Here is a 57,671-nt window from a genome sequence, read left to right as displayed (position 1 = left end):
CTGAAGTAAGCCGCAAAGTAGGCACGCCATGCAATCAAACCGGTAACAAGAAGGATCAGACCACAAGCAATAAATTGACGTAGGATCATTTTTTGACCTGCGTTGTATTGTCCAGCTTCTGGTACGTTTTCTTCGTTCTCGGTTAAGACGTCTTTAACTTTTAGCATCCACTGGAGATCACCTTTTTCAAAGTGGTTATGGCTCCAGTAGCGTGCAACTAAAAACGCAAGTCCGATTGTCATCACAATTGCGCCGAATGGGTGCAAAATACGTGCAAGTTGCGGTGAACCGTAGACATAGCTAAGGAAGTGCAATGGTGCGAACATAAAAGATAAACCAGACAATAGAGTCCAGATCCCCGTTAGTGCTACTGTCCAGTGCACAACGCGATCTAAAGGCTTATGACGTAAAATTGTTTTATTCAAACTCATTTTTCATCTCCTTCTTCTTCCGCAACACGGCTGCGACCAACAGTTACACGGTGAATCGCTGCTAACGCAAGCGTACCCACTAAACCTGCTGCTGCAAGTGGCTTCACATCGTCTTTCCACAATTTCACTGTTTCGCTGATCTTTGGATCTTTTGGCAGATCGTAACGTTCAGGATCAGTAATATCGTGTAGAACATAAATCACGTGTGTGCCGCCCACACCGGCTGGGTTGTAAATACCCGCGTTCTTGTGACCTTTGGCTTGCAGTGCAGCCACTCGTTGGTTAGCGTATTCAAGAATTTCTTCTCGCTCGCCAAAACGTAGTGCGCCTGTTGGACAGGTTTTAGCACATGAAGGCACTTGACCTGCCTGTAGGCGATCAAGACACAAAGTACACTTGTAAACACGGTTATCGACTGGGTTCATACGTGGAATGTCGAATGGGCAACCCGCAATACAGTAACCACAACCAACACATTTTTCAGAGTTAAAATCGACAACACCGTTTTCGTATTGCACGATAGCATCAGGCTCTGGACAGGCTTTTAAACAGCCAGGATCAGAACAGTGCATACAGCTGTGTTTGCTGAATAACCATTTGAACTTGTTATCTTCTTCAATTTCTTTGAAGTGGATAGTGGTCCATGTTTCAGCGGTTGTATTTGGCGGATTTTGGTAGGTACCTTCAAAGGTACCGACTTTGCCGCGTAAGTTGTTCCATTCGCTACACGCATCCATACAGCCTTTACAGCCAGTACAGCACGTTACATCGATAAGCTTTGTTACCTGAATTTGGCGTTTACGCGCATCAGGTGAAGGCGTTAGCGATGATGTCGCAGAACTACGAATAATATTCTGTGATTCCATACCCATGGCTTACTTCACCTTTTCCACGTTAACCAAGAATGCCTTGTACTCTGGCGTTTGTGAGTTAGCATCACCAACACATGGCGATAGCGCATTTGCTAAGTAGCCAGGTTTGGTGTCGCCTTCATAACCCCAGTGAATAGGAATCCCCACAGTGTGAACGGCTTGGCCATTAACATGCAGTGGTGTAATACGCTTAGACACATACGCTTTTGCTTCAATGAAGCCACGCTTAGAGATGACACGAACCATGTCAGCATTCTTAATGCCACGCTCTTTTGCCAAGCCTTCGCCAATCTCAACAAATTGTTCTGGTTGTAGAACAGCGTTGAAGTGAGAGTGACTTGTCCACGTATGGAAGTGCTCCGTTAAGCGGTAAGTCGTACCCACAAATGGGAATTGCTCTTTTTGACCAAGCTGTGCAAGATCGTCTTTGAAAATACGTGCCGCTGGGTTTGATACCACATTCTTATGTAATGGGTTGGTACCAATGGGTGTTTCAAACGGTTCGTAGTGTTCAGGGAACGGACCTTCAGCCATTTTATCTAATGCAAATAGACGACCAACGCCTTCTGGCTGCATGATAAATGGACCCGCATTGCTTGATGGTGGAAGCTTAGCGTTAAAGTCAGGCACATCAGGGCCAACCCATTTGCTACCATTCCATTCAACTAAAGTACGTGACTTATCCCAAGGTGTGCCGTCAGGACGTGTTGATGCACGGTTGTACAGAACACGACGGTTAGCAGGCCAAGACCATGCCCAGTTTGGTGCTAAACCTAAACCAGATGGATCGCTGTTATCACGACGTGCAGTTTGGTTACCCGCAGGAGTCCAACTACCGGTGTACAGCCAACAACCTGCTGTAGTAGAACCATCAGCTTTTAGTTGAGCAAAGCTAGATAGCTGGTTGCCGTTAGCATCTTTACCGTTAAGTTCTTGTGCTAATTCTTTAGTGTTTGGCGCATCAGGAATGGCGTAGTTCCAATCTAGAGAAAGGATTGGATCTGGGTATGTACCACCATGTTGTTGGTACATATTACGCATCTTCATGAAGATACCCGCTAAGATCTCAGCATCACCTTTCGCTTCTCCCGGCATATCTGCCGCTTTCCAGTGCCACTGTAACCAGCGCGCTGAACTTACGATGGTGCCATCTTCTTCAGCAAAACATGCACAAGGTAAACGGAATACTTCCGTTTGGATATTCTTGGTATCCACTTCGTTTACGTTTGGTTTGTTCTGCCAGAACGTTGATGTTTCTGTCGCTAGCGGATCGATAACCACTAAGTATTTCAACTTAGATAACGCATCCAATGTTTTTTGCTTGTTGGACATAGAGCCAACAGGGTTAAAACCTTGACAGATGTAACCGTTCATTTCGCCTTTCTTCATCATGTCGAAGACGCGAAGCATGTCGTAACCCTGATCCCACTTCGGCATCATGTCGTAACCAAAGTTATTTTCTGCGGTTGCATTTTTACCGTAGAACGACTTCAGTAATGATACGAAGAAAGACGGGTAGTGTTGCCAGTAGTTAGTTTGATCTGCTTCAAGTGCCACTGGTGTGTGGTGCTTAAGGTGAGTGGCAAGATCGACATCTTTATCAGATGGCAGTTTCAAGTAACCCGGCAGATTTTGTGCTAACAAACCAAGGTCAGTAATACCTTGGATATTTGAGTGACCACGTAGGGCGTTAACACCGCCGCCAGCCATACCCATGTTACCTAGAAGTAACTGGATCATTGCCATACAACGGATGTTTTCAGCGCCTTTTGAGTGCTGAGTCCAACCTGTTGCGTACAAAATAGTGGCAACACGGTTATCGGCAGCAGTGCTACCTAGCGCCTTACATACGTGTTCAAACATATCAACAGGCGTACCTGTGATGTTTGAAACTACATCAGGTGTGTAGCGAGATACGTGTTCTTTCAGTAAGTTCCATACACAGCGAGGATGTTGTAGGGATTCATCCTTCATTGCGTAGCCGTTATCGTCTAGCTTGTAGAACCAGCTACTACGATCGTACTGACGTTTCTCTGCGTCATAACCTGAGAACAGACCATCATGGAATGCGTAATCATCACGTACGATAAAGCTAGCGTTAGTGTAGGCTTTTACATATTCGTGATTTACTTGGCTGCTTGCGATCAGGTAACGAATAGCACCTAATAGGAAGGCAATATCAGCACCAGAACGGATTGGTGCATAGTGATCAGCCACTGCTGCAGTACGCGTGAAACGTGGATCAACCACAATGATTTCAGCGTTATTGGTTTTTTGAGCTTCAATTGCCCAGCGGAAGCCTACAGGGTGTGCTTCTGCTGCGTTGCCGCCCATTACAAGGATTACGTTGGCATTTTTAATGTCAACCCAGTTGTTGGTCATCGCACCGCGGCCAAATGTTGGAGCAAGACTTGCTACCGTTGGGCCGTGTCAAATACGCGCTTGAGTGTCAACTGGAACCATGCCCAAACCACGGGCAAATTTTTGTGTTAACCAACCATTTTCGTTGCTTTCTGCCGAAGCACATAGCATACCTGTGGTTAGCCAGCGGTTAACTGTGGTGCCTTGCTCATTTGTTTTAACAAGGTTTTCATCACGGTCTTGCTTCATTAACTTGGCAATACGAGTGAATGCTTCATCCCATGAAATACGTTGCCATTTGTCTGAACCAGGTGCGCGATATTCGGGGAATTTCAAACGTTGTTCGCTGTTAACAAAACCAGCTAGACCCGCACCTTTTGGACATAATGCACCACGACTTACTGGATGATCGGGATCACCTTCAACGTGGAATACCTTTTGTTTGATATTACCGTTTGCTGCACCAGTACTGTAAAGTAAAGTTCCGCAACCAACAGAACAGTAAGAACACGTATTACGCGTTTCTTTTGCTGCTGTTAATTTAAATTCTCGAGCTTGCGCCCAAGCTTTTTGCGGTATTGTGGCAAGGGAGGCAATAGATGTCGTAGCGACAGCTCCCGCGCACAATTTAAATAATTGACGTCTACTTATATTCAAAGTCAACTCACCTAATTATTATAAAAAGAATTGTATTACATAAGAGGTCGGATATTATAGGCGCGAATATAATATCGTCAAATCTTTGTGTGAAATAATAAATGTCTAGTTGTTTAATTACTGATGAATATATAGAGCATCAGGAATATTCTGTTCATGAAATAATTAAATATAAGAACGGAATAAAAATAGAATGTGAAGACTTTATTGCTGAAGAAGTTCCCATTGCGCTTATTTATAATGGAATATCTCATGCAGTAATGATGGCAACCCCATCAAATCTAGAAAACTTCGCAATTGGTTTTTCATTATCTGAAAGAATTATTAATAATATTAAAGAAATAAAAAATATTGATATAAAAAGTAGTAAAGAGGGGATAGAAGTTTATATAGAATTACAAAATCGTGCTTTTATGATGCTAAAAGAACAGCGTCGACAACTGGTAGGAAGAACCGGTTGTGGGTTGTGTGGTATTGAACATTTAAAGCAAGCAATGAAGCCTGTAAATACGGTTCCTGATACGCAAAGAATGCCTCTTTCTATTATTAATCAATCTATTAAGTTTCTACATGAGAATCAGGAACTCGCTAACCGTACAGGTTGTACCCATGCTGCCGTATGGTTAAATGAACACGGTGAATTAGCGGCGATTTATGAAGATGTTGGTCGTCATGTGGCGCTAGATAAGTTAATAGGCGCTCGTGCAAAATATTCGCAACTTACCAAAGGTGCAATCTTAATTACCAGTCGTGCTAGTTATGAAATAGTGCAAAAGGCAACATCTGTCGGTGTGGAGATATTATTTGCAGTATCAGCACCTACAGCATTAGCGATTAATTTAGCTGAAGAATCTGGATTGACATTAATAGGGTTTTGTCGAGAAGGTAGGGCTACTATTTATACAAAAAAACATAGAATAATAAATTAAGCATATTTCATAAAATTAAAACCTAGATTATTTATAAAATAATATAAGAGGTTTATGACGTTAATACTTTCTTTGTTTATATTTCCATTAATCAGTAATAATCATGTTAAATAAGTAAAAGTAACAAAGACTGACTTAAACAAACCAATAATCCCCTTTAATTTTAGTTGTATAAGATAACCAGACTTTTAATTATAGGTGATATATAAATATTTTTATAACTGTGAATTATAAATGATTAACAGTATGATTTTATTGGAGTCATTAAAATGCATAAGTTATGATTTGTTTTTTATCATAATTAGGAATCAGTTGTGTTAGGGAAAATATTAACAGGATTGTTACTTGTAGCTTCAAGTACGAGCGTGATAGCAACACCTTGGGAAAAAGTAAAAACACCAACATCTGGTGAGTCAATGTCTATCGGCTCATACTCGAATGGGTGTTTAGCAGGCGCGGAAGCACTGCCACTGGAAGGTGATGGTTATCAAGTTATCCGCGCTGAACGCGGCCGTTACTATGGTAACCCTGAAACAATCACTTTCTTAAAAGAGTTAATGAAAACAGCACAGCAACTGAAAATTGGTAATGTGCTGGTGGGAGATATTGCGATGCCTCGTGGTGGACGCTTTTCATCAGGTCACGCCAGCCACCAAACAGGCTTGGATGCAGATATTTGGTTACGTATTCCAGAAAAACCGTTATCACAGAACGATCTAAAAACAGTTTCAGCACTACCTATGGTTGATGTGAAAAATCACAAAATCATCGAAAAGAACTGGAGCAGTAAACAAGCGCATTTGATCCAGCTTGCGGCAAGTGATGATCGTGTCGCCCGTATATTCGTTCATCCTGTGATCAAAGAGCAGCTTTGTAAAACGGAGTGGAAAGATCGTGATTGGTTACGTAAAGTTCGTCCTTGGTTTGGTCATTACTACCATTTCCATGTCCGGTTAAATTGTCCTGAAGGCAGCACCTACTGTGAGCCACAAACCCCACCACCAGCAGGTGATGGCTGTGGTAAAGAGTTAGCCTCATGGTCACCAGATTTTAAAAAGCCTGAGTCAAATAAACCGGCGGTTAAACCAAAACCAAAACCTAAACCGAAGCCAGTGTTACCTGCTCAGTGTAAGGTGCTTATTAATAGTTAATTTTACTAAATTAACTGTGTATAGGTATAAAAAAAGCGCCGCAAGGCGCTTTTTTATTGTTTGATGGTTGGATCGAATAAGAACTAAGCAAGACCTTGTAAGGTAACAAACTTTTCTAGCAGTTCATCGTCAGATTCAACGTGATCAGGATCGGTAATAATGCAGTTGGTGATTGGACAAACCGACTGACAGGTCGGCTTGTCGTAATGCCCTTTACATTCAGTACAGCGATCTGGGTTTATTTCATAGATGCTATCACCCATGGTGATCGCCTCGTTAGGGCATTCAGGATCACACATGTCGCAGTTAATGCATTTGCTTGTAATGAGCAGTGCCATAGTGCTTATTTACCGTCTTTAGGAGCGTGAGGGTTACGTGTATCTTCGCCATTACCCAAGTTACGCATTAACAGACCAAAATCAAGATCCATATCAGCTGGTACAGGGATAAATACGAAGTGTCCATTGCCTTTCGCGTCATCAATTACTTCAGACTTACGGTTTTCCATCGTCTCAAGATTGAAGATAACGTTACCTTTTGGTGTCATTACTTCAAGGCTATCACCAACAACGAACTTGTTCTTCACTTCAACTTCAGCAAGATCACCACGGCGTTTACCTGTGAACTCACCAACAAATTGTTGAGAATCAGAAATTGAGTAACCGTAGTCATAGTTTTGGTACGTGTCATGGGTGTGACGACGTAGGAAACCTTCAGTGTAACCACGGTGCGCTAAGCTTTCTAATGTGCCTAGTAATGATTCATCAAATGGTTTACCTGCAACAGCATCATCAATCGCTTTACGGTAAACTTGCGCAGTACGAGCACAGTAGTAGAACGACTTAGTACGGCCTTCAATCTTCAGTGAGTGAACACCCATTTTAGTTAGACGCTCAACGTGTTGAACAGCACGAAGATCTTTTGAGTTCATGATGTAAGTACCATGCTCATCTTCAAACGCCGCCATTTTTTCTTCAGGACGGTGAGATTCGCTTAGTAGCACAACATCATCAATTGGTTTTCCTAGACCTAGTGTATTATCAGGACGCTCTTCAACGTCTTGTGTTTGCACTGCGTCTTGAATTTCAACGATTTGACCCGCATCGTTTTCAGTCGCTTTTTCTGTTTTATATTCCCAACGGCAAGCATTTGTACAAGTGCCTTGGTTTGGATCGCGCTTGTTGATGTAACCAGAAAGTAGGCAGCGACCAGAGTAAGCCATGCAAAGAGCACCGTGAACGAAGATTTCTAGTTCAGTGTCAGGGCAATGCTCACGAATTTCTTCGATTTCTTCTAGTGATAACTCACGAGATAGAATGACACGCTCAACACCTTGGCTAGCCCAGAATTTCACTGTTGCCCAGTTAACTGCGTTGGCTTGAACTGACAGGTGAATAACAACCTCAGGGAATGCTTCACGAACCATCATAATAAGACCTGGATCTGACATGATAAGTGCGTCAGGGCCCATTTCTACGATTGGTTTAAGATCGCGAATGAAGGTTTTTAGCTTTGAGTTATGCGGTTGAATATTACATACCACATATAGCTTTTTACCTTGAGCATGTGCTTCATCAATACCAATCTTTAGGTTTTCGTGGTTGAACTCGTTATTACGAACGCGAAGACTGTAGCGAGGTTGACCTGCATAAACGGCATCAGCGCCGTAGGCAAATGCGTAACGCATGTTTTTAAGGCTGCCTGCAGGTGAAAGTAATTCTGGTTTAAACATTGCTCTATATTCTCTTATTCTGATTCCAGATCAGTTCGTATCACCTAGTGATACAAAGTTAAGGCGGGATTTTACGTTTTTCGTGACCTAAGTGCCACTTTTCTCATTGAGTTTTTTCTTTGTTGCAATAATTACATTCGGTAAAATCGCTTTTAAGGCGGGGCGTAAACAATCTAATCGTAATGAAATTACAGATAAATAGTTGCTGCTATTAGATTTACCTCATAATCTACGTCTATTGCATTTTATTTTCTTCATTTCATCGTCAGGACAGACTAATGACAACCAAACCGAAACACCGTCCCACATTAAATGATGTTGCAAAACAGGTGGGAGTAACAAAAATGACGGTGAGTCGTTATTTGCGTGATCCTAGCTCTGTGGCTGAAAGTACACGAGAAAAAATCGCGGTAGTGGTGGAAGAGCTAGGTTATGTCGCCAGTCGCGCGCCTGATATTTTATCGAACCGTAACAGTAAGGCGATTGGGATCTTACTGCCATCGTTATCTAACCAAGTGTTTGCTTCTTTGTTACAAGGGATTGAATCGGTAACCAAAAAAGAAGGTTATCAAACCCTGATCACCCACTATGGCTACAGTGCGGAAGAGGAAGAAGAGAAGATTGCTTCGTTATTGTCTTACCATGTTGATGGTTTGATTTTGACTGAAAGTATTCACAGCGAACGCAGTTATAAGATGATCAATGCTGCGGCTATTCCAGTGGTAGAAACGATTGATTTGCCTGAACACCCAATTGATATGGCGGTAGGGTTGGATCACCAGCAGGCGGCATTTGATTTAGTCTCTAAGATGATTGAATACGGACGCTGCAATATTGTTTATTTCGCTGCGCGATTAGATCGCCGTACCCAATTGCGTTGTGACGGCTATATTCAAGCGATGGAAGCAAAAGGACTAACGCCACGTATTGTCTCGACAGAAGAGCACTCGAGCTTTACCCAAGGGCGAGAATTAATGCGTCAGGCTCTCTCGCAACACCCAGAGTTAGATGCTGTGTTTTGTACCAATGATGACTTAGCAATTGGCGCTATGATGCATTGCCAAGAGCACAATGTTGCCATTCCAAGTCAGGTAGCCATTGCAGGTTATAACGCCTTAGATATTGGTAAAGCGATTTCACCGACGCTTGCGAGTGTGAATACACCACGTGAAGAAATTGGTGCTGCAGCTGCGACATTATTATTGAAGAAATTAGCAGGAAAGAAAGTGGCTAATCCTATTCAAGATATTGGTTATAGCTTGTACTTAGGCGAGAGCTTAGGAAAGCCTGAAGTAGAAAGTAAGTAATAAAAAAACAGCGCACGAGAGTCACGTGCGCTGCCTACATTTATTCATCAATCTTTATTTATTAATCACTGATTGATTTAGCATTACGCTAATAGCGCTACCGCCTCTTGAGAAAGTTTGGTGATTTCTTCCCACTGACCATTATCAATCAGATCTTTAGGTAGCATCCAAGAACCACCAACGGTGGCAACACATTTCACCGCTTTGTACTGATCAACGTTTGCTGGGCTAATGCCGCCAGTTGGGCAGAACTGTACTTGTGGTAATGGCGCTGCAATAGCGGCGAGAGCTTTAGCACCACCATTAGCTTCTGCAGGGAAGAATTTTAATTGCTGGTAGCCAAGCTCTAATGCTTGCATGATTTCTGATGGTGTACTCACACCTGGAATTAAAGGTGCAGTGCCAGATTTTGCATAGCTAAGTAGCTTAGGTGTCATTCCTGGAGAAATCACAAATTTTGCGCCAGCTTCAACTGCAGCGTCATACTGCTCGCAGGTAAGTACCGTTCCTGCTCCTACCATCGCATCAGGCATCGCTTCCGCAATCGCACGAATTGCATCAAGAGCAACAGGCGTACGAAGGGTAATTTCAAATACCGTGATACCACCATTTTTTAGTGCTTGTGCCATAGGAACAGCGTCTTCTACGCGTTCAATGATCATTACAGGTACAACTGGCGATGCGGCAAACACATCTTGTGGATTAACTTGCCAAGTATTCATGTTTTTCTTCCTATCCAATAACTTAAAAAATAGTGGCGCCAGTATCGGCACTTGAAACTTGCTTGCGTAAATTGGCGAATAAGTTACGACCAAAGGTAAATGCAGGTATATCGTTTTCAATCGGTGCGCGACGAGCTGTAAGATCAGCGTTAACCGTTAGCTCACCTGTGATCGCATTTAATTCCACCATATCGCCATCTTGAATTAAACCAATTGCACCACCACGTAGTGCTTCTGGCGTAATATGGATTGCAGCAGGAATTTTGCCTGATGCACCTGATAAGCGACCATCGGTAACCAATGCGACTTGATACCCTTTCTTTTGGATATTACCTAAAATTGGCATTAATTTGTGAAGTTCAGGCATACCATTTGCTGCAGGTCCGTTATGGGTCACAACAATCATCGCATCTTGATCTAACAAACCTTGTTTATAGGCTTTTTCAACCTCGTTTTGGCAACGGAATACTTTCGCTGGTGCTGTAATATGTTGATGCTGTTTTGCAACCGCAGACACTTTAATCACCGATGTACCAATATTTCCCTTTAATACTTTTAAGCCACCTGTCGGGTTAAAAGTGATCTCAGGTGTACAAATTACATCACTATCTGTTGAGTCTGCACAAGGCGACCATACCAGTTTGCCATCTTGTAAGCTTGGGGTGGTCATTTGATCAGTAAATTCACCAAACGCCGTTTTCACATTGGTATTGAGTAGCCCACGTTGGTGCAATGTTTTCATTAAGGTTGGTACGCCACCGGCTTGTTGGAAAGCATTAATATCAGCAGGCCCATTCGGGTACATGCGCACCAATAAAGGAACCACATCAGATAAATCACTAATGTCATCCCACGTTAAAATAATGCCCGCACTACGAGCAATCGCCACCATATGTAAGCTATGGTTAGTACTGCCACCCGAGGCTAACCATGCCACTAAACCATTTACCAAACTTTCTGCCGTCATTACTTCATAAAGAGGGCGGTATTGGCTTGATTGCTGATTTGCTGCCGCAGCAATACGACAAGCCGCTTCTTCGGTTAATACTTTACGTAGCTCGCTTGTCGGTGGCACAAACGCCGAGCCCGGTAGCATTAAGCCCATGGCTTCTAAAATAAGTTGGTTAGTATTCGCCGTGCCATAAAACGTACAAGTCCCTGGTGAGTGGTATGCTTGGCATTCCATGGTTAATAGCGCAGCGGAATCGACTTCACCTGCGGCATATTGTTGACGAACATTAACCTTTTCATCATTGCTGATCCCTGTACCCATAGGTCCAACTGGCACGAATGCTGTTGGAAGGTGCGCAAAAGATAATGCGCCGATTAATTGCCCCGGGGCGATTTTGTCGCAGATGCTTAATAGTAATGTGCCATCAAAAGCGTTATGGCTTAAGGTAATCGCCGTTGCTTGGGCGACAATATCACGAGAAAACAGCGACATTTCCATGCCCGGTTGACCTTGAGTAATACCATCACACATAGCTGGAACACAACCTGCAACTTGGCTGGTATGACCGTATTCCGCCAGCGCTTTTGCAATAATATCTGGGTAATATTTATAAGGTTGGTGAGCACTTAGCATGTCATTGTAGCCACTGACGATAGCAATGTTGGCATGCAGAAAATCTAAAATTGCTGATTTTTCTTGGGCGCAATTAGCGGCAACAACGTGAGCAAGATTACCGCAAGAAAGTTGGCTACGGCCTTTACCCGCTTGTTCCATTTCTTTGGTCATGGCTAACCATTGCGGATAACTTTCAGCACTTCTTGCTTTAATGCGCTCGGTAACGGCTGAAATAATCGGATTCATAGATTTGCCTCACGTAATTGCTGAACAGCATCTTCAATAATTTCGTTAATAGAACCATCGATAGAGACAGTGAACACATCCATCTCATCAACAGGACGCTCAAGAGTTTCAAGTTGGCTAGTTAACATGGTGTCACGCATAAAATGACCTTTACGGGTACGCATTCGGTCAAGGATCAATTCACGATCACCATCTAAAAAGATGAACGATACATTTTGATTACCTTCACGGATCTGATCGCGATATTTCTTCTTTAAAGCTGAGCAAACAATGATCCCAACTTCATTTTTATTCTCGAGGCTATAAGCCGCATCACGAATACGTTCTAACCAAGGTTCACGATCGGTATCGTTCAATGGATTTCCACTGGCCATTTTTTGGATGTTGGCTCTTGGGTGTAAATCATCACCATCGATGAACTTTGCATTTAAGCTGTGGGCGATACCTTCACCAATCGTAGATTTCCCGCAACCACATACCCCCATTACAATTATGCTTTGACCTGCCATTTTTTAACCTCTATCTCACTTTTGAACATCAGTTGTTCTATTTTCTTGTAAGTTACCATGTTACGGGTAACATGTTACCCGTAACATTTAGCGTTGTGAAGATACTCACAATAAAAATATTCACAACGGAATAAAACATTCTTTTTTGCTGGAGAGATCCTGTATGACGTTAGACCCAACCTACTTATTGTTCATCGCAGTATGTTCTATCTTGTTGTTATTATTACTAATAATGAAATTTAAGTTACATGCTTTCCTAGCTTTAACTTTAGTGAGTTTTATTACAGCAGTAGTAACAGGTGTAAATGCTGATCAAGTTGTACCTACCATGATGTCAGGGTTTGGAGGCACATTAGCCTCTGTTGCTCTGCTTGTCGGTCTAGGTACCATGATAGGGCGAATTCTTGAAGTAACAGGGGGCGCTAAAGTACTAGCGGATACCTTAATTGGTAGGTTTGGCCCTGAAAGAGCACCTTTTGCATTAGGTGTTGCGTCGCTGTTGTTTGGTTTTCCAATCTTCTTCGATGCTGGGTTAATGGTTATGATGCCTATTTTGTTTAGTGTTGCTAAACAATTTGGTGGCTCAACAATTAAGTACGCGCTACCTGTTGCTGGTGCTTTTGCTGTAATGCACGCATTCTTGCCGCCACACCCAGGTCCTGTTGCTGCAAGTGAGTTATTAGGTGCAAATATTGGTTTATTAACCATTGTTGGTTTGTTGATTGCACTACCAACTTGGTACCTAGGTGCTTACCTTTACGGTCTATGGGCGGGTGAACGCTTTAAACTGCCATTGCCACAAGCTTTCTTGGCAACCCAAGAAGTAATTGACGAAAACAACTTACCTAAGTTTTCAACAGTTCTTGCTATTTTGTTAATGCCTTTAGTGCTTATCTTTATGGACACGGGTCTACACACGCTAACAGTAATGGGTGTGGTAAATGGTGATGATGCTTGGGTTAATGCCTTACGTATGTTGGGTAAGACTCCTATCGCATTGATGATCACCTTGTTGTTCTGTTTAGCGCTATTTTCTAAGAATTACGGCATGGCAAAACTTGAAAAGCTATGTGGTGATTCACTTGCGCCAATCTGTGCCGTTATTCTTGTAACGGGTGCGGGCGGTATGTTCGGTGGCGTACTACGTGCAAGTGGTATTGGTGACGCGTTAGCTAACTTAATGTCTGATACTGGTATGCCAGTGATTGTGGCGGCATTCTTAGTTTCAACAGCGTTACGTGTCGCGCAAGGTTCAGCAACGGTTGCGCTAACTACAACAGCAGCGCTGATTGCACCTATGGTTGCCGCAACAACAGGTCTAAGTGCTTTAGATTTATGTTTCATCGTAATTGCAATTGCATCGGGCGCAACCGTGTTATCTCACTTCAACGATTCAGGATTCTGGCTAGTAGGTAAACTGCTAGATATGGATGAGAAAACAACCCTCAAAACGTGGACGGTAATGGAAACTCTTCTAGGTACAATTGCCTTCACAATTGCTGCAACATTAAGTATTTTCTTATAAATTAAAATAACGTGTAGAAGCCAATACGGGAGTAGTGATACTCCCGTATTTTTTTATAAGGACTGTATTATGACAACCCAGAGTAAGCCAACAACATGTTGTGACTGGGCAACGACCGATCCACTGCTACAGCATTATCACGATACTGAATGGGGCAAAAAAACGTGTGATGATAACGCCCTTGCTGAATGCTTTATTTTAGAGAGTATGCAAAGTGGCTTGAGTTGGTTAACCGTTCTGCGTAAACGTCCGGCTTATCGAGCAGCTTTTCTTGATTTTGATTTAGCTAAAATTGAAGCAGAATTATTGCCACAGCCACGAGAAGGATTAGTCGAGCATATTTGCCAGCAGTTCGATGTTATCAAGCATAAAGGTAAAATCGCGGCAGCATTGAATAATTTAGAGCTTTTGGTTGCAGTGCGAAAGCACACCCCATTAGTCGATTTCTTTTGGCAGTTTGTTGATAACAAAGCCATTATAAATCAATGGCAAACCATTGCTGAAATACCAGCACAAACTGAGCAATCAGCAAATATGAGTAAGGTGCTAAAAAAGCAAGGTTTTAAATTTATAGGTGCGGTAACTTGTTATTCCTTTATGCAAGCAGTAGGTATGGTGAACGATCATCTAACAACCTGTCACGGTTATTCAAAAAATAGCTAGTTATTGATATTGTTAAACTTTTATTTAGGCACATTTGCAAAGTTAGTTTGAGTGATAAAGCAATGCAACGCTTTAGATAAGCGTACTATGCTTAACGACATCTCTCTTATAAATAACAACAAAGGTCTCTTCATGGAAAGTTGGGATAGCAATATCATCTTTCATGTCATTTCTGTGTTTTTTAACATGTCATGGCAAATCTTTTGGCCATTAGCCTTTGGCTTAATACTCTCTTCTTTTATTCGTAACTTATTACCCGTTGATACCGTGGTGCAACACTTGGGTAAAACCGATGTGAAAAGCCTTAGCTTTACCACGCTATTAGGCATGATGTCATCATCGTGTTCTTATGCTGCGGCGTCACTGTCTCACACCCTATTAGCCAAAAAGGCAACAGTCGCTAACGCAATGGCATTTTTAGTATCAAGCACTAATTTGATAGTGGAAATGTTTATTGTGCTGGTAGCACTCATGGGCTGGACATTTTTATGGGGTGAAGTTATTGGTGGCTTGATCTTAATTGCAACTGTTGGCTTTTTGTTTAGCCGTTTTTATCCCAAAGATGTTGAACAAGAATTACGTCAGCACATAGCCAATGCTGCGCCGCAACAAAAAGCCAGTTGTGGCATGGATATGTCTGAAATGAAGCATGAGAGCAGTGATTGCGGTATGGACATGTCTAACATGAAACATGAGAGCAGTGATTGCGGCATGGACATGTCTAACATGAAGCATGAGGGAAGTGACTGCGGCATGGACATGTCTAACATGAAACATGAGAGCAGTGATTGCGGCATGGACATGTCGAACATGAAACATGATAGCAGTGACTGCGGTATGGACATGTCGAAGATGAAACATGGCACCAGTGACTGCGGCATGGATATGTCTAACATGGCTATGCCATCAAAAAATGACACTGGCGCAATGGCAAAAATCACCAAATCTGCCAGCTTCTTCCAAATGGATTTGGCAATGATAGGCAAAGAGATCTTAATTGGTGTTGTTGTATCATCAATCTTAATTGCTTTAGTGCCACAAGAAGGTTGGCGCGCCTTATTTATCAGTAATGATGCCGGATTACCTGCTTGGTTACACTCGTTGCTTGATGTCATTATCGGTGTTTTTGTTGCTATGATTGCCTATGTATGTTCAGTGGGTAACTTAATTTTAGCGGCAGCACTGTGGCATGGTGGCATTTCATTTGGTGGGGTGATTGGCTTTATTCTTTCCGACGTATTAACCATTCCAATGATGCGTGTGTACCAAAAATATTATGGTAAACGTCCAACAAAATGGATGGTGGGTTTACTGTTTATTGCGATTATATTTACAGGTATGTGCGTTGATGCCATTTTCAACGGTTTTGGTTGGGTCACAACCGATCAAACCTTACGTACTTTAAACCAATCCGGTTTTGGTATGAACATGACCACAGTGATGAACTTGATCTTCATTCCGCTTTCTATTTGGTATTACCGTTTAGGTAAAAAAGCCAATGCAGGCATGGGAATGAGCATGTAATCAATCCGCGAGTCAATAACAAAGCCGTGGTGCTTAGGTTGTAAAAACAACAGAGCACCACGGCTTTTATTTCGCATATTCGATGTCGATTAAATAAAGGGATTAGCCTTTATTTTCTAAACCGCCAACCACTTCAAATAGGTTTGGTAAGAATGCTGAGAACTCACCGCCCATCAGTGATAAATCCGCATCAATACGTTGCGCCATATCTTCACGGTCGATATCTTCGTTTTGATCTTTTATTTCATCAGAGAACTTCAAACGCTTCACGGTTAAATCATCAGCAAGGACAAAGTCGACACGGTCTTGCCAGTTTAAAGCCAGTTTCGTTACCACCTTGTTTGCTTCAATGTGTGCAAGAATTTCGTCGCAGTTTAAATCCTGTTGTTTACAACGGATCACACCGCCATCTTCTTCAATCGCTTTAAACTCTGCTTCTTCACCGATAGTGAAACCATGAGGCGCTTGATTGCTACGCACCCATTCTGTCATCGTTAGGGCTAACGGTTTTTCAGGAACGACAGGTACAACAGGTAGGCTACCGATAGATTTACGTAGTAGCGCTAGCATATCTTCTGCTTTTTTAAAGCTGCCTGCATCAACCACAATATAGCCAAGCTTTGGCATGATAAGGGCAAAAGTTTGCGATTGACGACTGAAAGCGCGAGGCAGTAAATCCATCACGATTTCATCTTTAAGCGTATCTTTCTCAGTCTTTTTCAGCTTACGACCAAGATCTTTTTCCTGTATCTCAATTTTGTTATTCAGTGATTCTTTGATCACAGAAGCAGGCAGCATTTTTTCTTCTTTACGCGCACAAATTAAAATATTGTCGCCAGAAACATGGGTGAACATATCACCATGTTTGCCTAATGCGTGTGCCCAGCCAAATTTTTGGATATCTTGGCTGCCACAAGGCGTGAAGCGGAACTCTTCCAGCTGTTTTTCCAGTTGGTCTGCATTTAAATCAATTTCACGCGTAAAGCGGTAGGTTAGTAAATTCTTAAACCACATCATGGCAGTCACACTTCCTAGGGGTAAACAGTTGGGCCGCACATATTAACCTAACCACTAAAAATTACTAAGAGGCGTTTGTGATTGAAGCTTAAGATTGTGTAATAACTTACTGAACTGTGAGTAAAATTAAATTTATGCTCTCACAATAAAGCCGTTATATTTTAGGTTTGAAAATCGCTTTCATACGTTTAGCAACCATTAACCGAGAAACCGTAAACATGTTACTGATGGTTCTTTGGTGTAAACGGAAAATTGTATCGTAGATGCGGCGAATAAGTAGCCCATGTAATACAAATTGGCTTTCCATTTTAGAGCCAGGAGCAAAAGAGCCAACCGCAAAGTAATGCCCAACCGCAACCACCATTCCTCCATCTTTAAAGATAAAGTCAGTGAGTGGTTTCCCATGTAAAAAACCACCCAAACTTTTGGCTAAATGTTCTGCTGCTCGATTCGCCGCCTGTGCTTTTGGTGGAACAAAACTGCCATCGGGTTGCGGAATAGCCGCGCAATCACCGAGCGCGAAAATACAGTCATCAACGGTTGTGGTTAAATCCATATTGACTTCAATTTGATTGATACGGTTATAAGCCAATCCGCCAATACCATTTAGCCAATCAGGGGCCTTAATCCCAGCCGCCCAAAATTGAACATCAGCATCAAGCGTACGATCATCGCTTGTGATCATACTTTTCTCAGTCACTTCGCTAATGCGAGTTTGAAGTAAAACATTAATGTTATTTTTCTCAAGCTCTTGTTGCACCTTACGCGACATTTTTTCAGGACTATTTGGTAATACGCGATCTGCCGCTTCTATTAAATTAATCGTTAACGGTGTGCCGTTATAACGTTGTAGCTTTCTACTCACACGTTCAAGCTCTGCTGCCAGTTCAACCCCTGTTGCACCAGCGCCGACAATATTAACTGTACGGGGCTCTCCTGCACGTAAAATGTAGCTCATTCGGTGCCATGCTTGGCGTGCTTGGTTGGCTGAGTCTAAAAAGATGCAATGGTCTTTAGCGCCAGGGGTATTAAAGTCATTGCTTACCGCGCCAATAGCGATAATTAAATAATCGTAATCCAGTTCATAGTTAATGTTATCGGCAGCACTACAGACAGAAATCGTTTTTTCTTCGCGATGGATATCTGTCATTGAGGCTTGATAATGCTGATAGCCATGTCGCGCGCCATGAGTGAAATAACAAACCGTATCAAGATCGCTATCAAATGTCCCCGCTGCGATTTCATGCAAACGCGGTTTCCAGAAGTGATGGGTTTCTGGTTCAACTAAGATGACATCATCTTCTTTTCTTATTGTTTTCTTTAATAGGGTTGATAGTTCAATGCCAGCAGCACCCCCACCGACAATAATAATTCGTGACATAGTCAGTCCTCATATAATGATTATGAGTTCGTTCATAATGGGATAATTATCACTGTCGCCGCATCGACAAAATAAAAAAGACCGTTAAGGTCGAGAGTTAGAAAGGCGAAATGATAGGGTTAAAAATTACTATAGAGTCTAGATGGGATTTTCTGATTGTGTGGACATTTGTTATTAAAGAATTCTGCCATTATCGGATGCGTTAATGAAATAAAGTAAGGAGGGGGGGGATTTACAAACAGAAAAAAGCCTTGAGCAAAACTCAAGGCTTTAGAGGATTCATTTGGCAATGAAATTATTTAGCAGGCGCGAAATCTTCTGCAGCTTGACGGTGCGCGGTGTAGATAGCTTCACCGTCACTTTCTGCATCGAAGATAACAGTAACATCAGGTGAGAACAGGATAACGTCGCCCACTTCAGCAACGTATTTATTGCCGTCTGTATCACGCATGACGATCTTACCTTTAGTAACCACTTTGTACTCTACTGAATCGTAAAAGTATTCAAACTCTACGCCTGGAGACATAGTGAAATGACCAATCGTCAATGGCGCGCTGTTATTGGTAACAGCAACTTCAGCCATATCACTTTTTAAGCCTTCAACTTCTAACAGTTTGCTTAAATCATTTAGCTTAAAAGTACCTGATTTAATCAGAGTGATGCCTGGCTTTTCGGTTAATGTTGTCATTGGATTGACCTTATTTTTTATAATAAGGCTGAAATAGCGGATTCAGCCTTTTGTAGGGCGTAACAAAAAGTACAATAATTACCTTTTAAGTTAGTAATTAATGGTAAATAGAAAGAACAATAGTTAAACAGTAATAATAAAAGAAAGAGTAGCGTTCTTTTATGGGTAATACTTACTTATCTGCTGCTGAAAGTAGTTTTTCAGAAAAGTTTAATGCAGCTTTGTGCTGTGAAAATACTAAGCCAGAGTGAGAGCGTTCAGCTGTGCCTTGTTTTTGGTAGTGGCCAATATTAACTGCATTAGTTTTTGATTGCTTAACGTTAATGTTGCCAGTGAAGTTACCGTCTTTTGCTGCAGCAGTAAAAGATGTTGCGATAATAGCGGCTGCGATTGTTGCTTTAATAACTGTTTTCATGAGTAATAAAACCTTTTGTTTTGAATTTTTGTGAACGTCTTGTGCGTTTCGATGTGGCTATATTAATTCTTTCAGAAAACAAAACAATTGCAGTATTTGGTAATTAATTGTTACTCATATGTAATAATTTGTATTAGTGGTATGAATTAGGCTCGGAATGGGGTGTAGGTGGTTGAATTTATGGGAAATGAAGCGAGATTCAATTTTTGAGTGATGCAAAACAGAAAAGTTATACTATTTTTTAAAGTTATATTAGCCTTTAGGTAAAGCGATAGAGTATACGTTGTACAATGACCAAAACTTACTTGTTATATTGATGATGGTCACTTATCGCCTAGTAATAACAATGCTGAATTAGCAATCAGCCATTTGTAGCTGGTAGAGCTATTGGTTGCTCTCAAATAATGCACCTTGTGATGCCGGTGTGTTACTTACTGTATCTGTAATTAGGTAGCGGTTTATCCTCTATGACTATCAGGTAAAAGGTATAAAAGAAACATCAAAATCTTAGCCAGAAATAAATACGCTGTTACCTTAGAATGTTAAACATTAGTAAGTAACATCGCTCCATAGAGTTATGGAGCGAATACTATTGTATTAAAGGCGTAAATAAGTCCCAAATTGCATTATATGTGATGATGGCTTTATATATCCTATAGAGGGGTAACTGATTGTTTTTCTTGGTTTGTCGGTATTACACTAATGATAGTTGTTTATATTAGTTCATTATATTACGTTAATTTATAAAGTTATTTTTTGTGGATAGAAATACTTTATAGCCTCTTTGTTTTTTAAATCTTTAAATACGGATATAAAAGATTGAATATCTAAATCCAGCTCTAGATCTTTATGATCAAACCATCGGTAATTCCACCATTCTATTTTTATTAATTCTTGTACTACCTCTTCAGGAAAGCGGTATTTAATTATTTTAGCTGGAGACCCTCCTACAACAGCATACGGAGGAACATCTTTTGTTACTACTGAATTTGCTGCAATTACTGCTCCGTCATTAATTACAATTCCATTTTTTATCAATACATTTTCAGCTATCCAAACATCATTTTTTATTGTAGTTTGAGGGGGAGGGAGGATTTCTTTTGTTTTTAATGTTTCGGATATATTAGGGAAAATTCCCTTATCATATGTAATGGATGATGTAGTGAATCTTTGTAATGGATGATTTACTCCCATCGTTTTTACATTACTTGCTATTGAACAATATCTACCAACAGAAATGTTGATTGGTAGTTGTGAGTGAGAGTATGAAAATGCCCCCATTGACCAAATATTATGCCCTTTAAAAATACGGCAATTTTGTTCTATAACTACTTTTTCAATTGGTAGCTTAAATCGTGTTAATAAACTTCTTTTTGGTAAAAAAATACCATTTTCTTTCAGCTTTTTTCGAGATTTTAAAGATAATAAAATTTTTCTCTTTTTCATTATGAGTTCGCCTATATTTTTTTTTATATTAACATAATGAAGTCGTTCTTAAATCACAAGATAGCGGCCTTTTTCATTTTAACTCACCTAGAAACATACCTTATTTCCCCAAACTAACTCCCTGACTTATTTATCAAAAATTAAATTACGTGATAGCTGTGTAAGGCAGTGAAATAGCAGATATGGTTTGGCAGATCTCACGGTACAATCAGCAGATTATTTCTGGCTAGGTTGCGCATTATATTATGAAAATTATCCATACCTCTGACTGGTACTTAGGGCATCAACTCCACGGTTATAATCGCGACTATGAACATCAAGCGTTCTTATATTGGTTAGCCGATGAACTTGAAGCTCGCAAGCTGATGTCTTAAGTCATTACTTACCGCATCAATGGCGATAATTAAATAATTGTATTCCAGTTCATAGTTAATGTTATCGGCAGCACTACAGACAGAAATCGTTTTTTCTTCGCGATGGATATCTGTCATTGAGGCTTGATAATGCTGTTAACTATGTTGCGTGGGCTGTTGAAACGAGAAACGGTGATTTTTGCTTGGAGAAGGACGGTTTTAACTCATTTTCTATGTGAAAGTTTATTTGAATAAAAAGGTAAACTTCTTGCGTTTAGAGAAGAGTCTGAAGAACTAAAGCAGGACCTGATTGAAAATACGAAGGCGACAGAAACAATAAAATACACATTACAAAGAAAAGTTGACTTTAGAGCTCAAGATATAAATGAGCCCTTTTCATCATAGGCAGAAATAGAATCAACTACTACTGGTTTCCTTAATGTACACACTATACTTAACGGTAACGTCCAGTATAACAATGGCCGCCGAAGCGACCTTTTAGAGTCATTAAAATGTGCCAAAGTTAGTAATATTTAATAAATTTTTATTCAACATACCTAAAGTTGATCAATACCATTATCACAGCGTATTTTTTTATTTTTAATTGTATCTAATAACAGTTCATGGTTTACGCCTAAATTATCTTGGGAGTTACCTTCATGCCAAAGATGGTAGCCAATACACCCACAACGAATATGCTGTATTTTTATTCCGTTATTAACTAGGCGTTGCGCAAAATCACTATCTTCTCTTCCCCATCCAATAAAATCGTTATCAAAACCATTGATAGCTATATAGTCTTGTTTCCAAAAAGCAAAATTACAGCTTCTTATATTTTTAATATCATTTCTTATAGATATAAGGGCCTTAGTTAAGAACGATGAGTTGATAGCATTTTTTCTATACCTTAACCCTTTAATCCCCCAAGAGAATAAGTTTGGAAATTCATATCCATTCATAACACGAAGACTTAATTCTTTTCTCATCTTAACTCTAGGGCCTTGAGTTAAAGTACCTTTTTTAGCGTTATTAATATGTGATTGAATAAAGTTTTGAGTTAAGAACATATCTCCATCGATCATTACAATAAAATCGCCGGAGGCCGCTTTTACGGCTAAATTCCTGGCTCTAGAAGCTCGAAAACCTTCATCTTCTTGATAAGCATGAATTAATGGAACAGGAAAAGTATCTTTTAAACTGCTCAACATTTCGGCTGTACCGTCTGATGAACCATCATCAGCAATAACTACCTCATCTGGTAAAATATTTTGCATGCAGACGCTATTAAGAACAGCCTTTAAATATAATTTAGAGTTATAAGTTGTTATTACTAAAGATGTTTTCATTAAGGTGTCCGAATTGTTGAATAATATATAAAGTATTTAGATGTATTTATCTAAATCAAGGCGTTACAAGCAGAGCTCTAGAAAGTGCTCGTAGTAATAAAAGCACGATAAACATTAAAGAAATAAATTATAATTAGTTTCAACTAAAACAACACTAAAAGTTTTTTAAATTTTTTTAATTTTTAACACTTTAAACTACATCATTCTCCAAAACTAACTCCCTGACTTATTTATCAAAAATAAAATTCCGTGATAGCTGTGTAAGGCAGTGAAATAGCAGATGTGGTTTGGCAGATCTCACGGTACAATCAGCAGATTATTTCTGGCTAGGTTGCGCATTATATTATGAAAATTATCCATACCTCTGACTGGCACTTAGGGCATCAACTCCACGGTTATAACCGCGACTATGAACATCAAGCGTTCTTAGATTGGTTAGCCGATGAACTTGAAGCTCAGCAAGCGGATGCCTTATTAGTTGCTGGTGATATTTTTGATACTGCCAATCCGCCAGCCAGCGCATGGCGCATGTTGTATCGCTTTTTGGCGAAAGTGTCGAAAACCCTACCGAATTTAGATGTGGTGATGATTGGCGGTAACCATGATTCACCAAGCAAGCTTGATGCGCCTCATGAACTATTAAAAGCCTTTGATTTGCATATGGTTGGAGGTATCCATCGCTTAGAAGATGGCACCTTAGATGTTAAGCGTATGCTGGTGCCTATCACTAATAAAGATAAACAAACTGCCGCGTATGTATTAGCTGTGCCGTTTTTGCGCAGCGCAGATTTACGTACCGATAACCTTGATGAAAACGAAGACCGCTTAATTAAAGGGGTAGAAGTGCTATATAGCGATATGACCCAAGCCGCCCGTGAATTGCTTGCGCCAGAACAAGCGATGATCGGCATGGGACACGCGTATATGGCATCAGGGCAATTATCTGAAATGTCAGAACGTCGTGTACTTGGCGGTAATCAACATGCGCTACCAGCCTCAATTTTTGCTGATGACATGGGTTATGTCGCGCTTGGACATTTGCATTTAGCCCAAAAAGTGGCGAAGAAAGAGCATGTGCGTTATAGCGGATCGCCGATTCCACTATCGATGTCAGAGCGTAATTATAACCACCAAATTTTAGCAGTAGAGTTTGATGGTAGTGACGTTAAAGCGATTGAAGAGATCAGTATTCCTCGCTGTGTCGATATGCTTAAAGTGCCAACAAAACCCGCGCCGTTAGATGAAGTGTTAGCCGCATTAAAAGCCTTACCTGACGATGAATTGCCACGTGAGCAACAACCCTTTTTAGAAGTGCATGTGTTGCTTGATAAACCACAAGCCCTCTTGCGTGAAAAAGTGCTGCAAGCATTAGAAGGCAAATCTGTTCGCCTTGCCAAAATTACGCCTCATTACAGCCAACGCGAGCAACAAGATAGCTTGCAACACCGTCGATTATCAGAGGTGTCGCCACAACAAGTGTTCGCATTAAGTTGGAATAAGAAATTCGATGGTGAGCCAACCGAAGCAATGGCTGAAGCGTTTGAAACCCTATTAACCCAAGTTGAAGAACAAGAATAAGAGAGATAATAACAATGAAAATCCTTGCGCTTCGTGGTGAAAATTTAGCGAGTTTACAAACCAAATTTGAGATTGATTTTGCGGGTGGCAGATTAGGCGATGCTGGCTTGTTTGCGATCACAGGTAAAACAGGGGCAGGTAAATCAACCTTGCTCGATGCGATTTGTTTGGCGTTGTTTGATCGTATTCCGCGTTTGCAATCAAACAAAAAGAACGATGCTGAAATCGGTCGTGATGATGAAGATAACCGCATCAAAGCCAATGATGTGCGTAGTATTTTATCGCGCGGTAAAGGTGAAGGTTTTGCCGAAGTCGATTTTATTGCCAATGATGGTTCACATTGGCGTTCGCATTGGCATGTTCGTCGTGCGCGTGGTCGTGCAGAAGGCAAAATTCAAGCCGCTGAACAGTGGTTAGAAAACATTGAAACAGGGCAGCGTTTCGCGGGTAAAAAACAAGAACTACAAGCAGAAATTGAAAAGCTGATTGGCTTGAGCTTCGATCAGTTTCGTCGTGCTGTGATGTTGCCACAAGGCGAATTCGCGGCATTTCTAAAAGCAGGGGCTGATGAACGTGCAGCACTGTTAGAGCGTATGACGGGCGGTGAAATTTACGGTCGATTATCCATTGCAGCTTATGAACGTGCTAAAGATGAAAAGCTCAAACTGACGCAACTTCAAGGTAAGTTAGGTGATATCGCACTGTTAACTGACGAAGAGCGCGAAGCATTAAATACTCAATTGGTCAGTGCTCGTGAACAAGTAAATAGCCAGCAACAAAAGTTAGAGCAACTAAAACAGCATCAAGATGTGTTGGTGAATGCTGAAAAACTGACGCAGCGTATTGGTGAAAGTGAGCAGCAGTTAGTACAAGCCAAGCAAGACCAACAATTAGCCGCGCCGCGTTATCTGCAATTGACAAAATATGAGCAAGCACTGCCTGCCCGCGGTGATTTCACGCTATTAACCCAAGCGCAGCAACAAGTGCTCAAGTGGCAGCAATCACTACAATCAGCGACCGCTGAATTAACGGCTAAGCAGCAACAACAAGGGCAATTACAAACGAGTGTTGAGCAAAGCCAGCAGCAATTAGCGCAAAAACAACAGCTGTTAACCGATCTTGAACCAAAGCTAAAACAGGCGGCAAGTATTGAGCAAAAGCGTGATGCTTTACAGCAGCAAAGCGCAGAGTTACAGCAGCAATTAGCTGGCTTAAATAAAGACCTCACGATCCAGCGTGAGCAACTTGCGAGTAAGCAACAACAACAACACGCCGCCCAGTTACAACAGCAACAAGTGACCGCTGCATTGGCTCAAACGCAAGGGGTAAAAGCCTTGGCTGAGCAGCAAAATGCGATTAAAGATAACATCAGCCAGTATCAACAAGCGCAAAGCCAAATTGCACAGCTGCAAACTGACATAAAACAGCGTGAAACAACATTAACGAGCGTGGCGCAGCAGCAGATCCAATTGGATAAACAGCTTTCTGCATTGGATCAGCAAAAGCTGCAATTAACGCAGCAAACTGCTGAGCACGATCTAACGGCATTAGAGCAATTACAAGATCAAGAACGCCAGCATTACGCTACATATCAGCAATTAAGTAGTAAGCTAAAAGAGAGTTTATTCGGCCTAGATAAATGGCATGGTTTGCTTCAACAGCGCGATAAATCTCAGCTTCAGCAGCAAGGTTTAGTGACGAATATTGCTAGCTGTGAGCAACGTTTGGCGGCATTAGCGCCTGAGTTATTACAATTAGATGCTCAGCATAAAGAAGTAGAGCTTCAGCTAAACCAAAGCCGTGCTGTCATGAGCTTAAATGACTATCGCGAGCAGCTTGTTGAAGGTGAAGCTTGCCCACTGTGTGGCTCTGAAAATCATCCTTATCAGCAGCATAATCCGCAAGTTGAAAGCATTATTAGCCAACAACAACAGCGATTACAGCAATTAGCCCAGCAATTACAAGATGCTAATGCCGAGCAGCGCCAGCTAACTCAATCTGTCTTGCAAGAGAAGCAACGTCACACTGATATTGAGCAAGAAATTGCAGGTTTTAATAATACGATTCAGACGTTAGTTAACCAGCAGCAATGCCATTGGACCGATCTTATGGCAACGGATCTAAATGCCATTACTTTGACTGAAATTACCTTATCGACTGATAGCGATGTAGCTCAGCTTTCTCATTATCAAGCACATTGGTCACAAGCAGTCGATGATGCTAAATCGCAAATGCAGCAGATTAAAGTTCAGGGTGAGCAGCGCAAAGTGCTGATTGAAGAAGTCAAGCAACAGCAGCTTCAATTACAGCAATTAACTAAGCAAGAAGCGGATCTGAAAGAGCAAGGCTATCTGCTAACTCAGCAGCAAACTCAAGCGCAAGAACAATGTAATGCGTTTACAGCACAAGCTAATAATGTGCAAAACGTGATAGCTGAAAGACAGCAGGCGTTAATGACAATCTATGGTAATGATGCATGGATAAATGCATTAGCTCAGCAAGGTAAAGCGGACTTTATTGCCGATTTAGAGTACCAAGTTCAGCAATATCAAACCAATGTTGAGCAACAATTACTGCTTGAAAAACAACTGACAGAGCTTGCACCAGTGCTCGCGACGCTAACCAATAGCGTTCAGCATGGTGAGCAACAAGCCGATGAGTTAACGGCAAAAGTAGCCCGTCTTGCGAAAGAGCAACAGGTTTGTTGGCAACAACGTATTGAGCTTATTGGCGATCAGCCACTCGATACGATTGAACGCTCAGCCAAAGCCGATGTTGACGCACAGCAGCAACAATGCCAACAGCGACAAACACAATTAAACCAATTGGCAGAAGTGATTGCCGCAGAGTTAACCAAACAGCAGAACGCGACCCAACAATTAGCAGAATCTGAAACGGCGCAACAGAATCTACAACAAGTGTGGCAAGCATGGTTGGAAAAACTCGCGTTAACAGAAGCTGAATTAACGGCGTTATTAAGTCACGATGAGGCATGGTTACAGCAAGAGCGCAGTGAGCTAAAACAGCTAGAGCAAGCGGTGTCGCAAGGCGAAACTATTGTTAAAGAAAGACAGCAAGCACAGGTTGATTATCAGCCGACGGTTGAATTAGCCAAGCAGTGGTTTAGTGAACATGACATTGGTGATGACGCCTCAACTCAACAGCAATTGTTTAACCAATGGCAGACGGAAAAATCGCAACTTGATGATCAAGTCTTCCAATTACGTCAGCGTTTAGATTTAGGCGAACAAGCGGAAAAACAAGCTGGCGATCTTCGCTCAGCATTAGCGACCCAGCAAACGCAAACCGAGCTATGGATAGAAATGAGCGATTTAATCGGATCGGCTACGGGTAATAAATTCCGTACCTTGGCTCAAGGATTAACACTGCAACAGTTAGTGATTAATGCCAACCATCACTTGCAAGATCTTGCGCCACGTTATGCGTTACAACCGGTACCGGGAAGCCCGTTGGCGTTGCAGGTTATCGATCATGATATGGGCGATGAAGTACGTAGTGTGGAATCGCTTTCGGGGGGCGAGAGTTTCTTAGTGTCGTTGTCTTTGGCTTTAGCCTTGGCATCACTGGCGGCAGATACGCGACAACTCGGCTCTCTGTTTATTGATGAAGGATTTGGTACCCTAGATCCTGATAGTTTAGAAATGGCATTAGCCTGTTTGGATGCACTTCAAGCGGATGGTCGACAAATTGGTGTTATTTCCCATGTAGGCACTTTAGTTGAACGTATCGGGGTGCAAGTGGCTGTTGAAGCACAAGGGGGGGGGCGTAGTCATATTGCCATAAAAGGTTAATATAAATACGCATTAACTCATTGTAATTATTTAATATTCATATCATTATTTTATAAAATATGAGAGTGTTTAAATGATACATATTCAACTTAGTTTATACTTTTATTACAATAAGTCACAAAAGTGTAATATTAAGAACACATAATGGCGCTTGTCAGATGAAGCAAACGACTAGGTATATTTGATTATGGTAAGACGGATTCTTGTGGTAGAAGATGAAGCTCCAATTCGTGAAATGTTATGTTTCGTGTTGGAGCAAAAGGGCTATCAAGCGATCGAAGCTGAGGACTATGACACAGCGCTAGAAAAAATGTGCGAACCATATCCTGAACTTATTCTCATGGACTGGATGTTACCCGGTGGTTCAGGTATTAACCTGATCAAACACCTTAAGCGCGATGAACTTACACGCCAAATCCCTGTTGTAATGTTAACAGCACGTGGTGAGGAAGAAGATAAAGTTCGTGGTCTTGAAGTAGGTGCGGATGATTACATCACTAAACCATTCTCTCCAAAAGAGTTAATGGCACGCTTAAAAGCGGTTATGCGTCGTGTGTCACCAACAGCATTAGATGATGTAATTGATGTGCAAGGGCTGAAATTAGATCCTGTATCGCACCGTGTAACATCGGATGATGAACCATTAGAGATGGGCCCAACAGAGTTTAAAATGCTGCACTTCTTTATGACGCACCAAGAGCGCGTTTATAGTCGTGAACAGCTACTCAACAATGTTTGGGGCACTAACGTTTATGTTGAAGATCGTACTGTGGATGTTCATATTCGTCGTTTACGTAAAGCGTTAGAATCAGGTGGGCACGATAAGATGGTGCAAACGGTACGTGGAGCGGGTTATCGCTTCTCAACTCGCCCATAGTAGTGATTCACAACCCACACTCGGGTTGACTATATAAAGAAAAATACGAGCCTTCATCCATTATCGCAGTTCGATAAGGTTGGAGGTTGTGTTGTTTGTACGAGTAAAGAAATTTAATGTAACGGATCCATACCATAACTCCGTTACAAGGAGTAAAGCATGGTCGAAAGATTGTCATGGAAAAAATTGGTATGGGAGTTAATTCTGTTTTATCTACCGTGGATCATCCTTGGTCTGATTTTCGGTTATTTACCATGGTTTTTACTCGTCGCAACGTGGATTCAACTGATTTGGCATTTCCACAATCAATTGAAAATGTCTGATTGGTTATGGAAAGATCGTAGCCTTACTCCTCCTTCTGGTTCTGGTAGTTGGGAGCCGCTATTTAATGGCATGTATCGTTTACAACAACGTAATCGTCGCCGCCGTAAAGAATTAACCACCCTAATTCGTCGTTTCCGTAATGGTGCTGAATCGTTACCCGATGCAGTTGTTGTATTCCGCAGTGAAGGCAATATCGTTTGGTGCAATAAATTAGCGCAGCAATTATTGGGCTTACGTTGGCCTGATGATGCGGGTCAACCTATTAGTAACTTATTAAGAAGCCCTGATTTTGTTCGTTTTCTGGCAAGACAGTCTTTTGATACGCCATTAGAAATCACTTCACCAATGAACTATGACCGCACCTTAGAGCTGCGGATCATGCGTTATACCGAAGGTGAGTATTTGATGGCGGTACGTGATGTATCTCAGCTTAAGCAGCTTGAAGGTATGCGTCGTAATTTCTTTGCTAATGTTTCTCACGAATTGCGCACGCCAATGACGGTGCTGCAAGGTTATCTTGAAATGTCGTCAGATCCTGACATGCTATCGGGACCAATGTGGGATCGTGCACATGGGGTGATGACGGAGCAATTAGCGCGAATGAATGCGCTAGTTGAACAGTTATTAACCTTGTCAAAAATTGAAGCAGCTCCAACCATTGAGTTAGAGGAAGTGGTCGATGTACCTGCGATGTTAGATATTTTAGAAAAAGAAGCGATCTCACTCAGTGGGGATAAAAATCAGCATTTTAATTTTGAGATTGATCAGAGCTTAAGTGTCTTAGGAGATGATGATCAGCTACGTAGTGCGATTTCTAATTTGGTTTATAACGCGGTTAAACATACTCCAAGTGATGCTGATATTACGGTTCGTTGGTATCGCTCGCCTAACGGTGCAAGATTAGAAGTAACAGATAGTGGTGAGGGCATTGAAGCTCAGCATATTCATCGCTTAACAGAGCGTTTCTATCGTGTGGATAAAGCCCGTTCACGTGAAACTGGCGGTAGTGGTTTGGGACTGGCGATTGTTAAACATGCTTTGAGCCATCATGACTCCCATTTAGAAATTGAAAGTGAGCTTGAAAAGGGCAGTACCTTTGCATTTACACTGCCGTCTCGATTAATTGCAGATAACACTCAAACGGCTGAATTAGCCGATGATATTTAGAAGTGATTAAAGAGATGAAATGTATAAGTAAGCGATTGAAATCTTTTACTGGGGTATTGTTGTTATTACTGGCTGGCAGCGCTCAGGCTGAAACTGAAACATCCAGTATAGAAACATCAAGCGTTAAAGCTGTAGAGCCAAGCTTATTGCCTTATCAGAAAGTGAGCGGCATTTCCGGTAACTTGTCGTCAGTTGGTTCAGATACCTTGGCGAACTTAATGACTTATTGGGCGGAAGAATTTAAACGTCGCTATCCAAACATCAATATTCAAATTCAAACGGCAGGGTCATCAACAGCGCCAACCGCATTAATTGAAGCGACAGCGCAACTTGGCCCGATGAGCCGAGCAATGAAAAACAAAGAAATTGAAGCATTTGAGCAAGAGTATGGTTATAAACCGACTGCGATTAAAGTTGCCGTTGATGCGCTTGCGGTGTTTGTGCATGAAGATAATCCATTAAAGGGGATTAACTTTGAGCAGTTAGATGCGATTTATTCACAAACCTTACGTTGTGGTGCATTAAAACCTATTACCAAATGGGGACAGCTAGGCTTGCCGGGTAGCTGGAAAGATCGTGGTATTCAGATCTATGGACGAAATTCAGTTTCAGGGACCTATGGCTATTTTAAAAAACATGCGCTATGTCGAGGGGATTTTCGTAACAATGTTAATGAGCAACCGGGATCGGCATCGGTTGTACAATCGGTATCAACTTCATTAAATGCGATTGGTTATTCCGGGATAGGCTATAAAACGACAGGGATTAAAGCGATACCTGTGGCGCGTGAAGGAGATGATTATGTTGAAGCGACGATTGAGAATTCAGTCAGTGGTCATTACCCATTATCCCGCTTTTTATATATTTATGTTAATAAACACCCGAACAAGCCGTTAGCACCGATGGAAGGGGAATTTTTGCGGTTTATTCTATCGAGTGACGGCCAGAAAATTGTTCAAAAAGACGGTTATATTCCGTTACCCGTAAAGGTTGTTGAACAAAATATGGCTGCGCTTGGGCTGTAACTGTAGTTGATGTTTACTGCCTAATAAGCTAAGTAGAAATGGTTAATTGACAACGCCAGCATTTCGCTGGCGTTGTTGTTTTAGCTGTTAGGTATAACTATGAGTCACTCAATTCATTAACTTCTAGCATCCATCCCGCTTTATGCCAATATTCTTGTTCCGTTCGCATATCTGCTGCGAGTAATTTATTTTCTGATGTCCAACCTTTAGGTAAGGTTAATTGCCAGTGCTCTTTATCGGCATTCACTTTTATATGTGGTAATGGTTCATCACTGCGCTGCCCATTTAACACCACGGCAATACGCAAGGTACGAATTAACGGGTAAAGATGTTTACGTTTATAGATGGTCAACTCGGGCATTTCTGTCAGTTTTAATGTTTTACGTTGATAGCGTACTAAGGTTGAAAGTACCGTTTGTTGTTCGATATTGAATCCTGGCATAGTGCTATATCGAAGTAAGTAAGCACTATGGCGATGAAATCCGGGATAGCTTATATTTAGCCCAACTTCATGAAGTAACGCACCCCATGATAGCAAGGTCGATAATTCGTTTTTGTTCATTCCTGGTTGAGTATCTATTTGATCGTAAATATCAATCGCAGTTGTTTGAACACGTTTCGCTTGTGTGGTGTCGATATTGTATTGTTTTGCCATTGCATCAGCAGTACGAATACGGATATCACTGTGACGGAATCGTTGCTCCATTTCATACAGTAACCCCTCGCGTAATGCGCCACTGGAAAAATGCATATCATCAATATCAAGCGCTTCAAACACAGCACTTAAGATCGCTACTCCAGCGGCAAAAACAGGCTTTCTCTCATCGGTTAAGCCCGGAAGTTCGAGATCATCTTGATGTTTAAAGGTGCTAATTTGATCAAGTAATCGGTTTAAACGAGATGATGTGATCACGCCATCGCTATGACCTTGAGCGATTAATACTTCACGGATAGCTTTAATGGTGCCAGACGAACCTAAGGTTTTATCCCATCCAATATCGGTATATTTACTGGCGATACTTTCAAGCTTCTGGCGTGCTGCAAGTTGGGCCGCCGCAATATTTTTACGGCTGAGTTTTCCATTAGAAAAAAAGAGTTTGTTGTAGCTTACACACCCCATATGCTTGCTATATAAAATATGGGTATCAAATTCTTCACCAATGACTAATTCAGTGCTGCCGCCACCGATATCGATCACCAGTTTTTTACCTTTATCGGGTTGGGTATGTGCAACGCCAAGATAAATTAAGCGGGCTTCTTCTGTTCCGGGAATGATCTCGATGGGGAAGGGTAAAATACGCTCAGCTCGTTGGAGAAAAATATGGGCATTTTGCGCCTGACGTAATGTGTACGTTGCCGCGATACGGACATTTTCAGGTTTAAAGCCTTGCAGTCTTTCGGCAAACATTGCAAGGCAGCTTAAGCCGCGATTCATGGCGGCTTGATCAAGGTTTAAATGTTTATCAAGCCCAGATGCAAGGTGGACTCTTTGTTTATGACGGCTGACAATTTGAAGGCTTTGACCAACAATGCGAGCCACAACCATATGAAAGCTATTTGAACCGATATCGATAGCTGCTATTTCGCGAGGTTGTGGCGAAGAATTAGTTTTTGTCATTTTATTTCTCTGTTTTTTCAGCGTGCTTTTTCAGTTTTTTCTCGCTGTGTTTCAGATAATCATAAATTGCCGTTTGTGAGCGAATTTTTCGTCTATTACCACGCGGTACATAATGGTTATGCATGCCTTCATCGATAATACGTGCTTTGACAGTATCGCAAAGTTGGATATTAAGAATATCGATAATACGTTGTTTTAACACCGGTGAATTAATAGGGCACCCGACTTCAATACGATTATCAATATTCCGGCTCATCCAATCAGCTGATGAAATATAAACCTCAGTATCACCATTATTTTCAAATACCGCGACGCGAGGATGCTCTAGAAATCTGTCGATAATACTGATCGCGGTAATGTTGTCGCTGATCCCCTTAATCCCGGGAATTAATGAACACATACCTCGAACAATTAATTTGATTTTCACGCCGCTATTACTGGCTTGATATAGCATATTAATCAAACCTCTATCGACGAGGTTATTGACCTTAAGTGTAATACCTGATGGTAACTTTTGCTTAGCATGAGCTATTTCTCTATCAATGAGTTCATACAATCGAGAGCGAGAGTTACGCGGGGATACGATTAAATGGTTAAATTTAACGGGGCGATATGGGTTTGCGATATAAGCAAAGACTTGTTTTACTTCATCGGTAATGGCTTTTTCACAGGTTAGGAGTGAAAAGTCGGTATAAATTCGAGCGGTTTTTTCATTAAAGTTACCCGTACCGATATGCGCATATCGAACCAGCTCGCCTGATTCTTTACGGGTGATTAGGCAAAGTTTGGAGTGGATTTTTAACCCTGGCACACCAAAAATAACGTTTACTCCAGCCTCAGTGAGACGCCTTGCCCATTCAATATTGGCTTCTTCATCAAAGCGTGCTTGCAGTTCGACAACGACAGTTACACTCTTACCGTTGTTGGCAGCATCAATCATTGATTCAATAATGCGTGAGTTTTTAGCAACACGATAAATATTGATTTTAATGCTACGGACTTTGGGATCGTAAGAGGCTTGTCGTACCAACTCAGTTATATGACTAAAGGTGTGGTATGGGTAATACAATAAAATATCTTGCGCTTTGATGGCATCAAAGGCATTACGAGCCGATGTAAATTGATAGCTTTTAATTGGCGGAAGATCTTTGTTCTCTAAATAGCTTCTACCGACATTAGGGAAACCAATAAAGTCTTTAAAATTGTGATAACGGCCACCGGGGATCACACTGTCATAGCTTGATACTTGGAGTTTATCGCATAACACATTGATCATATCACCCGGCATATCACGTTGATATACAAAACGTACAGGCATCGCAGTTAGGCGTTGATTTAACCCTTCTGACATTTGTTCTAGCAAGCTGTGTTCAACTTCTTGGCTGAGATCGTATTCTGCATCGCGGGTCATTTTCATCGCAAATACGGCAAGTTCGTCATATTCAAAAAAGCCGTTGAATAAATCATCGATACAAAGTCGAATAATATTATCAAGCAAGATAAGGGTTTTATGACGTTTCCCTTTGGTTTTGGGTAATTGAACAAAACGGGGCAGTTGATCAGTTGGGATCTCTATTAACGCATAATGGGTTTCATGGTTTTTGGTCATAGCGACAGCAAGATAGGAGTATTCATCCTTGAGGACTTGCAGTATGTCGACATCGTCAGTAAGTAAAATCGGGGTAACATGGGGCAAAATGGTGTGTTGGAAATAATGTTTCAACCATGCTTTCTGGCTGTCTTCTAACTGTAATTCATTAACTAAAAAGATATGACGACGCGCCATTTCTAACAATATTTCATTGTATAGCGTATCAAAATCTTGATTTAGCTTTAGTACTCGACTTTGGATCTTGCTCAATAATTTTTTGGCTTGATCACTGCCACCTTGTGCTTCGTGAATTAAAATTTGGCGCTTCACATCAGCAAAGCGGACTTTGTAGAACTCATCTGTATTGCTGGAAAAAATACCGAGAAATCGTACTCGTTCAATGAGAGGAACAGACTTGTCTGCTGCTTCTTGTAATACTCGTTCGTTAAAAGAGAGCCAACTTAGCTCTTTTTCAATATATAGATTTTCGGTAGTCATGCGCGGTGTTCGTCCTTGTTACTTTGCATTATAAAACTAAGCTGTTTGTGGCAAATATAAGGTATTAGCGTTACAGTGAGATGTAAATTTGAGTGATTGTTTTATCAGCCAGATATTTAAATTATTGTTCAATATCTATGGTTAAATCATCGGCTAATAATTCTAATTGTTCTTGTACGGTATCCATGCTGAGATCGGTTGGCAGCTCGAGTTGAAATTGCGCGGTAAAAATCGGGTATCCCCAGTTAGGTGCGCTTTCCGTTTTCGTTTTGAGCTTGTAGATGTTTATGCCTAGTTGATGCAGATGGGTAGTGACGTCTTTAACAATCCCTAACCGATCATTACCTGTAACGGTTAATTTCTGCATTTGCTGTTGTGAGGAAGCTTTGATTTGTGCTTCTACAATGTGGATCTGCAACCCCGAAATTTGCGATAATGCATCGCTAAGTTGTTGAATGTGTTGAGGGGAAACTTCAACTTGAACAATCCCTGCAAATTGGCCACTTAGCTGAGTTAATGAACTTTTTAGCCAATTCGCATGGTTGTTATATACCGTGTCTGAAAGTTGCTCTACCAGTCCCGTTTTATCTTTACCTATAACAGTAATTATGAGTTGTTTCATTACAGCTCTCCTTATTTGTAATGGTTGTTGATGCCGTGACAATTAGCAACAAACTTATTGATACTTATCAATAATTATCCTAATAACCATTTATGCTGTCTATGGTTGGAATGGACATAAATGAGTAAATGCGTAAGTTGTCATGATTTATTGATTGTTAATGACATTCTCTTTCAGTTCTGATTTATAAATTTGTGCACTATGTGATTTTGAGTAATATCACCTGTAATAAAAGTGTCATGTAATAGAAATACACTTTAGTCCGTATAAATAGGTTTGAGGTAATAATGGCACACGCCAGTTCGTTTTTAATGGGAGAAAATCATCTTCGTCGAATGAAAGATAAGTTAGCGCGTTTAGGTGTGACGGCTGGCGGTATTTTTGTACTTGTAACCTTGGTACTGATTTTTTTCTATTTACTCTACGTTATTGTTCCTATTTTCTCTTCTGTTTCGGTTAAACCAACCTCCCAGTTCTCATTAACCTTGCCGGGGCACACTGCGCGAGTAGGCATTGATGATAGTAATACCTTAGCTTATCGTTTTACCACGGAAGGTCAGGTAGATTTTATCCGACTATCACCACCGCCAGCATCAGGACAGGTGATTAAACAACAGACACTTGTTAATGATCCTACTGCCGTTGCAACCAGTTTGCCGCGGGATGGATTGGTCGCCTATGCATTGGCGGGTGGCCAAGTAAAAATAGTGAAAGCTGATTTTAATTTCACGTTTGATCAAAACAAAAAGCAGCTATTTCCGGTTATTGATTACCCTGTTGGAAAAGCGTCATTATCTATCGTTGCCAAACAAGATATTATTGATAAATTAGCCATATCAGGGCGTGATAACACTATTATTTTAGCCGCTTATACTAACCAAGATAAACTCTCTGTGGTTAGGTTCTCTCATTCAGAAATGAGCGCAGCAGATGATAAAACATGGCACCAATTTCAATTTAATATTGATGATGTACCTGCGAGTGTTGAGCAGCTTGTATTAACGCCTGACGGTAAAACACTTTATGTTTTAAGTGGTAAAACACTCTTTACTTATTCTCTTCAACATCAGCACGCGGTATTGAGACAAACAACGAAACTCTCTAATGATAAAACAGTAACGCCTGAGCGGATTAATTTATTATCAGGGGCGAATTCCTTATTAGTAACAAACTCTAATAATACGATCACCCAATGGTTTGAAGTGGTCAAAGAGGGGAAACGTCAATTAGTGAAGGTGCGAGATTTCCTTTTTTCTTCTAGCCCTATTGTGAAAATCGTCCCTGAGTATTACCGCAAAGGCTTTTTTGTTATTCAACAAGATGGTCGAGTATCGGCTTATTATACCTCTGAGCGTGATGTGATTTATCAAGATCAGGTATTTGAGACTGTCCCTCAAGATATCGCTATATCACCAAAAGCGAATATGTTGCTCACGCTAGATAATGGTAAGTGGCAAACCTATAAAGTGAATAATTCCCATCCGGATATTGGTATTTCATCACTGTGGCAAGAAGTGTGGTACGAGGGATATCCTGAGCCTGATTATGTTTGGCAATCAACGTCAGCAAGTGACGAGTTTGAACCCAAATTAAGCTTGGTGCCGATTATTTTTGGCACATTGAAAGCTGCGTTTTTTTCGATGTTATTTGCGATACCGTTGGCACTGGCGGGGGCGATTTATACCGCTTACTTTATGTCCTCTAAAGTGCGTCGATTAATCAAGCCAACGATTGAATTAATGGAAGCTTTACCGACGGTGATCTTAGGTTTTTTAGCTGGAATTTGGCTTGCACCTATCGTTGATCAGAATCTGACTGGGGTTGCATTAAGCTTTATTACATTACCGATAAGCATGATTGTAATTGGTTTGATTTGGTCAATGTTACCTGGGCAATGGCGTTCACGTATCCCTCATGGTTTTCACATCGCTATTTTGATCCCGATGATCGTCTTGATAGGTTATGGCTGTTTTGCTGTTAGTCCTTGGTTGTCTCAGTGGCTATTTGGCAGCGATTTACAAAGTTATTTATCTCATCATTATGGTATTGGTTACGATCAACGTAATGCGTTAATTGTTGGTATCGCAATGGGGTTTGCGGTGATCCCCACTATTTTCACGATTGCAGAAGATGCAGTGTTCTCTGTCCCTAGCCATTTAACGAAAGGTTCTTTGGCATTGGGTGCGACGCAATGGCAAACCTTAACCAAAGTGGTTTTGCTAACAGCAAGCCCAGGTATTTTCTCGGCGGTAATGATGGGGCTAGGTCGAGCTGTTGGAGAAACGATGATTGTATTGATGGCGACGGGGAATACCCCTGTTATGGATTGGAATTTATTACAGGGCTTAAGAACATTGGCTGCAACCATTGCGATTGAAATGCCTGAATCGGAAGTGGCAAGTTCGCATTATCGCGTATTGTTTTTAGCGGCGTTTGTATTGTTCGTCTTTACCTTTGTATTCAATACAATCGCTGAGGTTGTGAGGCAACGTTTACGTGAAAAATACAGTTCACTATAAGAGAGGGAGGTGATCATGATTAAATGGTTTAAATCTGGCTCTCCTTGGATTTGGGTAACTGCGGGTGCGGTTAGCCTAAGCCTTGTTGCTGTTTTAGGATTATTATTACTTATTGGTTATAAAGGCTTAAGCTACTTTTGGCCTTCACCTGTTTATCAATTCGATATTGATATTGCAGGTAAACACCAAACCGTGATTGGTGAGTTGTATGACAGTAAAGCGATCCCGTTGCAGCAGTTGCGTGAAGCTGGGGTTGATGTTTCTCATATGCCTGGTCCGGTTGAGATGCGTTATCTCATCAAAATTGGTAATCGTGAACGAGTGGGCACCGACTTTTTTACGGTATTAAAAAGCCAAATAAAACATCAAGAAATAGCGAAAAACATTGCTGTTGTCGATCGAGAAACGAATGGTAAGTTTTATGGCTATCCTATCGCAATCATGGCAAATGGTGTGCGTAATAGCATGGACTATTTACCTATCGCGTTAAGTGAAGCTTCTGCAATTAGAACTGAATTAAAGAAACTACAACAGATCGAAATTGCAGATACGAATTGGCATTTAGAAAAGCTACGTTTAGAAAAGCGTCAATTAGCTTTAAAAGATAAATTAACGTCTGACGAAAAAGCACGGATTGAACGTGAGGAACTGAACTATAAAACGATTTATAAAAACATTGAAAATCGTTTGTTTTCATTACAGTCTCAACTAGATAGTGCCAGTTTATTACTTCGAGATAGCCAAGGTAAAACGATCACCTTATCGATGTCTCAAGTACTAGATATGTGGTATCCCAATAAATTAACCTTCATTGAAAAGTTTCAGCATTGGGGGAAACAGGTTTATAAATTTTTAACCGAAGCGCCCCGTGAAGCTAATACCGAAGGCGGTGTATTTCCGGCAATCTTTGGTACAGTATTTATGGTGTTGCTAATGAGTGTCATGGTGACGCCATTAGGCGTATTAGCAGCAATTTATCTTCATGAATATGCAGGGAATAATAACTTTACAAGGATCATACGTATTGCGGTGATTAACCTTGCGGGTGTACCGTCTATTGTTTATGGGGTGTTTGGGTTAGGCTTTTTTGTGTACATGGTAGGGGGGACAATTGATGATGTCTTTTTCTCTGCTCAATTGCCAACACCCACATTTGGCACCCCTGGGATTTTATGGTCGGCATTAACATTGGCGATCATGACATTACCGGTTGTTATTGTTTCAACAGAAGAAGGTTTATCGCGAATACCGAGTTCAGTGCGAAATGGCTCTTTGGCACTAGGTGCAACTCAAGCGGAAACCTTATGGCGTATCGTGCTTCCTATGGCAAGCCCTGCCATTATGACGGGGTTGATTTTAGCGGTCGCAAGGGCGGCGGGTGAAGTGGCGCCGTTGATGTTAGTTGGGGTCGTAAAAATGGCACCAACATTACCCGTTGATGTTCATTTTCCTTTTGTTCACCTTGATCGTAAGTTTATGCATTTGGGGTATCATATTTATGATGTTGCGTTCCAAAGCCCGAATGTTGAAGCGGCAAGGCCCTTGGTTTATGCGACGTCATTTTTATTAGTGACGGTGATTGTAAGTTTGAATTTAACCGCAATTGGGATCCGTAATCATCTGCGTGAAAAATTTCGCTCATTAGAATTGTGAGCAAACGTAGTGCGATGAATAGTCGATTATAAACAGAGAGAACATTATGTATTCTGCTTCACCATCAATAGGTTTATTTGAACCCGTCGATCTCTCTTCGTTACCCGATGAGCAAACGGCATTATCGATTGAAGGTTTGAACCTACACTATGGTAAAACGCAAGCTTTGTATAATATCAATATGCGTATTCCTAAAGGTCAGGTTACTGCATTTATCGGCCCTTCAGGTTGTGGTAAATCAACGTTATTAAGTTGTATTAACCGAATGAACGATTTGATTGAAGGCTGCCATGTCGATGGTAAAATTATGCTACATGGACAAAATATCTACGATACAAAAGTGGATGTTGCGTCATTACGTCGTCGTGTAGGAATGGTGTTTCAACGCCCGAATCCTTTTCCTAAATCCATATATGAAAATGTGGTTTATGGTTTACGTCTACAAGGGATCAGTGATCGACGTATTTTAGATGATGCGGTTGAAAGTTCATTGCGTTCGGCAGCGTTATGGGATGAAGTAAAAGACAGGTTGCATGAAAATGCGTTTGGTTTATCAGGAGGCCAACAGCAGCGTTTAGTGATTGCGCGTGCGATTGCTATTGAACCTGAGATATTACTACTTGATGAGCCAACATCAGCGCTGGATCCAATATCAACCTTAACGATTGAAGAGTTGATCAATGATCTAAAAACCAAATATACCGTGATTATCGTGACACATAACATGCAGCAAGCAGCACGGGTGTCAGATCAAACAGCTTTTATCTATATGGGAGAGCTGGTGGAATACTCGAGCACCAATGATATTTTCACCACCCCAAGAGAAAAACGTACTGAAGATTATATTACAGGACGTTATGGTTAAGGACACACCATCATGTTAAATAACATTAGCCTTGGTCGACATATTTCTGGTCAGTTCAATCATGAATTAGAAAGTATTCGTACCCATGTTTTAGCGATGGGCGGCTTAGTTGAACAGCAGTTGGCAGATGCCTTAAAAGCACTGCATAAACAAGAAGAAGATTTGGCGAAACGCGTGATCCAAGATGATCGCAAAGTTAATGCAATGGAAGTCGCAATCGATGAGGCGTGTACGCGTATTATTGCTAAACGCCAACCGACAGCCAGTGACTTACGTCTTGTTATCGCAATTATAAAAACCATTACCGATTTAGAACGTATTGGTGACGTGGCGGAAAGTATTGCTAAAGTCGCACTAGGGAATTTTACTAATAAGCAATATAACTTGTTAGCATCGTTAGAATCTTTAGGTCAAAATGCAGTACGCATGCTACATGAAGTGCTAGATGCTTTCGCCCGTATGGATGTTAAAGCCGCGATTGATGTTTATCAAACGGATGATCGAATTGATCGAGAATATGAAGCAATTATTCGTCAACTGATGACTTACATGAAAGAGGATCCCGATTCTATTCCTAGTGTGATGAAGGTGATGTGGGCGGCGCGCTCTATTGAACGTGTGGGGGATCGTTGCCAAAATATTTGTGAATACATTATCTATTTCGTGCAAGGTAAAGATATTCGCCACACTAACCCAGAAGATATTACTAACTTCCTATAATACTCGGGATACATGAATCTGTAATAAGGGCGCTGAGCTTGATTTAGAAACTTAGCGCTCTTTTTAGTTGTGTTCATTTACCGGCTTATTCTCTTCTCAGCTTAGATTTGACACTTTTGATCGTATCAATACTTGTCACTGGGATTTGAAAATCATCAAAGATGGCGTTGCCCATATGTGCACTAGAAGTGTGATTTAATATTTTACTGGGGCGCGTTGTTTTACCAGAAAGATGCACTTCTTTTATTCCCGTCTCAGCAACTAAGGTTTGAACATTATCTGGTGTGACGCCAGCACCTGCCATAATACTGAGCCTATCACCACAATAGCGAACCATTTTTTTGATCATAGCGGCGCCTTCAGGTGCGGTAGCTTCAAGCCCAGATGTCAGTACGCGCTCGCAGCCGCAGCTCATAATGGTATCTAATGCTGCAAAAGGATCGACACATTGATCGATGGCTCGATGAAAAGTCACCCCTAAGCCTTTCGCTTGTTTTATTAAGCTCGCAACGGTTGTGCTATCGATAAGGCTTTGTTCTGTGAGTGCGCCAATGACGATTCCTTGTAATCCTGCTTGATGGGCTGCATGAATGTCGGCAAGCATGATCTCAATATCGTCACCACTAAATAAAAAGTCACCTTGGCGTGGTCTGATCATGGCGTAAACCGGAATGTGTGCTTGTTTTGCGGCTAAGTGCATAAAACCAGCACTTGGCGTTAACCCGCCTAGTGCGAGAGAGGAACACAACTCGATACGTGTTGCGCCACCTTGTTGGGCATAGTGGAGTGATTCAAGATTATCGATACAAACTTCAAGTTGAATAGACATAATTTTTAATGAAATAAAAAGCGTGTATTGCAGTGTAGAGGATTGGCAAGGTAGGAGCGAACAAAGACGGGATATAATGTGCGATTGGTTGTAAATTACAGATAAAAAAAGGGCCTGGTATAATCCAGGCCTCATTATATTTCTTATCTTTGAGCTGACTGTAGCTTTATGTTTAGCTGATTGTCAGAAATAACACCGTGAGCATGGTGTTATTAGATAATTATTTCTTACCTAGGTCTGCAGTGTGCTCAGATAGGTAGTCTGCTACACCTTTTGGTGATGCGTCCATACCTGCTTTACCTTCTTCCCACTGTGCTGGACATACTTCACCGTGTTTTTGGTGGAAGTTTAATGCGTCAACCATACGTAGCATTTCGTCGATGTTACGGCCTAGAGGTAGATCGTTAACCACTTGGTGACGTACAAGGCCATCTTCGTCGATTAGGAAAGAACCACGGAAAGCAACGCCTGCTTCTGGGTGCTCAACGTCGTAAGCTTTACAAATTTCATGCTTAACGTCAGCAACTAGTGGGTACTTAACTTGACCGATACCGCCGTCTTCAACAGCAGTGTTACGCCATGCATTGTGAGAGAATTGAGAATCGATAGAAACACCAATTACTTCAACACCTTTCGCTTGGAAATCTTCGAAACGCTTGTCAAAAGCGATCAGCTCAGATGGACATACGAATGTGAAGTCTAGTGGATAGAAGAAAACTACCGCTTTTTTACCTTTAGTGAACTCTGCAAAGTTGAAGTTATCAACGATTTCGCCGTTACCTAGAACAGCTGCAGCAGTAAAATCTGGTGCTTGACGACCTACTAGTACCATTTTGGTGCTCCTGAAATATTGGGTTTTGCTAACCTTCGGTGGTTAGCTCCATACTTGGACGAGACAAACTATAGCCAAACTGTTAAATTGAAAAAAGCGGAATAAACAGATTGAAGTAATCGAAAAATACGATGAATAAGTTTCCCTCGTTAAAACAATTGCATTACCTAGTTACTCTATCGGAAACCCGGCACTTTGGCGAAGCGGCAAAAAAGTGTTTTGTGAGCCAGTCGACACTTAGTTCGGGGATCCAGAATTTAGAAGATTTATTGAGTTGCCAACTTATTGAGCGTGATAATAAATCCCTTGTTTTTACCAGTATGGGGGATGAGGTTGTGGTGCGTTCCCGTGAGTTACTGGCACGCAGCCAAGATTTAATTGAATTGTCCCATTCTGCCGGTGATGGTATGGAAGGTCCTCTTCGTGTGGGATGTATTCCAACGATAGCGCCTTTTCTATTGTGTGATTTGGTGCAGGAGGTTAATCGACGCTATCCCAACCTTAACTTACTCTTACGAGAAGATACGACCACGAATTTACTTACAGCTCTACGCAATGGTGAAATGGATGTTCTGATCCTTGCACTACCGATTGAGATTAACGGTATGCACAGTAAAGTGGTTGGGCGTGATGCATTTAAAATGGTGATCAGTAAAAACCAAGCTGAACGTGTCTCTGTACCGTTACGTTATGCAGATTTACCTGATGAATCCGTCTTCTTACTAGAAAAAGAGCATTGTTTAACTGAGCATGCTGTTTCTGCGTGTAAGCTAACAACGAAAGAAAAAATTAATCCATTCACTGCAACTAGCTTGCATACCTTGGTTCAGATGGTAGCCAATGGATTAGGAACGACATTTATTCCCCAAATGGCAATTGAGCACGGTATCTTAGATAACCAGAATCTGGTGGTGATTGAGCCACCAGGCCAAGCGGCATTTCGTGAAATAGGATTAGTTTGGCGACCAACGTCTAGTAGGGTTAATACCTTTGAAAAGCTTGCCTCTCTCGTTGAAACCTTATTATAAGTAAATTATCACTATATTAGAGAAGTCTGAATGGGTGCCGTTATTATTTGAAATGATAATAAGTGGTATTTTTCAGGCTTTTTTTATTTAACTTTGTCGTCATAATAAAAAATCATTAATTTGGATTAAAATATTGAAAACTCTCAATTAAACGGCATTTTAATCTTTTTGTTGTGATGGGTTTAAGTTGCTGTTTTGATGGATTATTTTGTTTTGCGTCACAAACAAAGAATAGTGATATTTATCAGTATATTCCTCCTTTGTTTAACTACAGTCTTAATAATTACTTTTAAAATATATTAAATCAGATAATTACCTTCCCTTGATAAAATTATTTTTGTTTAAAACAAATATTATCAATAAATTCTAACTTCCTCGTTGTGTAATAAAATTACGTAACTACATACAAAAAATATCATTATTAAAACAAGTTGTTGATTCCGAGTTATTTACTGACTTTTGTTTTAATTCAGTGTTTTGACTTTTTACTCTAATTTTTTTAACTTTTTGTTTTTGAAGGGTTTTGTTGTTTTATTGTGATTTTGGTTGGAAAAGGTGAAATTTGCTTTTTGTTATATGTTGCGGCAACGTAAAGGGAAAGTTAAGAAGTAAATAACATTAAAAAGCTCTTGAGGCTTATTGATAAAAGTAGTGATTAAGTTACAAGGATGGGGCGTTATGGCAGATACTGCGGTTCAATCTAATTACCAAATGAAATTATCATTACAGCAACCGTTAACAGAAACTCAGCGTGAAATCCTAACTGATGACGCGTTGCTTTTCTTAGAACGTTTAGTGGATCGTTTTGCTGAACGTGTTCCATTGTTGCTAGAAGATAGAGAACGTCGTCAATGCCTGATAGATAAAGGGCAATTACCTGACTTCAACCCTGAAACAGAGTCTATTCGACAAGCAGAGTGGAAGATTCAGAATATTCCAGCAGATTTGCAAGACCGACGAGTTGAAATAACAGGCCCTGTGGATCGTAAAATGGTTATTAATGCACTTAACGCCAATGTGAAAGTGTTTATGGCTGACTTTGAGGATTCCTTCGCGCCGGCATGGAATGAAGTTATTGAAGGTCAGCGTAATCTGCGGGATGCGGTGAATGGTACGATTAGCTATACCAATCCCAACACTGGTAAACATTATCAACTTGCTGAGGATCCTGCAGTATTAATTTGCCGTGTGAGAGGGCTACACCTTCCTGAAAAACATGTGCTATGGAATGGAAAGCCCATTCCTGGGGCGCTATTAGACTTTGCCTTATACTTTTTCCTGAATCAAAAAGCATTACTAGCCAAAGGCAGTGGTCCTTATTTCTACCTACCAAAACTACAGGCTTATCGTGAAGCCGCATGGTGGAGTGATGTGTTTAGCTACACCGAAGATGAGTTCGGTTTAATGCGCGGAACAATTAAAGCAACGGTACTTATTGAAACTTTACCTGCCGTGTTTGAAATGGATGAAATCCTTTTTAGTTTGAAAGAACATATTGTTGGGCTTAATTGCGGTCGTTGGGATTATATCTTTAGCTACATTAAAACCCTTCGCCAGTATCCCGATCGTATTTTGCCTGATCGCCAAGTTGTAACCATGGAAAAACCGTTCCTTAATGCTTATTCACGTTTGCTGGTGAAAACCTGCCACCGTCGTGGCGCATTTGCGATGGGAGGCATGGCCGCTTTTATTCCATCTAAAGAAGCAGAGCGTCAAGCATGGGTGCTTAATAAAATTCAAACAGATAAAGCACTGGAAGCGAGTAATGGTCATGACGGTACATGGGTTGCACATCCAGGTTTGGCTGACACCGCTTGTGGAGTCTTTGATCAGGTACTGGGTGATCGTAAAAATCAATTAGATATTACCCGAGACGGCGATGCACCCATTACTGCTGATGAGTTATTAGCGCCGTGTGATGGTGAGCGTACAGAAGAGGGGATGCGTCATAACATTCGTGTTGCGGTGCAATATATTGAAGCTTGGATCTCCGGCAATGGCTGTGTACCTATCTATGGCTTAATGGAAGATGCAGCAACAGCTGAAATATCGCGAGCTTCAATATGGCAATGGATTAAACATGGTAAAGCATTATCAAACGGTAAAGTCGTAACTAAAGCTTTATTTGAGCAAATGCTAATAGAAGAAATGCGAGTTGTAGAAGCTGAGCTCGGTGATGAGCGCTTTAAGCAAGGGCGATTTGATGAAGCTGCAGCATTAATGGCAAAACTAACGATAAGTGAAGAGTTAGATAATTTCTTAATCCTTCATGGCTATGAATATTTGAATTAAACGCAGTCGCGTTTGAGTAAAACTGAGGATCCGCGGTAGTTGAGGGTAAGCAGTAATAGAACCACCTTAGAACGTAATATCAATTGACCATCATACCAACGGATTAATGCGGACAGAGACGAGGGATAACCATTATGACATTAACACGCCAACAGCAAATCGAAGCAATTGAAAAAGACTGGGTAGAAAACCCACGTTGGAAACATGTTAAACGTACCTATACTGCGGAAGAAGTCATTAACCTGCGCGGCTCATTTGCACCTGCAAATACGATTGCCCAGCGTGGCGCAGATAAATTATGGCAATTAGTGAATGGTGATGCCAAAAAAGGCTATGTAAATTGTCTTGGCGCTTTAACTGGCGGTCAGGCAGTACAACAAGCAAAAGCCGGGATTGAAGCGATTTATTTATCAGGTTGGCAGGTTGCGGCTGATAATAATACTGCGTCGACCATGTATCCTGATCAATCTCTCTATCCTGTCGATTCAGTACCTGCGGTTGTTAAACGTATCAATAATTCATTCCGTCGCGCAGATCAAATTCAGTGGGCGAATGGTGGTAACCCTGAAGATGGCGTTGATTACTTTTTACCTATTGTTGCTGATGCAGAAGCCGGATTTGGTGGCGTATTAAATGCGTATGAATTAATGCGTAGCATGATTGAAGCAGGGGCGGCTGGTGTTCACTTTGAAGACCAATTAGCATCGGTAAAAAAATGTGGTCATATGGGCGGCAAGGTATTAGTACCGACACAAGAAGCGGTACAAAAGTTAGTTGCAGCTCGTCTTGCGGCTGACGTGGCGGGAACCACGACTTTAGTGATTGCTCGTACCGATGCCAATGCAGCAGATTTATTAACGTCCGATTGCGATCCGTATGATAAAGATTTCATTATTGGAGAGCGTAGCGCAGAAGGTTTTTATCGTGTTCGTGCAGGGATTGATCAGGCCATTGCTCGTGGCTTAGCGTATGCGCCTTACGCTGATTTAATTTGGTGTGAAACAGCAACACCATGCTTAGAAGAAGCACGTAAGTTTGCAGAAGCCATTCATGAACAATACCCAGATCAACTCCTGGCTTATAACTGTTCACCTTCTTTTAACTGGGAGAAAAACCTTGATGCTGAAACCATTGCTAAATTCCAGCAAGAACTTTCCGACATGGGCTATAAATACCAGTTCATTACATTAGCGGGTATTCATAATATGTGGTTCAACATGTTTGAATTAGCCCATGCTTATGCGCAAGGTGAAGGTATGCGCCATTACGTTGAAAAAGTTCAGCGCCCTGAATTTGAAGCAGCCGATAAAGGTTATACCTTTGTTGCTCACCAGCAAGAAGTGGGAACAGGGTACTTTGATACCATGACCAATACGATTCAAGGGGGGAATTCTTCAGTGACCGCATTGACGGGGTCTACAGAAGAAGAGCAATTTAAGTAAACCTAAAAACAGTTTTAAGATAACGTGTTTATAGTAGTGACTATCCTAGCAGTGTTGTTATCAACAGTACTCATGTATTAAGCCGCATATAATACCAGTACTTGTTAATTACGTTATCATCGGGGAGCAGTGATGCTCCCCTTTTTTATTAATCAAGAATATCAAGGGTATCTAAATCAGGCTCAATAGGATCGACTTCTTCTTGCATTTCTAGCAGTGAAATTGCAATTGATACAAAATCACTATCTATAATAATACCCACTAATTTTTTATTTTTTAGTACGGGTAAGCAACCTATTTTATGCTTTTGCATATAAAGTGCTGCTTCTTTTAATCCTGCACGATAATCCACACTCATTATTTTTGTTTTCATGCCTTGTTCAATTAAAACATCAAGTGGGGAAGACAGTGGATTTTCAATAATTGATTTTAGATTGGAATCTTGGGCTGACAAAATATCGCGCTGGCTTACTAACCCGATAAGTTCATTGTTGTGGTTGGTGATCGGTATATGGCGAATAGATAAAGTATCCATCATTTCTTTCGCATCAAGCAACGTATCATTACGTGACAAAGTACGCGGTTGGGGTGTCATCATATCGGCAACGGTAAACATATAAACCTCCATGCAATACTGCAAAAAATCGCGAACGGTGGTTCTATTCGCTGATCTTTTTTCAATATATCGGAATACGTTGTTTGCACGCATGATGAATATCAAATATTTCAATATAATATTTGTGGTCTTTATTCCTTGGTGGGATGAGTGTCTGATATCAGACGATATGAAAGAAATTCTCATATTACGAGATCTAAATTACAGTTGGGTTTCGCATCTTAAGGGAAGTTAAGTATATAATGCCCGCTTGCTGTGATTTAGGGCGTAATACAATGCAAGTTTCAGATTTTGATTTTGACTTACCAGATGAGCTGATTGCTCGTTATCCTCAACCTGAACGTACCGCGAGTCGTTTATTACAAATGACGGGCAATACGGGTGAATTGGCACATAAAGGTTTTAAAGATGTGCTAGATCTTGTACAAGCTGGTGATTTACTTGTATTTAATAATACTCGTGTGATCCCTGCGCGTATGTTTGGACATAAAGCTTCAGGTGGTAAAATTGAAGTTTTAGTTGAGCGTATGCTTGATGACAAATCTATTTTAGCGCATGTTCGTGCCTCTAAGCCGCCGAAACCAGGTAATGAATTATTATTGGGTGAAAATGGTGAGTTTTCAGCTGAAATGGTTGCCCGTCATGATGCATTGTTTGAAATTCGTTTTAATAGCGATAAAACAGTGCTGGAGATCTTAGATGCAGTGGGTCATATGCCGTTGCCTCCTTATATTGATCGCCCAGATGAAGATGCTGATAAAGAGCGCTACCAAACAGTATATAATGCCAAGCCTGGTGCGGTAGCTGCACCAACAGCAGGCTTACACTTTGACGATAAGCTAATGGCGGATCTAAAAGCAAAAGGTGTTAATTTTGCTTTTGTCACTCTGCATGTCGGTGCTGGTACGTTCCAGCCTGTGCGTGTTGATGATATCAATGATCACCATATGCATTCTGAATATGTGGAAGTTCCTGAAGAGGTTGTTACTGCTGTTAACGAGACGCGTGCAAATGGCGGACGAATTATTGCTGTGGGGACAACATCTGTACGTTCATTAGAAAGTGCCGCACAAGATGCCCTAAAAAATGGTACTGAATTTAAGCCATTTTTTGGTGATACTGAGATCTTTATTTACCCGGGTTATCAGTTCCAACTCGTGGATGTGTTGATTACTAATTTCCACTTACCAGAATCAACATTAATTATGTTAGTTAGTGCTTTTGCGGGTTATGAAAACACCATGAATGCCTATCATGAAGCAGTAGCAAATAAATACCGCTTCTTTAGTTATGGCGATTCAATGTTTATCACTCGTAAAGATGTATAAGGCTTAATAGGTATACATTTTTACCAAGAAAAGGTTGAGGCTGCTTTTTGTTACAATTGCAGCCTTTGTTGTGTCTGTAGCATAGTATAAATTCTATGATATTAAGCCAGCCACAACGTTACGTTCTTCCGCTACGCTTTAGGTTGTCATTGCCAATATGGTTTGATGAGTTAAGGTGCAGTCGGCAATCATATATCTATATATTGTGATTGTTTTTTGTGGCTGATCAGGCGTTTGCCTGTGGGGCTAGGTCCTGTAATGGGAAATACGTCAGATTGTTTCTCTGGCTTTTGGAGGTTTTGTGAAATTTGAATTAGATAAAACGCAAGGTCGTGCTCGTCGCGGTCGTTTGCAGTTTGAACGTGGTACGGTAGAAACACCTGCGTTTATGCCAGTAGGTACTTACGGTACTGTTAAAGGTATGACACCTGAAGAAGTTAAAGATACGGGTGCTCAAATCTTACTGGGTAACACGTTCCACCTATGGTTACGTCCTGGTCAAGAAGTGATGAAGTTACATGGTGATTTACATGACTTTATGCAATGGCAAGGTCCGATCCTTACCGATTCAGGCGGTTTCCAAGTATTTAGCCTTGGCTCTTTACGTAAAATCACTGAAGAGGGGGTTCACTTCCGTAACCCTGTTAATGGTGACAAGATTTTCATGGACGCTGAAAAGTCGATGGAAATTCAAAAAGATCTTGGTTCTGATATCGTAATGATTTTTGACGAGTGTACGCCATATCCAGCGACACACGACGAAGCGAAAAAGTCGATGGAAATGTCACTACGTTGGGCACAGCGCAGCCGTAATCATTTTGATAAGCAAGAAAATCCAAATGCACTGTTTGGTATTGTTCAAGGTGGTGTATACGAAGATCTTCGTGATGTTTCTGTTGAAGGTCTAACCAAAATTGGTTTTGACGGTTATGCAGTAGGCGGTTTAGCGGTCGGTGAGCCTAAAGAAGACATGCACCGTATTCTTGAGCACACGTGTCCACAACTGCCAGAAGATAAGCCTCGCTACCTTATGGGTGTAGGTAAACCTGAAGATTTAGTGGAAGGTGTTCGTCGCGGTATTGATATGTTCGATTGCGTAATGCCAACACGTAATGCCCGTAATGGTCACCTATTTGTGACTGGTGGTGTGATCAAGATCCGTAATGCGAAACATAAAACAGACACAACGCCTTTAGATCCGCATTGTGACTGTTACACTTGTAAAAATTACTCTAAAGCGTATTTGTACCATCTAGATAAATGTAATGAAATCTTAGGTGCACGCTTAAATACAATTCATAATTTACGTTACTACCAACGCCTAATGGCAAGTATTCGTAAATCAATTGAAGAAGATCGTTTCGATGCGTTTGTAGAAGAGTTCTACGCGCGTCGCGACCGTGAAGTTCCACCATTACAAAATGTTTAAAACGAGGACGTTATAAATGAGTTTCTTTATCTCACAAGCACACGCAGCAGCAGAAGGTGCCCCTCAGGGCGGAAGCATGCAGCTATTTATTATGCTTGGTTTATTTGCTGTTATTTTTTACTTCATGATTTATCGTCCACAAGCTAAGCGTGTGAAAGAGCACAAAGCGCTAATGAGCTCGATGGGCAAAGGTGATGAAGTAATGACGAACGGTGGTCTATTAGGCCGTATTACTAAAGTTTCTGCTGAAAGTGATTACATTGTTCTAGCACTTAACGACAATACGGAAGTAACAATTAAAAAAGATTTCATTACGGCTGTTTTACCAAAAGGCACAATGAAGTCGCTTTAATATAAAAACATTCGCTTTGAAGGATCATAGCAGTGCTTAACCGATACCCCCTGTGGAAGAACCTGATGGTGTTGTTTGCGCTTATCATTGGTTTGCTTTATGCACTTCCTAACGTATACGGTGAAGATCCAGCGATTCAAATTACCGGGGCGCGTGGCGCCTCGGTTAATATGAGTGCTTTGGATACTGTCACCGAAGATTTAAAAAAGAACAATATCCCATACAAGTCAGCTGTTTTTGAAAAAGGTTCAGTGCTTGTCCGCTTTAATGATACTGATACCCAAATCAGTGCTCGCGATATCTTAAATAGTGAGTTAGGTAATGATTATGTTGTCGCACTAAACCTTGCAGCTTCCACTCCTTCTTGGCTTGAATCTATTGGTGCATCACCAATGAAATTGGGTCTCGATTTACGTGGTGGTGTTCATTTCTTAATGGAAGTGGATATGGATGCGGCTATGGATAAACTTCTTGGTCAACAAGAAGAAACATTCCGTACTGAGCTTCGTGAAGAAAAAATTCGTTACCGTGCAATCAGTAAAACAAAAGACAGTGTTCAAGTTCGTCTTCGTGATGAAGCGCAATTGGAACAAGCTGAACTCGCGTTAGAAAAATTGCATCCTGATATGCTGTTCACAACCAGTAAAATCAATGGTCGTTATGTATTAACGGCGAAGTTTACTGAAGAACGTTTACAGGAAATCCGTAATTATGCTGTCGATCAAAACATCACCATTTTACGTAATCGTGTAAATGAACTCGGTGTTGCTGAGCCATTAGTACAGCGCCAAGGCGCAAACCGTATAGTGGTAGAGCTACCGGGGGTTCAAGATACGGCTCGTGCAAAAGAAATTTTAGGTGCGACAGCAACGCTTGAATTCCGTGAAGTTGATAATAATGCTGATTTAGCTGCGGCTGCGGCTGGACGAGTACCGGCTGGCAGTGAAGTAAAAATGACCCGTGATGGCCGCCCTGCGGTACTAAAAAAACGTGTCATTCTTGCGGGCTCTCATATTACGGATTCAAGTTCGAGTGCGGATGAATATGGTCGTCCACAAGTTAACATCTCGCTAGATACCGAAGGTGGTAGCAAGATGACAGCTTTCTCGAAAAATAATATCGGTAAGTTGATGGCAACGGTTTTCACTGAATATAAAGACAGTGGTAAGCGAACGCCTGAAGGGAAAGTTATCCTGACTAAACACGAAGAAGTTATAAACCAAGCAACGATTCAATCTGCACTTGGCCGAAGCTTCCGTATTACAGGTATCGACTCTCAAGCTGAAGCACACAACTTATCATTATTATTACGAGCAGGTGCATTGATTGCGCCAATATCGATAGTTGAAGAGCGTACGATTGGTCCATCAATGGGTCAGCAAAACATCGATATGGGTGTACAAGCATGTATCTGGGGTATGGTTGCGGTAATGCTATTTACGCTGCTTTACTACCGTGGGTTTGGCATGATTGCTAACTTAGCATTGATAATGAACTTAGTGCTTATTATCGGCATTATGTCGATGATCCCGGGGGCTACCATGACCTTACCAGGTATTGCTGGTATCGTACTGACTGTCGGTATGGCGGTTGATGCCAACGTGCTTATTTTTGAACGTATTCGAGAAGAGCTTCGTGAAGGACGTAGTCCACAACAAGCAATTCAACAAGGCTATGGAAATGCGTTTAGCACGATTGCAGATGCAAACATCACAACCTTAATTACAGCAATTATTTTGTTTGCTGTGGGTACGGGCGCAATTAAAGGTTTTGCCGTGACATTATCGATTGGTATTTTAACGTCGATGTTCACCGCAATTATTGGTACACGTGCCGTTGTTAACTTGATCTATGGCGGTAAACGCGTAGATAAGTTGTCGATTTAAGGAGTCGCAGAGATGAGAGAGTTATTGAATGCGAACAAAGTCGTCGACTTTATGCGTTGGTCAAAGTTTGCCTTTATCTTTTCATTGATAATGATCATGGGATCGATTGCCACTATCTCGACCAAAGGTCTAAATTGGGGCTTAGATTTTACTGGCGGAACGCTGATCGAAGTTAGCTTCAAAGAGCCTGCTAATTTACCCTTAATACGTGAATCATTAGAGAAAGCGGGTTTTGGTGATGCCGTTGTGCAAAACTTCGGTACTGCGCGTGATGTGATGGTGCGTTTGCAGCCTCGAGAAGGTGTTAAAGGCGAAGTACTTGGTAACCAAATCCTTGATGCACTAAAAGACGGTACTGCACAGTCGGTTGAAATGCGCCGTATTGAGTTTGTCGGTCCTAATGTTGGTGATGAACTAGCAGAAGCCGGCGGCATGGCTATTTTAATCGCTTTGTTGTGTATCTTACTTTACGTATCACTGCGTTTTGAGTGGCGTTTAGCGGCAGGTGCTGTGTTGTCGTTAGCACACGATATCATCATTACTGTTGGTATTTTCTCTGTGCTACAAGTAGAGGTTGATCTAACGATTGTTGCGGCATTACTAACAGTAGTTGGTTACTCACTTAACGATACTATTGTTGTATTTGACCGTATTCGTGAAAACTTCCGCAAAATGCGTAAAGGAAGTCCTGCTGAAATAATGAATTGTTCAATTTCGCAAACATTAAGCCGTACCTTAATTACATCCGGTACAACCTTGTTTGTTGTCATTGCGCTATTTGCTCAAGGCGGATCAATGATCCATGGATTTGCATTAGCACTTCTGATTGGTATCACGATTGGTACTTATTCTTCTATTTACGTTGCGTCAGCATTAGCGCTTAAATTGGGTATTACCCGTGAGCATTTAATGCCAACGCCAGTAGAAAAAGAAGGTGAAGAGCTTGATGCAATACCATAATCAGTTGGTATAAGTTATGAATGAGAAAGGACCGCTTGCGGTCCTTTTTTTATATTTTTATTCTAGCTGCTCAGGATAGACAGTTTTAGAAAGTTGATGCAGTGATAATGTCTTTTTCATATCTACTTGGTATATAGTGCTTTACAGTGATTGCAATGTACGCTGTTTAATTATGACATTATTTAATTATAATATTGTTATAAAAAAACGCCCTGCTGTATAACAGCAGGGCGTTTTGTAATCTTACTGGATAATCAGTGGATTATTTTGCTAATGCGTCACTACCGAATTCACGGATTTTTGCAAGCATTGGCTTAACTACACGCGCATTACCAGCAACAATGTTGCCAGATGTTAGGTAGTTAGTGTTACCAGTAAAGTCAGCACAGATAGCACCAGATTCGCGAGCGATTAGTTCGCCTGCAGCAAGTTCCCAAGGCTTTTGGCCTAACTTGAATACACCGTCAACACGGCCAGCCGCTAAGTAGCAAAGATCCAATGCAGTAGAGCCTGATTGACGCATGTCATCACAGTCTGCAAATAATGCATTTTGGATTTTTAGGTAGCTTTCTGCATGCTGTTTAGCGGCAAAAGGAAGACCCGTTGCTAAAACAGTTCCTGTTAGATCACGAGGTTGTGATGAACGGATACGCTGGCTGTTAAGCTGAGCACCTGCACCGCGAGTTGCAGTGAATAATTCGTTACGTACAGGATCGTAAACAGCAGCAACTTCAGTGCGACCACGCATACGTAGTGCAACTGATACTGCAAAGTGAGGGTAACCGCGAACGAAGTTCATGGTGCCATCCACTGGGTCGATAATCCATTGACACTCTTTGTCACGTCCTTCTTTGTTACCAGATTCAGCTGCAATGATGCAGTGATCAGGGTAAGCCTTAAGGATAGTTTCGATGATGATAGCTTCAGCTTCATGATCGATATTGGTAACAACATCATTACCTTTATTAGCAACCTCAATAGATTGAGGCTTTTCTAGAGATTTAATGACATGGTCACCAGCCTTTCGCACAGCGCGAATGGCAATATTAAGCATCGGATGCATAGGATCTTCCCAACGGATGTTAAAGAACTAAAAAGCGGCGGCGAGTATAACAGAGCTAAAAAAAAAAGGAAGTGGTTATTTTTTCGACATTGTTCAGATTGTAGTGTGCGCTTTTGCGAGGTAATACGTATAAGTTACTAATAAATAGTGTTGATTATCGTTATCTGATTATTGAATAGCAGCAATAGATAATTACTGCTATCAAAAACACATGTTTTCACCACTTTTATTATGGCTGTGCTAAAATCTGTCAGCTTTAGTTAATTGTTGGAATGTTGCTTCATCATGTTAGATAAAATTCGCGTTGTTCTTGTTGGTACGTCACATCCAGGTAATATCGGTTCAGCTGCACGTGCAATGAAAGTTATGGGATTGACGAATTTGGTATTAGTTGATCCTGCCTGTGAAATTGACGGCCACACTATTGCATTGGCGGCAGGTGCTGCTGATGTTGTCGAAAACGCAAAAATTGTAAAAACATTAGATGAAGCGGTTGCAGATTGTGGTTTTGTTGTTGGGTCAAGTGCACGCTCTCGTACCCTTGAATGGCCACAATTAGATCCACGAGAGAACGGCATCAAAGTGGTTGCTGAATCTAATCAGCATCCAGTCGCTATTCTTTTTGGCCGTGAGCGAACAGGGTTAACTAATGAAGAATTACAAAAGTGTCATTGCCATGTCTATATTCCAGCAAATCCTGAATATAGCTCATTAAATTTAGCAATGGCTGTACAAACAGTAAGTTATGAAGTCCGTATGGCTTATTTGGATTCTCAAAAGTATACGGGTAAAACGGAAGTTGAAGAATATCCTCGCGCTCAAGAACTTGAAATGTTTTATGAGCACCTCGAAAAAGTCACTCGTCAAACCCGCTTCATAAATAAAAACCATCCAGGTGTAGTGATGGCTAAATTACGCCGTTTATTCACCCGTGCTCGCCCAGAGCAGCAAGAGTTGAATATTTTACGCGGTATTTTATCGTCAGTAGAAAAGACGATAGAAACACTAGAAAAGACTGAAAAATAACCACTTAAACTTAATGGTTTAATAACCAACTAAAACAGTCAGGTAAATACTTGACCATTTTAGTTGGTTATGAGAAGCTTGCTTTAAATATTCAAGCAGGTAGCAGTGTTATGAAGTTGACTTCAAAGGGAAGATACGCGGTAACAGCAATGTTAGATGTTGCATTACACTCGCATAATGGACCGGTTCCATTAGCGGATATTTCAGAGCGCCAAGGAATATCGCTGTCTTACTTAGAACAATTATTTTCGCGTCTTCGCAAAGCAGGGTTAGTAACCAGTGTACGTGGTCCTGGCGGTGGTTACCGTTTAGGCGAAGAAGCATCTGATATTGCTGTCGGTATGGTTATCGCTGCAGTTGATGAATCAGTTGATGCAACCAAATGTCATGGAAAAGGGGACTGCCAAGGTGGTGCTCGTTGTTTAACTCATACGTTATGGCATGACCTAAGCGATCGCATTAGCGGCTTTTTAAATAACATCACTCTTGGTGAGTTGATGAAAGATAATGATGTACAAAGCATTTCTGATCGTCAGGATGAAATCCTACAAGGAAATAGCAAAGCATCTTTTGGACATAAAAAATCACACGACAGCGCCACAATAGGTGTCGATGTCCGCTCCTAGAGACCAGACGTTCGTGTTTTCGGAGAAGAAAATGAAACTGCCAATATATTTTGATTATTCCGCTACTTGCCCTGTAGATCCTCGCGTTGCCGAGAAAATGATGCAGTGCCTAACTATGGAAGGTAACTTCGGTAACCCAGCATCACGCTCTCACCGTTATGGTTGGCAGGCAGAAGAAGCAGTAGATACTGCTCGTGAACATATCGCTGATTTAGTAAATGCAGATCCTCGTGAGATCGTATTTACCTCTG

At 41.2% G+C, this 57,671-nt stretch carries 48 protein-coding genes and 1 pseudogene (2 of these 49 cut by a window edge); 28 read left to right on the top strand and 21 right to left on the bottom strand.

The features are described 5' to 3' along the window. The 3 genes in view from C9J46_RS11420 to fdnG are tightly spaced (at most 3 nt apart) and all read right to left on the bottom strand, a layout consistent with a single transcriptional unit that may run on beyond the window. Positions 1 to 431, bottom strand: partial view of a formate dehydrogenase subunit gamma gene (locus tag C9J46_RS11420; protein ID WP_005369417.1) — the 5' portion only. 205 nt of this gene lie to the left of the window's left edge; 431 of the gene's 636 nt are visible here — the first part of the coding sequence; its start codon is at positions 429 to 431; the stop codon falls past the left edge of the window. Further along, positions 428 to 1,303 (bottom strand): formate dehydrogenase subunit beta, encoded by an 876-nt coding sequence (fdxH, locus tag C9J46_RS11415; RefSeq protein WP_005369414.1) that lies wholly within the window; start codon positions 1,301 to 1,303, stop codon positions 428 to 430. The genes C9J46_RS11420 and fdxH overlap by 4 nt, the downstream gene beginning before the upstream one ends. Before the next feature lie 3 nt (positions 1,304 to 1,306). Next, positions 1,307 to 4,321, bottom strand: coding sequence for a formate dehydrogenase-N subunit alpha (gene fdnG / locus C9J46_RS11410; RefSeq protein WP_146144664.1), 3,015 nt, complete (start codon positions 4,319 to 4,321; stop codon positions 1,307 to 1,309). Positions 4,322 to 4,422: 101 nt separating this feature from the next. On the opposite strand from fdnG, the gene fdhD reads away from it, so the two are divergent. Together fdhD and mepA are read left to right on the top strand one after the other, a co-directional pair. Continuing rightward, complete coding sequence (gene fdhD / locus C9J46_RS11400; protein WP_107290908.1) at positions 4,423 to 5,250, top strand: formate dehydrogenase accessory sulfurtransferase FdhD; 828 nt, start codon at positions 4,423 to 4,425, stop codon at positions 5,248 to 5,250. Positions 5,251 to 5,564: 314 nt separating this feature from the next. Beyond that, positions 5,565 to 6,401, top strand: a complete 837-nt coding sequence (gene mepA / locus C9J46_RS11395; RefSeq protein ID WP_107290907.1) for a penicillin-insensitive murein endopeptidase — start codon at positions 5,565 to 5,567, stop codon at positions 6,399 to 6,401. Between the two features lie 83 nt (positions 6,402 to 6,484). Here the strand turns inward: mepA and C9J46_RS11390 are convergent, their stop codons facing one another. Next, positions 6,485 to 6,739 carry a YfhL family 4Fe-4S dicluster ferredoxin gene (locus C9J46_RS11390; protein WP_005369403.1) on the bottom strand — a complete coding sequence of 85 codons (255 nt, stop codon included), beginning with the start codon at positions 6,737 to 6,739 and terminating at the stop codon, positions 6,485 to 6,487. Positions 6,740 to 6,744: 5 nt separating this feature from the next. Continuing rightward, the gene (gene yegQ, locus C9J46_RS11385; protein WP_045084309.1) at positions 6,745 to 8,133 is read right to left on the bottom strand and encodes a tRNA 5-hydroxyuridine modification protein YegQ; all 1,389 of its coding nucleotides are present in this window, start codon (positions 8,131 to 8,133) and stop codon (positions 6,745 to 6,747) included. Positions 8,134 to 8,411: 278 nt separating this feature from the next. Between yegQ and C9J46_RS11380 the strand changes: the two genes are divergently transcribed. Then, complete coding sequence (locus tag C9J46_RS11380) at positions 8,412 to 9,440, top strand: substrate-binding domain-containing protein (RefSeq protein WP_107205949.1); 1,029 nt, start codon at positions 8,412 to 8,414, stop codon at positions 9,438 to 9,440. Positions 9,441 to 9,523: 83 nt separating this feature from the next. On the opposite strand, the gene C9J46_RS11375 is transcribed toward C9J46_RS11380, so the two are convergent. The 3 genes from C9J46_RS11375 to C9J46_RS11365 are packed head-to-tail and all read right to left on the bottom strand — an operon-like array spanning position 9,524 to position 12,484. Continuing rightward, entirely contained in the window at positions 9,524 to 10,162 is a 639-nt protein-coding gene (locus tag C9J46_RS11375) for a bifunctional 4-hydroxy-2-oxoglutarate aldolase/2-dehydro-3-deoxy-phosphogluconate aldolase (protein ID WP_045127690.1), read from the bottom strand. Between the two features lie 22 nt (positions 10,163 to 10,184). Beyond that, positions 10,185 to 11,975 carry a phosphogluconate dehydratase gene (edd, locus tag C9J46_RS11370; RefSeq protein ID WP_107290906.1) on the bottom strand — a complete coding sequence of 597 codons (1,791 nt, stop codon included), beginning with the start codon at positions 11,973 to 11,975 and terminating at the stop codon, positions 10,185 to 10,187. Next, positions 11,972 to 12,484, bottom strand: coding sequence for a gluconokinase (locus C9J46_RS11365; RefSeq protein WP_107205951.1), 513 nt, complete (start codon positions 12,482 to 12,484; stop codon positions 11,972 to 11,974). The genes edd and C9J46_RS11365 overlap by 4 nt, the downstream gene beginning before the upstream one ends. A 163-nt stretch (positions 12,485 to 12,647) precedes the next feature. Here C9J46_RS11365 and C9J46_RS11360 point away from each other — a divergent pair, with 163 nt between their 5' ends. The 3 genes from C9J46_RS11360 (at position 12,648) to C9J46_RS11350 (ending at position 16,196) form a co-directional block, all read left to right on the top strand. Further along, a complete protein-coding gene (locus C9J46_RS11360; protein ID WP_107205952.1) occupies positions 12,648 to 14,009 on the top strand; it encodes a GntP family permease in 1,362 nt (453 codons plus the stop codon). A gap of 69 nt (positions 14,010 to 14,078) precedes the next feature. Then, positions 14,079 to 14,672 carry a DNA-3-methyladenine glycosylase I gene (locus C9J46_RS11355; protein WP_107205953.1) on the top strand — a complete coding sequence of 198 codons (594 nt, stop codon included), beginning with the start codon at positions 14,079 to 14,081 and terminating at the stop codon, positions 14,670 to 14,672. A 132-nt stretch (positions 14,673 to 14,804) separates the two neighbouring features. Beyond that, positions 14,805 to 16,196, top strand: a complete 1,392-nt coding sequence (locus C9J46_RS11350) for a permease (protein WP_107290905.1) — start codon at positions 14,805 to 14,807, stop codon at positions 16,194 to 16,196. Positions 16,197 to 16,298: 102 nt separating this feature from the next. On the opposite strand, the gene rdgC is transcribed toward C9J46_RS11350, so the two are convergent. The 4 genes from rdgC to C9J46_RS11330 form a co-directional block, all read right to left on the bottom strand. After that, complete coding sequence (gene rdgC / locus C9J46_RS11345; RefSeq protein ID WP_199187096.1) at positions 16,299 to 17,210, bottom strand: recombination-associated protein RdgC; 912 nt, start codon at positions 17,208 to 17,210, stop codon at positions 16,299 to 16,301. Between the two features lie 157 nt (positions 17,211 to 17,367). Then, positions 17,368 to 18,594: an NAD(P)/FAD-dependent oxidoreductase gene (locus C9J46_RS11340; RefSeq protein WP_107287723.1), complete on the bottom strand. Its 1,227-nt coding sequence runs from the start codon at positions 18,592 to 18,594 to the stop codon at positions 17,368 to 17,370. 295 nt (positions 18,595 to 18,889) lie between these two features. Continuing rightward, positions 18,890 to 19,282, bottom strand: a complete 393-nt coding sequence (locus C9J46_RS11335) for a hypothetical protein (RefSeq protein ID WP_005369367.1) — start codon at positions 19,280 to 19,282, stop codon at positions 18,890 to 18,892. 172 nt (positions 19,283 to 19,454) lie between these two features. Beyond that, positions 19,455 to 19,697, bottom strand: coding sequence for a hypothetical protein (locus C9J46_RS11330; RefSeq protein WP_107205957.1), 243 nt, complete (start codon positions 19,695 to 19,697; stop codon positions 19,455 to 19,457). A 256-nt stretch (positions 19,698 to 19,953) separates the two neighbouring features. On the opposite strand from C9J46_RS11330, the pseudogene C9J46_RS21945 reads away from it, so the two are divergent. Continuing rightward, positions 19,954 to 20,104 (top strand): annotated as a pseudogene (locus tag C9J46_RS21945) (transposase); the annotation flags it as partial. 334 nt (positions 20,105 to 20,438) lie between these two features. Here C9J46_RS21945 and C9J46_RS21915 read toward each other — a convergent pair. Further along, on the bottom strand, positions 20,439 to 21,143 hold the full coding sequence (locus C9J46_RS21915) for a CatB-related O-acetyltransferase (RefSeq protein ID WP_107290904.1): 705 nt from the start codon (positions 21,141 to 21,143) through the stop codon (positions 20,439 to 20,441). 245 nt (positions 21,144 to 21,388) lie between these two features. Here C9J46_RS21915 and C9J46_RS21870 point away from each other — a divergent pair, with 245 nt between their 5' ends. Beyond that, positions 21,389 to 21,517: a hypothetical protein gene (locus C9J46_RS21870; protein ID WP_255419025.1), complete on the top strand. Its 129-nt coding sequence runs from the start codon at positions 21,389 to 21,391 to the stop codon at positions 21,515 to 21,517. Positions 21,518 to 22,053: 536 nt separating this feature from the next. Here the strand turns inward: C9J46_RS21870 and C9J46_RS11320 are convergent. Continuing rightward, the gene (locus C9J46_RS11320; RefSeq protein ID WP_107205960.1) at positions 22,054 to 22,842 is read right to left on the bottom strand and encodes a glycosyltransferase family 2 protein; all 789 of its coding nucleotides are present in this window, start codon (positions 22,840 to 22,842) and stop codon (positions 22,054 to 22,056) included. A gap of 345 nt (positions 22,843 to 23,187) precedes the next feature. Here C9J46_RS11320 and C9J46_RS11315 point away from each other — a divergent pair, with 345 nt between their 5' ends. The 5 genes from C9J46_RS11315 (at position 23,188) to C9J46_RS11295 (ending at position 31,625) form a co-directional block, all read left to right on the top strand. Then, positions 23,188 to 24,420, top strand: a complete 1,233-nt coding sequence (locus C9J46_RS11315) for an exonuclease SbcCD subunit D C-terminal domain-containing protein (protein WP_107247360.1) — start codon at positions 23,188 to 23,190, stop codon at positions 24,418 to 24,420. A 14-nt stretch (positions 24,421 to 24,434) separates the two neighbouring features. Next, positions 24,435 to 28,232, top strand: coding sequence for an AAA family ATPase (locus C9J46_RS11310; protein WP_107290903.1), 3,798 nt, complete (start codon positions 24,435 to 24,437; stop codon positions 28,230 to 28,232). Between the two features lie 187 nt (positions 28,233 to 28,419). Further along, positions 28,420 to 29,109 carry a phosphate regulon transcriptional regulator PhoB gene (phoB, locus tag C9J46_RS11305; RefSeq protein ID WP_005369349.1) on the top strand — a complete coding sequence of 230 codons (690 nt, stop codon included), beginning with the start codon at positions 28,420 to 28,422 and terminating at the stop codon, positions 29,107 to 29,109. A gap of 159 nt (positions 29,110 to 29,268) precedes the next feature. Then, positions 29,269 to 30,600 carry a phosphate regulon sensor histidine kinase PhoR gene (gene phoR, locus C9J46_RS11300; RefSeq protein WP_107247362.1) on the top strand — a complete coding sequence of 444 codons (1,332 nt, stop codon included), beginning with the start codon at positions 29,269 to 29,271 and terminating at the stop codon, positions 30,598 to 30,600. Between the two features lie 14 nt (positions 30,601 to 30,614). Further along, on the top strand, positions 30,615 to 31,625 hold the full coding sequence (locus C9J46_RS11295; protein WP_233217656.1) for a PstS family phosphate ABC transporter substrate-binding protein: 1,011 nt from the start codon (positions 30,615 to 30,617) through the stop codon (positions 31,623 to 31,625). A 97-nt stretch (positions 31,626 to 31,722) separates the two neighbouring features. Here the strand turns inward: C9J46_RS11295 and ppx are convergent, their stop codons facing one another. The 3 genes from ppx to C9J46_RS11280 all read right to left on the bottom strand — a co-directional run bounded on the left by ppx (position 31,723) and on the right by C9J46_RS11280 (position 35,954). Further along, a complete protein-coding gene (gene ppx, locus C9J46_RS11290; RefSeq protein ID WP_107205965.1) occupies positions 31,723 to 33,243 on the bottom strand; it encodes an exopolyphosphatase in 1,521 nt (506 codons plus the stop codon). Between the two features lies 1 nt (position 33,244). Then, positions 33,245 to 35,332 (bottom strand): polyphosphate kinase 1, encoded by a 2,088-nt coding sequence (ppk1, locus tag C9J46_RS11285; protein ID WP_107205966.1) that lies wholly within the window; start codon positions 35,330 to 35,332, stop codon positions 33,245 to 33,247. A 121-nt stretch (positions 35,333 to 35,453) separates the two neighbouring features. Then, entirely contained in the window at positions 35,454 to 35,954 is a 501-nt protein-coding gene (locus C9J46_RS11280; protein WP_107205967.1) for a glycine cleavage system protein R, read from the bottom strand. A 287-nt stretch (positions 35,955 to 36,241) separates the two neighbouring features. On the opposite strand from C9J46_RS11280, the gene C9J46_RS11275 reads away from it, so the two are divergent. Genes C9J46_RS11275 through phoU form a run of 4 tightly spaced genes read left to right on the top strand, consistent with a single transcriptional unit; the run spans position 36,242 to position 41,711 of the window. Continuing rightward, the gene (locus C9J46_RS11275; RefSeq protein WP_107260012.1) at positions 36,242 to 38,473 is read left to right on the top strand and encodes an ABC transporter permease subunit; all 2,232 of its coding nucleotides are present in this window, start codon (positions 36,242 to 36,244) and stop codon (positions 38,471 to 38,473) included. A 15-nt stretch (positions 38,474 to 38,488) separates the two neighbouring features. Next, positions 38,489 to 40,126: a phosphate ABC transporter permease PstA gene (gene pstA, locus C9J46_RS11270; RefSeq protein WP_107205969.1), complete on the top strand. Its 1,638-nt coding sequence runs from the start codon at positions 38,489 to 38,491 to the stop codon at positions 40,124 to 40,126. A gap of 46 nt (positions 40,127 to 40,172) precedes the next feature. Next, positions 40,173 to 40,991 carry a phosphate ABC transporter ATP-binding protein PstB gene (gene pstB, locus C9J46_RS11265; protein ID WP_107205970.1) on the top strand — a complete coding sequence of 273 codons (819 nt, stop codon included), beginning with the start codon at positions 40,173 to 40,175 and terminating at the stop codon, positions 40,989 to 40,991. 12 nt (positions 40,992 to 41,003) lie between these two features. Then, positions 41,004 to 41,711: a phosphate signaling complex protein PhoU gene (gene phoU, locus C9J46_RS11260; protein ID WP_006646297.1), complete on the top strand. Its 708-nt coding sequence runs from the start codon at positions 41,004 to 41,006 to the stop codon at positions 41,709 to 41,711. A gap of 85 nt (positions 41,712 to 41,796) precedes the next feature. On the opposite strand, the gene C9J46_RS11255 is transcribed toward phoU, so the two are convergent. Beyond that, on the bottom strand, positions 41,797 to 42,540 hold the full coding sequence (locus C9J46_RS11255) for a copper homeostasis protein CutC (protein ID WP_107205971.1): 744 nt from the start codon (positions 42,538 to 42,540) through the stop codon (positions 41,797 to 41,799). Between the two features lie 220 nt (positions 42,541 to 42,760). Continuing rightward, the gene (locus tag C9J46_RS11250; RefSeq protein WP_045084291.1) at positions 42,761 to 43,372 is read right to left on the bottom strand and encodes a peroxiredoxin C; all 612 of its coding nucleotides are present in this window, start codon (positions 43,370 to 43,372) and stop codon (positions 42,761 to 42,763) included. Positions 43,373 to 43,503: 131 nt separating this feature from the next. On the opposite strand from C9J46_RS11250, the gene C9J46_RS11245 reads away from it, so the two are divergent. From C9J46_RS11245 to aceA, 3 genes are all read left to right on the top strand, one after another. After that, entirely contained in the window at positions 43,504 to 44,400 is an 897-nt protein-coding gene (locus C9J46_RS11245; RefSeq protein WP_107247366.1) for a hydrogen peroxide-inducible genes activator, read from the top strand. Positions 44,401 to 45,078: 678 nt separating this feature from the next. Continuing rightward, complete coding sequence (aceB, locus tag C9J46_RS11240) at positions 45,079 to 46,692, top strand: malate synthase A (protein WP_107290902.1); 1,614 nt, start codon at positions 45,079 to 45,081, stop codon at positions 46,690 to 46,692. Between the two features lie 134 nt (positions 46,693 to 46,826). Then, positions 46,827 to 48,134 (top strand): isocitrate lyase, encoded by a 1,308-nt coding sequence (gene aceA / locus C9J46_RS11235; RefSeq protein WP_107290901.1) that lies wholly within the window; start codon positions 46,827 to 46,829, stop codon positions 48,132 to 48,134. A 148-nt stretch (positions 48,135 to 48,282) separates the two neighbouring features. On the opposite strand, the gene C9J46_RS11230 is transcribed toward aceA, so the two are convergent. Beyond that, a complete protein-coding gene (locus tag C9J46_RS11230; protein ID WP_107290900.1) occupies positions 48,283 to 48,750 on the bottom strand; it encodes a CBS domain-containing protein in 468 nt (155 codons plus the stop codon). 275 nt (positions 48,751 to 49,025) lie between these two features. Between C9J46_RS11230 and queA the strand changes: the two genes are divergently transcribed. The 5 genes from queA to secF all read left to right on the top strand — a co-directional run bounded on the left by queA (position 49,026) and on the right by secF (position 54,705). Further along, positions 49,026 to 50,078 (top strand): tRNA preQ1(34) S-adenosylmethionine ribosyltransferase-isomerase QueA, encoded by a 1,053-nt coding sequence (queA, locus tag C9J46_RS11225; protein WP_005369318.1) that lies wholly within the window; start codon positions 49,026 to 49,028, stop codon positions 50,076 to 50,078. A 301-nt stretch (positions 50,079 to 50,379) separates the two neighbouring features. Continuing rightward, on the top strand, positions 50,380 to 51,507 hold the full coding sequence (tgt, locus tag C9J46_RS11220; RefSeq protein WP_005369317.1) for a tRNA guanosine(34) transglycosylase Tgt: 1,128 nt from the start codon (positions 50,380 to 50,382) through the stop codon (positions 51,505 to 51,507). Positions 51,508 to 51,523: 16 nt separating this feature from the next. Then, complete coding sequence (yajC, locus tag C9J46_RS11215) at positions 51,524 to 51,859, top strand: preprotein translocase subunit YajC (RefSeq protein ID WP_107205975.1); 336 nt, start codon at positions 51,524 to 51,526, stop codon at positions 51,857 to 51,859. Positions 51,860 to 51,891: 32 nt separating this feature from the next. Beyond that, entirely contained in the window at positions 51,892 to 53,745 is a 1,854-nt protein-coding gene (secD, locus tag C9J46_RS11210) for a protein translocase subunit SecD (protein ID WP_107290899.1), read from the top strand. Between the two features lie 12 nt (positions 53,746 to 53,757). Next, positions 53,758 to 54,705 carry a protein translocase subunit SecF gene (gene secF, locus C9J46_RS11205; protein ID WP_045084286.1) on the top strand — a complete coding sequence of 316 codons (948 nt, stop codon included), beginning with the start codon at positions 53,758 to 53,760 and terminating at the stop codon, positions 54,703 to 54,705. Positions 54,706 to 54,967: 262 nt separating this feature from the next. Here the strand turns inward: secF and suhB are convergent, their stop codons facing one another. Continuing rightward, complete coding sequence (suhB, locus tag C9J46_RS11200) at positions 54,968 to 55,768, bottom strand: inositol-1-monophosphatase (protein WP_107205977.1); 801 nt, start codon at positions 55,766 to 55,768, stop codon at positions 54,968 to 54,970. Between the two features lie 285 nt (positions 55,769 to 56,053). Between suhB and trmJ the strand changes: the two genes are divergently transcribed. The 3 genes from trmJ to C9J46_RS11185 form a co-directional block, all read left to right on the top strand. Further along, complete coding sequence (trmJ, locus tag C9J46_RS11195; protein WP_107205978.1) at positions 56,054 to 56,794, top strand: tRNA (cytosine(32)/uridine(32)-2'-O)-methyltransferase TrmJ; 741 nt, start codon at positions 56,054 to 56,056, stop codon at positions 56,792 to 56,794. A 110-nt stretch (positions 56,795 to 56,904) separates the two neighbouring features. After that, complete coding sequence (iscR, locus tag C9J46_RS11190) at positions 56,905 to 57,420, top strand: Fe-S cluster assembly transcriptional regulator IscR (protein ID WP_107206458.1); 516 nt, start codon at positions 56,905 to 56,907, stop codon at positions 57,418 to 57,420. A gap of 31 nt (positions 57,421 to 57,451) precedes the next feature. Further along, positions 57,452 to 57,671, top strand: the 5' end (the start) of a protein-coding gene (locus tag C9J46_RS11185) for an IscS subfamily cysteine desulfurase (protein WP_107290898.1). It continues 995 nt past the right edge of the window; only the first 220 of its 1,215 coding nucleotides appear in the window; the start codon lies at positions 57,452 to 57,454; its stop codon lies off the right edge, out of view.

It is taken from the genome of Photobacterium sp. GB-36, assembly GCF_003026135.1.
Taxonomy (GTDB): Bacteria; Pseudomonadota; Gammaproteobacteria; order Enterobacterales; family Vibrionaceae; genus Photobacterium.
This window is presented reverse-complemented; position numbering and strand designations above follow the sequence as displayed.

Coding starts and splice junctions, on each gene's coding strand:
- C9J46_RS11390 (WP_005369403.1), bottom strand. CDS start 6,739: ATGGCACTGCTCATTACAAGCAAATGCATTAACTGCGACATGTGTGAT.
- fdxH (WP_005369414.1), bottom strand. CDS start 1,303: ATGGGTATGGAATCACAGAATATTATTCGTAGTTCTGCGACATCATCG.
- C9J46_RS11360 (WP_107205952.1), top strand. CDS start 12,648: ATGACGTTAGACCCAACCTACTTATTGTTCATCGCAGTATGTTCTATC.
- aceB (WP_107290902.1), top strand. CDS start 45,079: ATGGCAGATACTGCGGTTCAATCTAATTACCAAATGAAATTATCATTA.
- C9J46_RS11315 (WP_107247360.1), top strand. CDS start 23,188: ATGAAAATTATCCATACCTCTGACTGGCACTTAGGGCATCAACTCCAC.
- C9J46_RS21915 (WP_107290904.1), bottom strand. CDS start 21,143: ATGAAAAAGAGAAAAATTTTATTATCTTTAAAATCTCGAAAAAAGCTG.
- pstA (WP_107205969.1), top strand. CDS start 38,489: ATGATTAAATGGTTTAAATCTGGCTCTCCTTGGATTTGGGTAACTGCG.
- C9J46_RS11280 (WP_107205967.1), bottom strand. CDS start 35,954: ATGAAACAACTCATAATTACTGTTATAGGTAAAGATAAAACGGGACTG.
- phoU (WP_006646297.1), top strand. CDS start 41,004: ATGTTAAATAACATTAGCCTTGGTCGACATATTTCTGGTCAGTTCAAT.
- phoR (WP_107247362.1), top strand. CDS start 29,269: ATGGTCGAAAGATTGTCATGGAAAAAATTGGTATGGGAGTTAATTCTG.
- trmJ (WP_107205978.1), top strand. CDS start 56,054: ATGTTAGATAAAATTCGCGTTGTTCTTGTTGGTACGTCACATCCAGGT.
- C9J46_RS21870 (WP_255419025.1), top strand. CDS start 21,389: ATGAAAATTATCCATACCTCTGACTGGTACTTAGGGCATCAACTCCAC.
- iscR (WP_107206458.1), top strand. CDS start 56,905: ATGAAGTTGACTTCAAAGGGAAGATACGCGGTAACAGCAATGTTAGAT.
- C9J46_RS11350 (WP_107290905.1), top strand. CDS start 14,805: ATGGAAAGTTGGGATAGCAATATCATCTTTCATGTCATTTCTGTGTTT.
- C9J46_RS11250 (WP_045084291.1), bottom strand. CDS start 43,372: ATGGTACTAGTAGGTCGTCAAGCACCAGATTTTACTGCTGCAGCTGTT.
- C9J46_RS11275 (WP_107260012.1), top strand. CDS start 36,242: ATGGCACACGCCAGTTCGTTTTTAATGGGAGAAAATCATCTTCGTCGA.
- C9J46_RS11355 (WP_107205953.1), top strand. CDS start 14,079: ATGACAACCCAGAGTAAGCCAACAACATGTTGTGACTGGGCAACGACC.
- C9J46_RS11375 (WP_045127690.1), bottom strand. CDS start 10,162: ATGAATACTTGGCAAGTTAATCCACAAGATGTGTTTGCCGCATCGCCA.
- ppk1 (WP_107205966.1), bottom strand. CDS start 35,332: ATGACTACCGAAAATCTATATATTGAAAAAGAGCTAAGTTGGCTCTCT.
- C9J46_RS11255 (WP_107205971.1), bottom strand. CDS start 42,540: ATGTCTATTCAACTTGAAGTTTGTATCGATAATCTTGAATCACTCCAC.
- C9J46_RS11320 (WP_107205960.1), bottom strand. CDS start 22,842: ATGAAAACATCTTTAGTAATAACAACTTATAACTCTAAATTATATTTA.
- C9J46_RS11340 (WP_107287723.1), bottom strand. CDS start 18,594: ATGTCACGAATTATTATTGTCGGTGGGGGTGCTGCTGGCATTGAACTA.
- secF (WP_045084286.1), top strand. CDS start 53,758: ATGAGAGAGTTATTGAATGCGAACAAAGTCGTCGACTTTATGCGTTGG.
- C9J46_RS11230 (WP_107290900.1), bottom strand. CDS start 48,750: ATGTTTACCGTTGCCGATATGATGACACCCCAACCGCGTACTTTGTCA.
- C9J46_RS11295 (WP_233217656.1), top strand. CDS start 30,615: ATGAAATGTATAAGTAAGCGATTGAAATCTTTTACTGGGGTATTGTTG.
- C9J46_RS11245 (WP_107247366.1), top strand. CDS start 43,504: ATGAATAAGTTTCCCTCGTTAAAACAATTGCATTACCTAGTTACTCTA.
- ppx (WP_107205965.1), bottom strand. CDS start 33,243: ATGACAAAAACTAATTCTTCGCCACAACCTCGCGAAATAGCAGCTATC.
- C9J46_RS11365 (WP_107205951.1), bottom strand. CDS start 12,484: ATGGCAGGTCAAAGCATAATTGTAATGGGGGTATGTGGTTGCGGGAAA.
- C9J46_RS11335 (WP_005369367.1), bottom strand. CDS start 19,282: ATGACAACATTAACCGAAAAGCCAGGCATCACTCTGATTAAATCAGGT.
- queA (WP_005369318.1), top strand. CDS start 49,026: ATGCAAGTTTCAGATTTTGATTTTGACTTACCAGATGAGCTGATTGCT.
- fdhD (WP_107290908.1), top strand. CDS start 4,423: ATGTCTAGTTGTTTAATTACTGATGAATATATAGAGCATCAGGAATAT.
- suhB (WP_107205977.1), bottom strand. CDS start 55,768: ATGCATCCGATGCTTAATATTGCCATTCGCGCTGTGCGAAAGGCTGGT.
- phoB (WP_005369349.1), top strand. CDS start 28,420: ATGGTAAGACGGATTCTTGTGGTAGAAGATGAAGCTCCAATTCGTGAA.
- yajC (WP_107205975.1), top strand. CDS start 51,524: ATGAGTTTCTTTATCTCACAAGCACACGCAGCAGCAGAAGGTGCCCCT.
- C9J46_RS11330 (WP_107205957.1), bottom strand. CDS start 19,697: ATGAAAACAGTTATTAAAGCAACAATCGCAGCCGCTATTATCGCAACA.
- C9J46_RS11310 (WP_107290903.1), top strand. CDS start 24,435: ATGAAAATCCTTGCGCTTCGTGGTGAAAATTTAGCGAGTTTACAAACC.
- pstB (WP_107205970.1), top strand. CDS start 40,173: ATGTATTCTGCTTCACCATCAATAGGTTTATTTGAACCCGTCGATCTC.
- rdgC (WP_199187096.1), bottom strand. CDS start 17,210: ATGTGGTTTAAGAATTTACTAACCTACCGCTTTACGCGTGAAATTGAT.
- C9J46_RS11380 (WP_107205949.1), top strand. CDS start 8,412: ATGACAACCAAACCGAAACACCGTCCCACATTAAATGATGTTGCAAAA.
- aceA (WP_107290901.1), top strand. CDS start 46,827: ATGACATTAACACGCCAACAGCAAATCGAAGCAATTGAAAAAGACTGG.
- edd (WP_107290906.1), bottom strand. CDS start 11,975: ATGAATCCGATTATTTCAGCCGTTACCGAGCGCATTAAAGCAAGAAGT.
- yegQ (WP_045084309.1), bottom strand. CDS start 8,133: ATGTTTAAACCAGAATTACTTTCACCTGCAGGCAGCCTTAAAAACATG.